58 protein-coding genes and 1 pseudogene (2 of these 59 cut by a window edge) are annotated in these 57,671 nt (G+C 36.9%); 36 read left to right on the top strand and 23 right to left on the bottom strand.

Annotated elements, in window-relative coordinates; genetic code table 11:
* The 3 genes from ilvC to RMB03_RS01160 all read left to right on the top strand — a co-directional run.
* Nucleotides 1-545, top strand: the 3' portion of a protein-coding gene (ilvC, locus tag RMB03_RS01170; protein ID WP_004641176.1) for a ketol-acid reductoisomerase. Its footprint begins 472 nt before the window's first position; only the last 545 of its 1,017 coding nucleotides appear in the window; the start codon falls outside the window, past its left edge; it ends in the stop codon at nt 543-545.
* A gap of 327 nt (nt 546-872) precedes the next feature.
* Nucleotides 873-2,927 (top strand): EAL domain-containing protein, encoded by a 2,055-nt coding sequence (locus RMB03_RS01165; RefSeq protein WP_311073285.1) that lies wholly within the window; start codon nt 873-875, stop codon nt 2,925-2,927.
* A 675-nt stretch (nt 2,928-3,602) separates the two neighbouring features.
* Nucleotides 3,603-4,163, top strand: a complete 561-nt coding sequence (locus RMB03_RS01160) for a TetR/AcrR family transcriptional regulator (RefSeq protein WP_311073283.1) — start codon at nt 3,603-3,605, stop codon at nt 4,161-4,163.
* Nucleotides 4,164-4,439: 276 nt separating this feature from the next.
* Here the strand turns inward: RMB03_RS01160 and RMB03_RS01155 are convergent, their stop codons facing one another.
* Nucleotides 4,440-5,012: a TetR/AcrR family transcriptional regulator gene (locus RMB03_RS01155; RefSeq protein WP_311073281.1), complete on the bottom strand. Its 573-nt coding sequence runs from the start codon at nt 5,010-5,012 to the stop codon at nt 4,440-4,442.
* Between the two features lie 322 nt (nt 5,013-5,334).
* Between RMB03_RS01155 and RMB03_RS01150 the strand changes: the two genes are divergently transcribed.
* The 3 genes and pseudogenes from RMB03_RS01150 (at nt 5,335) to RMB03_RS01145 (ending at nt 7,923) form a co-directional block, all read left to right on the top strand.
* Complete coding sequence (locus RMB03_RS01150; protein ID WP_311073280.1) at nt 5,335-6,198, top strand: hypothetical protein; 864 nt, start codon at nt 5,335-5,337, stop codon at nt 6,196-6,198.
* 232 nt (nt 6,199-6,430) lie between these two features.
* Nucleotides 6,431-6,505: pseudogene (locus tag RMB03_RS21025) on the top strand (hypothetical protein); the annotation flags it as partial.
* A 215-nt stretch (nt 6,506-6,720) separates the two neighbouring features.
* A complete protein-coding gene (locus tag RMB03_RS01145; protein ID WP_311073279.1) occupies nt 6,721-7,923 on the top strand; it encodes a site-specific integrase in 1,203 nt (400 codons plus the stop codon).
* On the opposite strand, the gene RMB03_RS01140 is transcribed toward RMB03_RS01145, so the two are convergent.
* The 4 genes from RMB03_RS01140 to RMB03_RS01125 all read right to left on the bottom strand — a co-directional run bounded on the left by RMB03_RS01140 (nt 7,916) and on the right by RMB03_RS01125 (nt 11,976).
* On the bottom strand, nt 7,916-8,134 hold the full coding sequence (locus tag RMB03_RS01140; RefSeq protein WP_311073277.1) for a hypothetical protein: 219 nt from the start codon (nt 8,132-8,134) through the stop codon (nt 7,916-7,918). The genes RMB03_RS01145 and RMB03_RS01140 overlap by 8 nt on opposite strands.
* Before the next feature lie 30 nt (nt 8,135-8,164).
* Nucleotides 8,165-9,148, bottom strand: coding sequence for a hypothetical protein (locus tag RMB03_RS01135; RefSeq protein WP_311073275.1), 984 nt, complete (start codon nt 9,146-9,148; stop codon nt 8,165-8,167).
* Between the two features lies 1 nt (nt 9,149).
* Entirely contained in the window at nt 9,150-10,298 is a 1,149-nt protein-coding gene (locus RMB03_RS01130; protein WP_311073273.1) for a hypothetical protein, read from the bottom strand.
* A gap of 565 nt (nt 10,299-10,863) precedes the next feature.
* Nucleotides 10,864-11,976 carry a hypothetical protein gene (locus RMB03_RS01125; protein WP_311073271.1) on the bottom strand — a complete coding sequence of 371 codons (1,113 nt, stop codon included), beginning with the start codon at nt 11,974-11,976 and terminating at the stop codon, nt 10,864-10,866.
* A 391-nt stretch (nt 11,977-12,367) separates the two neighbouring features.
* Here RMB03_RS01125 and RMB03_RS01120 point away from each other — a divergent pair, with 391 nt between their 5' ends.
* Entirely contained in the window at nt 12,368-12,814 is a 447-nt protein-coding gene (locus RMB03_RS01120; protein WP_311073269.1) for a hypothetical protein, read from the top strand.
* An 80-nt stretch (nt 12,815-12,894) separates the two neighbouring features.
* On the opposite strand, the gene RMB03_RS01115 is transcribed toward RMB03_RS01120, so the two are convergent.
* Nucleotides 12,895-13,386: a YfbU family protein gene (locus RMB03_RS01115; RefSeq protein WP_311073267.1), complete on the bottom strand. Its 492-nt coding sequence runs from the start codon at nt 13,384-13,386 to the stop codon at nt 12,895-12,897.
* 259 nt (nt 13,387-13,645) lie between these two features.
* Between RMB03_RS01115 and RMB03_RS01110 the strand changes: the two genes are divergently transcribed.
* Complete coding sequence (locus tag RMB03_RS01110; RefSeq protein WP_311073266.1) at nt 13,646-14,743, top strand: PD-(D/E)XK nuclease family protein; 1,098 nt, start codon at nt 13,646-13,648, stop codon at nt 14,741-14,743.
* A 110-nt stretch (nt 14,744-14,853) separates the two neighbouring features.
* Nucleotides 14,854-15,186, top strand: coding sequence for a hypothetical protein (locus RMB03_RS01105; RefSeq protein WP_311073265.1), 333 nt, complete (start codon nt 14,854-14,856; stop codon nt 15,184-15,186).
* 173 nt (nt 15,187-15,359) lie between these two features.
* On the opposite strand, the gene RMB03_RS01100 is transcribed toward RMB03_RS01105, so the two are convergent.
* Together RMB03_RS01100 and RMB03_RS01095 are read right to left on the bottom strand one after the other, a co-directional pair.
* The gene (locus RMB03_RS01100) at nt 15,360-16,577 is read right to left on the bottom strand and encodes an inovirus-type Gp2 protein (protein WP_311073262.1); all 1,218 of its coding nucleotides are present in this window, start codon (nt 16,575-16,577) and stop codon (nt 15,360-15,362) included.
* Nucleotides 16,578-17,409: 832 nt separating this feature from the next.
* Nucleotides 17,410-17,619, bottom strand: a complete 210-nt coding sequence (locus RMB03_RS01095) for a hypothetical protein (protein ID WP_311073260.1) — start codon at nt 17,617-17,619, stop codon at nt 17,410-17,412.
* Nucleotides 17,620-18,159: 540 nt separating this feature from the next.
* Here RMB03_RS01095 and RMB03_RS01090 point away from each other — a divergent pair.
* From RMB03_RS01090 to RMB03_RS01060, 7 genes are all read left to right on the top strand, one after another.
* Nucleotides 18,160-18,420, top strand: coding sequence for a hypothetical protein (locus tag RMB03_RS01090; protein WP_311073600.1), 261 nt, complete (start codon nt 18,160-18,162; stop codon nt 18,418-18,420).
* Between the two features lie 102 nt (nt 18,421-18,522).
* Nucleotides 18,523-18,672 carry a hypothetical protein gene (locus RMB03_RS01085; RefSeq protein ID WP_002056795.1) on the top strand — a complete coding sequence of 50 codons (150 nt, stop codon included), beginning with the start codon at nt 18,523-18,525 and terminating at the stop codon, nt 18,670-18,672.
* A 12-nt stretch (nt 18,673-18,684) separates the two neighbouring features.
* The gene (locus RMB03_RS01080) at nt 18,685-19,749 is read left to right on the top strand and encodes a molecular chaperone DnaJ (RefSeq protein WP_311073256.1); all 1,065 of its coding nucleotides are present in this window, start codon (nt 18,685-18,687) and stop codon (nt 19,747-19,749) included.
* 199 nt (nt 19,750-19,948) lie between these two features.
* Entirely contained in the window at nt 19,949-20,641 is a 693-nt protein-coding gene (locus tag RMB03_RS01075) for a hypothetical protein (protein ID WP_311073254.1), read from the top strand.
* A gap of 58 nt (nt 20,642-20,699) precedes the next feature.
* Nucleotides 20,700-21,029, top strand: coding sequence for a hypothetical protein (locus tag RMB03_RS01070; protein WP_311073252.1), 330 nt, complete (start codon nt 20,700-20,702; stop codon nt 21,027-21,029).
* Nucleotides 21,030-21,110: 81 nt separating this feature from the next.
* On the top strand, nt 21,111-21,404 hold the full coding sequence (locus tag RMB03_RS01065) for a hypothetical protein (protein WP_311073250.1): 294 nt from the start codon (nt 21,111-21,113) through the stop codon (nt 21,402-21,404).
* 56 nt (nt 21,405-21,460) lie between these two features.
* Nucleotides 21,461-22,498 (top strand): DUF932 domain-containing protein, encoded by a 1,038-nt coding sequence (locus RMB03_RS01060; protein WP_311073248.1) that lies wholly within the window; start codon nt 21,461-21,463, stop codon nt 22,496-22,498.
* 131 nt (nt 22,499-22,629) lie between these two features.
* Here RMB03_RS01060 and RMB03_RS01055 read toward each other — a convergent pair whose 3' ends face one another.
* Complete coding sequence (locus RMB03_RS01055) at nt 22,630-23,883, bottom strand: serine hydrolase (RefSeq protein ID WP_311073246.1); 1,254 nt, start codon at nt 23,881-23,883, stop codon at nt 22,630-22,632.
* A 331-nt stretch (nt 23,884-24,214) separates the two neighbouring features.
* Here RMB03_RS01055 and RMB03_RS01050 point away from each other — a divergent pair, with 331 nt between their 5' ends.
* Entirely contained in the window at nt 24,215-24,466 is a 252-nt protein-coding gene (locus RMB03_RS01050) for a hypothetical protein (protein WP_311073244.1), read from the top strand.
* Between the two features lie 268 nt (nt 24,467-24,734).
* A complete protein-coding gene (locus tag RMB03_RS01045; protein WP_311073242.1) occupies nt 24,735-25,226 on the top strand; it encodes a hypothetical protein in 492 nt (163 codons plus the stop codon).
* Here the strand turns inward: RMB03_RS01045 and RMB03_RS01040 are convergent.
* The 4 genes from RMB03_RS01040 to RMB03_RS01025 form a co-directional block, all read right to left on the bottom strand.
* Nucleotides 25,223-25,969: a restriction endonuclease gene (locus RMB03_RS01040; RefSeq protein ID WP_311073240.1), complete on the bottom strand. Its 747-nt coding sequence runs from the start codon at nt 25,967-25,969 to the stop codon at nt 25,223-25,225. The two genes, RMB03_RS01045 and RMB03_RS01040, sit on opposite strands and share 4 nt — an antisense overlap.
* A gap of 91 nt (nt 25,970-26,060) precedes the next feature.
* Entirely contained in the window at nt 26,061-26,528 is a 468-nt protein-coding gene (locus RMB03_RS01035) for a hypothetical protein (protein WP_311073238.1), read from the bottom strand.
* On the bottom strand, nt 26,467-26,679 hold the full coding sequence (locus tag RMB03_RS01030; RefSeq protein ID WP_081403605.1) for an excalibur calcium-binding domain-containing protein: 213 nt from the start codon (nt 26,677-26,679) through the stop codon (nt 26,467-26,469). The genes RMB03_RS01035 and RMB03_RS01030 overlap by 62 nt, the downstream gene beginning before the upstream one ends.
* Nucleotides 26,680-27,143: 464 nt before the next feature.
* Nucleotides 27,144-27,371 (bottom strand): TetR/AcrR family transcriptional regulator, encoded by a 228-nt coding sequence (locus tag RMB03_RS01025; RefSeq protein ID WP_311073599.1) that lies wholly within the window; start codon nt 27,369-27,371, stop codon nt 27,144-27,146.
* 103 nt (nt 27,372-27,474) lie between these two features.
* On the opposite strand from RMB03_RS01025, the gene RMB03_RS01020 reads away from it, so the two are divergent.
* From RMB03_RS01020 to RMB03_RS00990, 7 genes are all read left to right on the top strand, one after another.
* Entirely contained in the window at nt 27,475-30,333 is a 2,859-nt protein-coding gene (locus RMB03_RS01020) for a DUF2345 domain-containing protein (RefSeq protein WP_409070628.1), read from the top strand.
* A 6-nt stretch (nt 30,334-30,339) separates the two neighbouring features.
* The gene (tafE, locus tag RMB03_RS01015; protein ID WP_311073235.1) at nt 30,340-31,929 is read left to right on the top strand and encodes a type VI secretion system effector DNase TafE; all 1,590 of its coding nucleotides are present in this window, start codon (nt 30,340-30,342) and stop codon (nt 31,927-31,929) included.
* 14 nt (nt 31,930-31,943) lie between these two features.
* Entirely contained in the window at nt 31,944-32,801 is an 858-nt protein-coding gene (locus RMB03_RS01010; protein WP_311073233.1) for a type VI secretion system immunity protein, TaeI family, read from the top strand.
* A gap of 70 nt (nt 32,802-32,871) precedes the next feature.
* Nucleotides 32,872-33,999 carry an exodeoxyribonuclease VII large subunit gene (locus RMB03_RS01005; protein ID WP_311073230.1) on the top strand — a complete coding sequence of 376 codons (1,128 nt, stop codon included), beginning with the start codon at nt 32,872-32,874 and terminating at the stop codon, nt 33,997-33,999.
* Nucleotides 33,996-34,973, top strand: a complete 978-nt coding sequence (locus RMB03_RS01000; RefSeq protein WP_311073229.1) for a hypothetical protein — start codon at nt 33,996-33,998, stop codon at nt 34,971-34,973. The genes RMB03_RS01005 and RMB03_RS01000 overlap by 4 nt, the downstream gene beginning before the upstream one ends.
* Nucleotides 34,974-35,110: 137 nt before the next feature.
* Entirely contained in the window at nt 35,111-36,490 is a 1,380-nt protein-coding gene (locus tag RMB03_RS00995) for an AAA family ATPase (RefSeq protein WP_311073227.1), read from the top strand.
* A complete protein-coding gene (locus RMB03_RS00990) occupies nt 36,474-37,244 on the top strand; it encodes a retron system putative HNH endonuclease (protein WP_311073225.1) in 771 nt (256 codons plus the stop codon). The genes RMB03_RS00995 and RMB03_RS00990 overlap by 17 nt, the downstream gene beginning before the upstream one ends.
* A 78-nt stretch (nt 37,245-37,322) precedes the next feature.
* On the opposite strand, the gene RMB03_RS00985 is transcribed toward RMB03_RS00990, so the two are convergent.
* A complete protein-coding gene (locus tag RMB03_RS00985; RefSeq protein ID WP_311073223.1) occupies nt 37,323-38,405 on the bottom strand; it encodes an SH3 domain-containing protein in 1,083 nt (360 codons plus the stop codon).
* A 163-nt stretch (nt 38,406-38,568) separates the two neighbouring features.
* Here RMB03_RS00985 and RMB03_RS00980 point away from each other — a divergent pair, with 163 nt between their 5' ends.
* On the top strand, nt 38,569-38,898 hold the full coding sequence (locus RMB03_RS00980) for a hypothetical protein (protein ID WP_311073221.1): 330 nt from the start codon (nt 38,569-38,571) through the stop codon (nt 38,896-38,898).
* A 247-nt stretch (nt 38,899-39,145) separates the two neighbouring features.
* Here the strand turns inward: RMB03_RS00980 and RMB03_RS00975 are convergent, their stop codons facing one another.
* Nucleotides 39,146-39,625 carry a GNAT family N-acetyltransferase gene (locus tag RMB03_RS00975; protein WP_311073219.1) on the bottom strand — a complete coding sequence of 160 codons (480 nt, stop codon included), beginning with the start codon at nt 39,623-39,625 and terminating at the stop codon, nt 39,146-39,148.
* 529 nt (nt 39,626-40,154) lie between these two features.
* Here RMB03_RS00975 and RMB03_RS00970 point away from each other — a divergent pair.
* From RMB03_RS00970 to acnA, 5 genes are all read left to right on the top strand, one after another.
* A complete protein-coding gene (locus tag RMB03_RS00970) occupies nt 40,155-41,744 on the top strand; it encodes a peptide chain release factor 3 (protein ID WP_311073217.1) in 1,590 nt (529 codons plus the stop codon).
* A gap of 69 nt (nt 41,745-41,813) precedes the next feature.
* Nucleotides 41,814-42,656: a hypothetical protein gene (locus RMB03_RS00965; RefSeq protein WP_311073215.1), complete on the top strand. Its 843-nt coding sequence runs from the start codon at nt 41,814-41,816 to the stop codon at nt 42,654-42,656.
* Between the two features lie 91 nt (nt 42,657-42,747).
* On the top strand, nt 42,748-43,689 hold the full coding sequence (locus RMB03_RS00960; RefSeq protein WP_311073597.1) for an RsiV family protein: 942 nt from the start codon (nt 42,748-42,750) through the stop codon (nt 43,687-43,689).
* Entirely contained in the window at nt 43,689-44,501 is an 813-nt protein-coding gene (locus tag RMB03_RS00955) for a TatD family hydrolase (RefSeq protein WP_311073213.1), read from the top strand. The genes RMB03_RS00960 and RMB03_RS00955 overlap by 1 nt, the downstream gene beginning before the upstream one ends.
* A gap of 124 nt (nt 44,502-44,625) precedes the next feature.
* Nucleotides 44,626-47,379 carry an aconitate hydratase AcnA gene (gene acnA / locus RMB03_RS00950; protein ID WP_311073211.1) on the top strand — a complete coding sequence of 918 codons (2,754 nt, stop codon included), beginning with the start codon at nt 44,626-44,628 and terminating at the stop codon, nt 47,377-47,379.
* Nucleotides 47,380-47,424: 45 nt separating this feature from the next.
* Here the strand turns inward: acnA and RMB03_RS00945 are convergent, their stop codons facing one another.
* Nucleotides 47,425-48,180, bottom strand: coding sequence for a DUF4261 domain-containing protein (locus tag RMB03_RS00945; protein ID WP_045126275.1), 756 nt, complete (start codon nt 48,178-48,180; stop codon nt 47,425-47,427).
* A gap of 112 nt (nt 48,181-48,292) precedes the next feature.
* Here RMB03_RS00945 and RMB03_RS00940 point away from each other — a divergent pair, with 112 nt between their 5' ends.
* Entirely contained in the window at nt 48,293-49,054 is a 762-nt protein-coding gene (locus RMB03_RS00940) for a tRNA threonylcarbamoyladenosine dehydratase (RefSeq protein WP_311073208.1), read from the top strand.
* 51 nt (nt 49,055-49,105) lie between these two features.
* Here the strand turns inward: RMB03_RS00940 and RMB03_RS00935 are convergent, their stop codons facing one another.
* Entirely contained in the window at nt 49,106-49,228 is a 123-nt protein-coding gene (locus tag RMB03_RS00935) for a hypothetical protein (RefSeq protein WP_080547764.1), read from the bottom strand.
* Between the two features lie 96 nt (nt 49,229-49,324).
* Between RMB03_RS00935 and RMB03_RS00930 the strand changes: the two genes are divergently transcribed.
* A complete protein-coding gene (locus RMB03_RS00930; protein WP_311073206.1) occupies nt 49,325-50,224 on the top strand; it encodes a LysR family transcriptional regulator in 900 nt (299 codons plus the stop codon).
* 33 nt (nt 50,225-50,257) lie between these two features.
* On the opposite strand, the gene RMB03_RS00925 is transcribed toward RMB03_RS00930, so the two are convergent.
* The 6 genes from RMB03_RS00925 to RMB03_RS00900 all read right to left on the bottom strand — a co-directional run bounded on the left by RMB03_RS00925 (nt 50,258) and on the right by RMB03_RS00900 (nt 55,434).
* On the bottom strand, nt 50,258-50,653 hold the full coding sequence (locus RMB03_RS00925) for a hypothetical protein (protein ID WP_311073595.1): 396 nt from the start codon (nt 50,651-50,653) through the stop codon (nt 50,258-50,260).
* Between the two features lie 171 nt (nt 50,654-50,824).
* Nucleotides 50,825-51,343, bottom strand: a complete 519-nt coding sequence (locus RMB03_RS00920; RefSeq protein WP_132070822.1) for a hypothetical protein — start codon at nt 51,341-51,343, stop codon at nt 50,825-50,827.
* A 334-nt stretch (nt 51,344-51,677) separates the two neighbouring features.
* Nucleotides 51,678-52,682: a tRNA dihydrouridine(20/20a) synthase DusA gene (gene dusA, locus RMB03_RS00915; protein WP_004641201.1), complete on the bottom strand. Its 1,005-nt coding sequence runs from the start codon at nt 52,680-52,682 to the stop codon at nt 51,678-51,680.
* A gap of 141 nt (nt 52,683-52,823) precedes the next feature.
* Nucleotides 52,824-54,014, bottom strand: a complete 1,191-nt coding sequence (locus RMB03_RS00910) for an MFS transporter (protein ID WP_005036838.1) — start codon at nt 54,012-54,014, stop codon at nt 52,824-52,826.
* A gap of 18 nt (nt 54,015-54,032) precedes the next feature.
* Entirely contained in the window at nt 54,033-54,440 is a 408-nt protein-coding gene (locus RMB03_RS00905) for a RidA family protein (RefSeq protein ID WP_005036835.1), read from the bottom strand.
* 67 nt (nt 54,441-54,507) lie between these two features.
* Nucleotides 54,508-55,434, bottom strand: coding sequence for a DMT family transporter (locus RMB03_RS00900; RefSeq protein ID WP_003654988.1), 927 nt, complete (start codon nt 55,432-55,434; stop codon nt 54,508-54,510).
* Between the two features lie 238 nt (nt 55,435-55,672).
* Here RMB03_RS00900 and RMB03_RS00895 point away from each other — a divergent pair, with 238 nt between their 5' ends.
* The 3 genes in view from RMB03_RS00895 to RMB03_RS00885 are tightly spaced (at most 12 nt apart) and all read left to right on the top strand, a layout consistent with a single transcriptional unit that may run on beyond the window.
* Nucleotides 55,673-56,800, top strand: coding sequence for a Re/Si-specific NAD(P)(+) transhydrogenase subunit alpha (locus RMB03_RS00895; protein ID WP_004641209.1), 1,128 nt, complete (start codon nt 55,673-55,675; stop codon nt 56,798-56,800).
* An 11-nt stretch (nt 56,801-56,811) separates the two neighbouring features.
* The gene (locus RMB03_RS00890; protein ID WP_003654992.1) at nt 56,812-57,126 is read left to right on the top strand and encodes a proton-translocating transhydrogenase family protein; all 315 of its coding nucleotides are present in this window, start codon (nt 56,812-56,814) and stop codon (nt 57,124-57,126) included.
* A 12-nt stretch (nt 57,127-57,138) separates the two neighbouring features.
* Nucleotides 57,139-57,671 carry the 5' portion of an NAD(P)(+) transhydrogenase (Re/Si-specific) subunit beta gene (locus tag RMB03_RS00885; RefSeq protein ID WP_017391250.1) on the top strand. 922 nt of this gene lie beyond the right edge of the window, so only the first 533 of its 1,455 coding nucleotides appear in the window; its start codon is at nt 57,139-57,141; its stop codon lies beyond the right edge, outside the window.

The raw sequence follows: 57,671 nt of genomic DNA, 5'->3' as shown, positions 1-57,671 counted from the left end.
GTAATGCTCGTAACGTTGCTCTTTCTTATGCTTCAGGTGTAGGTGGCGGCCGTACTGGTATTATCGAAACTTCATTCCGTGAAGAAACTGAAACTGACTTATTCGGTGAGCAAGCAGTTCTTTGTGGTGGTGCGGTTGAACTCGTGAAAATGGGCTTCGAAACTTTAGTTGAAGCTGGTTATGCACCAGAAATGGCTTACTTCGAATGTTTACACGAACTTAAATTGATCGTTGACTTGATGTTCGAAGGCGGTATCGCTGACATGAACTACTCAGTATCTAACAATGCTGAGTATGGCGAATATGTAACTGGTACTGAAGTAATTAACGAACAGTCTCGTGAAGCAATGCGTAATGCATTGAAACGTATTCAATCTGGCGAATACGCGAAGATGTTCATTCAAGAGGGTGCATTAAACTACCCATCTATGACTGCTCGTCGTCGTCAAAATGCTGCGCATGGTATTGAAGTAACTGGTAATAAGTTACGTTCAATGATGCCATGGATTCAAGCAAACAAAATCGTAGACAAAGAAAAGAACTAATTTTCTTTTTCTAAAGCTTCAAAAGAACCCTGCGCTAAGCAGGGTTCTTTTTTTATACTATTTTTGTTTGAATATGAAAAGAGCCATTGAGACAACTCAACTGGATTAAAGAAATTCTATATTTTTCATATAATTGGCTGCTTAATTTTTGGTTACTCTATTGATTTATAAAGTAAAAAATACTTGACCAAAAGATAGATAATGTTATTGTTTATAACTGACTGAATAAGTCAAATTTACTAAAATTTCTTTAACATGTTTAATTGTATTTTGGGCAATGAGTTGAACAAAATAAAAAAAAGTATTGAATAATCATGGAAGTCCACTATGGGTCATGTTGATTACGATAGCACATTGATCGTCGGCTCTTTTATTGCAGCTGGCATCATTTGCTTTCTTGTAATTTCCATGGAACAATTAATATTCAAGCAAATCTATAAAAAATTTGAGTTTTTAATTTTATTTATCAATGGATTATTGCTGGCATCAGCAATTAGCATTGTTCATATTATTGGTATACAAGCTTATCATCTGTTTGAAACAGTCAACTCGAATATTCCTTTAATTACCGTTTCATTTGCCATTAGTGCTTTGCTATCGTGCATCGCCATGTGGTTGACTTCACGTTTTACGCTACCTTTATTCCGGCTCATTTTAAGCTCTATTATTATGGGAATCGGAATTTCAGCTTCATATTACATTAGTATGTTGGGCTGGAATATTAATATCTACAAAAAAGATTACACCTCTTTCTTGCTATTATTTTCTGTATTAATTGCGATGAGCGGTTCAGGGCTGGCATTTTTATTAGTCTATAAATTAAAAGATACCGAACGTCATCGTTTAACTTTGAAAATCGCATTTTCGGTTATGATGACCTTAAGTATTATGGGAATGCATTATACAGCGCTCATTGCGACGAATATTACTGATAAATTTATTAGCCAATATCAGGCTGAACATGACCTATTATTATTTACGATTATCTTGGTCACGTGTCTGGTACTGGTCGCAAGTTTTATTGTCGCGATGTTGGAACAGCGCCTCACTCAACAAAATTTAGAGTTGCGTAAGGCAAATAAAGAATTAGCTAATCTTTCTATACAAGATAATTTAACTAAACTACCAAACCGTCTTTACTTAGTTGATTATGCAGAAGTATTACTCTCGGATCATCGCTATAAAGACCAGAAAATTGCTTTTTTATATATTGATTTAGATCGGTTTAAATCGGTTAACGATGCTTTTGGACATCATGTCGGTGATCAATTACTCATTCAAATGGCGAACCGTTTGCATTGGCAACTCAATGAAAAATGTAAGCTACTTAGAATTGGTGGTGATGAGTTTTTGCTTATTGCAGAAAATACAAATGCAGACGAAGCAGTTGTTTTAGCCGAGAAAGTTTTACAACTGATTCAGGAAAGTTATCAAATTTCTGGTAAGGAAATTAATATTTCTGCAAGTTTGGGTGTGGCACTCTTTCCTGAGCATGGACAGAATGTTCAGGACTTACTCATGAACGCTGATGCCGCCATGCTCATGTCTAAGGAGCAAGGTCGGAATACGTATACCATCTTTAGTTATTCAACCCATCAGCAAGAAACAAGAAGTCAGTCGAAACTGATCAATGATCTTTATAAAGCCGTAGAAGAAAAACAGTTCATCTTATATTACCAACCAAAATTTAATACCAATCTTGAAGTTTGTGGGGTTGAGGCATTAATCCGTTGGAATCACCCAGCTTTAGGAATACTTACTCCGCATATGTTCATTGAAGGTGCGGAAAAAACGGGTTTGATCATTCCAATGGGGTATTGGGCGCTTGAGCAGGCTTGCCTGCAAATTCAGGAGTGGGAGCGCAGTAACACACCATTTTATCCAGTCGCTGTGAACTTATCGGCACTACAATTTGAAAATAAAAAGTTATTTAGTACACTCGAAGCATTATTAAAAAAATATCAAATTCAACCTCATCACTTAATTGTTGAGATTACTGAATCAACTGCAATGCGGCATATAGACTTGAGTATCCGAGCTTGTGAGCGCTTACGTGACATGGGAATTCGTGTTGCCATTGATGATTTTGGAACAGGGCATTCGAGCTTCTTATATTTAAAAGATTTACCCGTAGACGAGCTGAAAATTGACCGTGGCTTTATTGTTGATTTAAAACCGGGTTCAAAAGAAGAAGTTATTCTAGAAAGTATTATTCATTTAGCGAAAAAGTTAGGTTTAACCGTAACGGCAGAAGGCGTGGAAACTCAGCAGCAGGTTGAGATTTTAATCCGTTTAGGATGTCAGCAATTCCAAGGTTATTTATTGGGGATGCCAGTTCAGGTTGATCAGCTCATTGAGTCTCAAGGTGCTCATTTTGCTTAGTCTTAATGGGTGGATTAGGCTACTCCAATTTTTTTTAAAAGACTGATGACTGATTTCTCAATAAATTTTTCAATTAAAACTATTTGATTGTATATAATATTTAAACTAATAATTAATTTAATCTAATGAAAAACAATAAGAAATTTAAAATCTTGTCATAAAAGCTACATTGACACCTGTAAACTCTCAGATTATCCTTTGCAAGCTGGCCTACATTGCCAGTCGGTTTTAGCAGACCGTGATGAAAGATCGCATCAGAGTTATTCCGTCTGAGGGATAGTCTTATGCGTAAACTCCTCGTCTCCTCCCGTAGCGGTAGGACGGGAGAGGGACACCCTCGGGTGTGCTGGTTAAATCTTTCACCAGTCTGCTAACCCTCTTTCGTTCTGCCACCATAATTCTTGATTAATGCTTTGGCAGAACTCCCAATATAAAGGAGTTGGCTATGCATTCTATTTTTATACCTCCAGACTAGTCTATAGCGCGGTTTGATGACCTTTGGGTTTTCAAGCATTAGCTCGTCACGACCAAAAAATCATATCAACAATAAAACTTGAGATGCGCTGAGGCAGTCTTTCGAGGGCCTTTGCATGCCTTTTTTTGCTTAAAACAAGAGCCTAGGCAGTTTTATCTCATTGAGACACAACAAGAACTGATTTTTATAACGGTAAAACTATGCAACATTTAGATCTTCCATTTCGTGCTTTACGCGTGCTCCATTCTGCAAGATATCTCTTTAATAATTATGGTTTTCACAAAGTCGGGGTGGACCGAATTATTGAAGCAGCAAAACTCCCCAAAGCTACCTTTTATAATTACTTTCACTCAAAAGAAAGGCTCATTGAAATGAGCTTAACCTTTCAAAAGGATGGTTTAAAACAAGAGGTGCTTTCAATCATTTATGTTCAGAAAGGCTTAACCGTAATTGAAAAACTCCGCAAAATTTACTTCTTACATGCAGATTTAGAAGGCCTTTATCATTTGCTATTTAAAGCTATTTTTGAAATTGAAAAGCTTTACCCAAAGGCCTATCAAGTAGTGGTTGAGTACAGAAACTGGCTCATTAGCGAGATTTATAGACTGCTTTTAACAAAGAACTCAGAGGCCTCAAAAGAAGATGCACACATGTTTTTATTTGTGGTGGACGGTGCTATGGTTCAGCTTTTAGGTGAAAACAGTGTGGATGATAGAGATGCGTTATTGGAGTATTTCTTACGGAATATCGCGATGGATTAATAATATATAAATGTGCATAGTTATAAGTAGTAAAGGTTTAGTTATTCTTAATAAAACTCTTATTTTAACTCCTTAAATTTATATAAATTATAAAATTAAAATAAAGAAAGTGAGAGTAGCTCCTGTGTTTAAAATAGCAGGGGCTTTGCTTTTATAGGGGGGTGTGACAATAATTTAGATAGATTTTATCAGTAGAGCTGTAATTCATGCTCTACTCATTTTTTTAATGATATTTTAATTCTTCTACAAAACACCTAAAACTATTAAATTGATATATTAAGCGGCGGAGCACGCTTGAGTTTCTTCAAAATTAATAAGCTTTGTTATATAAGACCATGTTTGTTCAGAATTAATTTTTGATTTATTTATTGTGCCATCAATAATGATGCCATCAATAATATTAAGGAAAAGATTGGTAAGCGTATGGGCATCTTTGATTTCTAATTCTACACATGTTGAGAAAACCAATTTGTAAATCCATTCTCGATATTTATTAACCTGATCTTTAATAGACGGGTACAATTGTAGAACCTCAATGGTGGCTTTTTTAAATAAACAACCATTGAAATCATCTGCATTAATCCAGTCGATATACCAGTTGAAAATAGTTTTAAGTCTAATTAACGGATTGTTAATATTATTAATTTTTCCTAATATTGAAGATTGGATTTCCAAATTTCTTTCATGAAGGCACTCTTCAATTAAGTTTTCTTTAGAAGAAAAGTACTTATAAAAAGTCATTTTTGCCACATTGGACTCAGCAATAATCTTATCAACACCAACAGATGTATAGCTTTTCTGGTTAAAAAGGGATGTTGCTGTTGTTATAATATTTTCTCTTTTTGTCATCGGGTTCACCGTCGCGAATATTTTTGATTAACTTTGCTATTGTAAGTGTTAAAGCTTAAATAAAACTTATTTTATAATATTTAAAAAACTATATTTATTCAATAGTTTGGTTAATCTTAAAAAATAATATTTTATATATTTGGTTGGCAATAATTTACTTTTTTAAATATTATTAATTAATCCATTGATTTGTTGAGTTAATAGACATAATATCAGGTTGTTAAGGATGGGTATATGGATTTTATTTTAGCAATTGAATGCAAATTGAAATAAGGGAATCCCCCACTTAACTATAAGAAAAAACTTTTTATTGAGAATGATTATGTCAAAAAAATTTGAAGATTTTAATAATCCACGAGAAAAAGCATTGCAGGGGATGAGAAATAGTATTCCTGCAAAACAATGGGAAGAAAATTTAAAGTTTCTCAAACAGTTAAGAAATAAAATTGCAGAATTACCAGTTTGTAAACATCCTGCAATTGAAATATTAAATCATGGTTATCTAGATAAGGATACTTTAACTCATATTCATTTAGAATATCGTCATGCAATTGTACAGATTTTTACTGATGCTTTATTACAAGCGCAGTTCCAAACAAAACAACTGGAACCAAAACTCCATTCTGGAGCTAAAATGTTTCCACGGGTATTATTAAGTTTAAATGTACTTGATGAATTCGGTTTTAGACCAGGATTGGGTAAAGATGATTATTATTTGGGGAATCCTGAATATGCTCATTATCCATTGTATGAAGATTTACTTAATGATTATGGTTTGACAGAGGCTGATCGTCGTAATTATAAACCATCAAAAGCTGCAGATCAGGTCCGTTCATTCTTAGAATCTTCTTATGATAGTTATATCAATGTAGTTGCATTGTTAGCAGTTGCCGAAGAAGAGGTTATTCTTTTTAGTCCTCCATTACGTGAAGCGACTAAATTTGTGAATATCGATGTTGAAGGAGGCGGATATTACCATGTGCATGGTGTATCTACTGATGAAACGTCTGAGGCCGCTGATGATGACCATCAGGATGACCTCTGGTTTGCCTTAGCGCAAGCAATTACAAAAGATGATTATGAAGGCTTAACCAAGCTATGTATTGATTATTGTGCTTTATGGAATGAGTTCTGGGATGTACAAATTGCCGATGTGCAATTTATTGAAGAAAAGAAACTGGCATAAGATATTCAGCTAAGTCCTAAAAAAGCCTATCCGCAATCGGATGGGCTTTTTTGATTGTAAAATCTCTAATGAGCAAAGTTGTATTCTCAAAAAATGTTCAAAAATCTTATGAGTGACTGATGGCATATCAACAATCATTAAACAGTTCTATAAATCTGCTACAATTACGCCAATTTTTATTTTGATCGACTTTAGATCTTTGGCACTGCAATCTCCGCAGTAGGTGTATTTCATGAGTTTTAAAGATGAGTTAGCGGCACAGGTTGCTCAACGCCGCACATTTGCCATCATTTCCCACCCGAATGCTTGAGTCCAATTCATCTCCTTTCATCTTCATTCATTTCCCCTAGAAAAAGAATTACAAATATATATTTTTATTTAATTTTGAATCATAATTATTGAATGTAGTAATTCAACCCATTTCATCATTATTCAAGCTAAGTCATCTAATTTGTGTACATTATTGTGTACAAATTTCAGATTTTGAATTGGATTAATAAATATTTGTACACAGGTCTGCTTATGGCGCTTACGGATACATGGCTTAAGAAGAATTTAGGAAAAGAACGTGAAGATACACTTGTTGAATCTGATCAAGATGGATTGAGTGTTCGAGTTTCACCTAAAGGTAAAATTACATTTCAAATGCGATTCCGTTATAACGGAAAGCAAGCACGTTTAGATTTTGGTAGTTATCCGTTACTGAGCTTAAAAGATGCCCGAGCTGAATTATTGAAAATGAAGTCGGTATTGGAGCAGGGACATGATCCGCGGATTCACAAAAAAGTAGAGAAAGTAAAAATTGCTGAGGCTGTTACATTTAAAGAACTGTACGGAACGTGGCATGAGAAATACTGCTTAAGAGAAAAAAAGCAGGCTGAAGAAATTCATAGAACATTTGAACTTTATGTATTTCCTGTGTTTGGTGCTTTACCTGTGGATTCTATTACTTTACATGCTTGGTTGGAGCTATTGGAAGCTCACTTGGAGAAATCTGAATCTATTACTGAGCGTATTTTGGTAAATACGAAGCAGTGTTTAGAGTGGGGTATCAAAAGAAAACTTATAGAAAACAATCCTATTCGTCATATTTCTGGGAAAAATGATTTAGGTATTAAGAAGCGTCGAGGAACACGAATTTTAACAGATGAAGAAATTACGCTGGCTTGGTGTATTTGTGATGAGTCCAGAATGACTCTGAAAAATGCACTTTTTATAAAATTGTGTCTATTTTTTGGTTGCCGTAATGGTGAATTAAGGACATCAGAGAAGACATTCATTGATTTGAAAAAAATGATTTGGACCGTTCCACCAGAATTACATAAGACTGGTAAAAATACAGGGCTTCCTTTGATACGCCCTATTATTCCAGAAATAGTGCCATTGATTGAACAAGCTATGTCGTTGAATGATTCAAAATTTATGTTTGTTAATGACGGGACGACTGAGATGATGAGTCTTAAGAGTCCGGGAAGTTTGCCGTATAACATAATGCAGTATGCTCGTAGAAAGTATGATATCAATATGCCACATTGGTCTATACATGATTTGCGTCGTACTGCTCGTACCAATTTTAGTGCTTTTACATCTCGTGATGTTGCTGAGCTAATGGTAGGTCATGCTATGCCAGGAGAACAGGGGACATATGATCTTTATGACTATCTTGAACCCCAAGCTAAAGCATATCAATTGTGGTGGGATAAATTGAAAAGTCTGGCTATGTAGCCAGACTCTCTATATTGTTTTTGAAGTACTTTTCTTCCCATTCGTTAAAAGTATCTTCATCCCATAAACTCATAGAGCCAGCCCCCTTTTTTGCAGGTGCGGGCATGGGTTTCACGAATAACTTTTGTTTCGGTTGTTGATAGCGCCAAAGGGTTGCTGCTGAACAACCTTTTAGACGCTCTCGAACTTCTTTTGAGGTTAAATAAGCCATGGTATTTCCAGTTCTTGGGTTGTTCAATAGTTAATCTTTTTTAGCTTTAGAAAATAAAACTTTAAAAGTAGGATGAGTTCCACCCACTCTGATGAACTTATCTGTACCCACCACATACGCTTTTAACCGTTTCATCTGTTCCTTGAAATCAGATGATTTCTTAATAAATCGGTTACTTAATAGAAATCCATTTAGGGGGTTGGATGCCAATACCACCTGATTCTGACTATTAGGTTCTACCAAACGTTTAACCTCTTCCATGAACTTTAGATTGGTAAAATTGCACGGATCGTTAATAAACTGACATTCAGTGAAGACTAAATAACGGCAGATGAGTTGGTAATTGACAGTTATTTCCCGTTTAACCAATACACCACATACTGCATTTTCTGTACTTTGGCAGATGAGTCGTGTGATTTCTCCATCTATAGACTCTGAGAAAGTTGATTGGCTGGAAAATGCAACATTGGAAAACAAGTGCGGGTTTAAAGGATAGATACAAACCACCTCATTCATGTCGCAACCTTTAACAGCTTTTTTTAATTCTTTCATGAGCTGATCATACCGTTGTTCACCTTCATCGAACTGCTCATTCCAATGGTTAAGCTGATGATCATATTGGCGAGTTAGTAGGGAGTCGTTAAAGAGCTGAATGTTATTCAGGATAAAATCCTGATTAAGTTCTTGATTGGGTGGGATATATAGGAGTCCACTCTGATTGAAGAAACAAGAGCTGGCTTCTAGAAATGGACTCATCTTGGCATGCATCATCCGTCCATTCATGAAGGGACTGTCTTTAATGATTGATATGCTTGAAGCAAACTTGTATCCAGCTTGATTTAAATACATACGTTTCTGACCATCTTCATCAGTTTGTAGTGAATAAATAGATTTGAGTTTCAAGATTTGCTGGCAAGTTTGATAAAGACTATTAATGCATGTGGTCGGACCATAAGGCAGTTGTGCCATAGCAGTAATTGCCTGACTTTGTATAAGCTGACTTTGAGTTAACATTTTATTTGCCCTTCTTTACATTCAAGTTCTGATTTAAACCACTTGCTTTAACTTTGCCTTTATTGATTACTGGAGGCTGGCTCATCTGTAATCGTTTATAGGAGTTTTCTCCTAGATATTTCAGTCTAAAAAACTGTTCTAACTGACAGTAATATTGAATACTCAACATGAGATTCTCCCGTTGTTCTTTATCCGTTTCTTTGATCAGGCCAATCCCCTGCTGTGGGGATTGGCCTGAGTCGCCGTTGCAGAAATATGTACAGCCTTGTTGATTCGTCAGCCTGCTCCAGTATTTAGACAGGTACTTGACGTAATCCTCAGCCTGACCATAAGTATTGCTATCCAGAAAGAAGATCACTTTGACAAAGAAGCCCTTTTTAAGGCTATGCCCAAAGCTAAAGAGGTACCCTACAATTTGTTTTAGGGTTTTATTACGTCGCCGGTTCTCAAGGAATTGAGCGATCTGTTGTTTAAGTAACTCAAGCCGGTGAGGTCCATGAAATCCTTGTTTCAGGTCAGTTGGATGATTGTGTTGTAAATCTTGCTGATCTGGCGTATAGGCAAAATCTACAGGTAAGACCCATAACTGACCGTACTTCTGGAATAACTTGCTTACTAGCAACTTACACGACGTAAAGTTCTCTTTTTGTTGCTTCTCTCTGTTCTGGATAATTTCCTTCACGGTAGGGCTGTTAAGCTCTTTACGTAACAATTCAATAAATTCATTAAGTAACTCGATCCGTTGTTTCAAATTACTTGGGTTTCCTCTCAACTTTCTTTCAAACAAGCCGTATAGGCTTGGAGGACTATCCATAGCATTTAATGTTTTAAAGAAACATTTAGTCTCTTCGCATAGATCGAAATGCTTTAAGAAATAAGGGTTGGTATTTATTAGGCCATCAAGTATCTTAATGAATGGTCTAAACCAGTCCTCATATTCAAAATCTTCCCTCCCTTGATCCGTCTGTTTGACCGTTGCTGCTGGCAACAGGGTCTTATTACACTCCAGAACAAAGTGAGGTATATCTAGCATCTGATCTAACCGAAAATCACTGTATAAAAACTTTGATTGATAAACATCAGATGGTGCAAGGGTGACCTGATTTTCACAGATCAATGTCCTCAATTTCTTAGCTTTAAACTCCGTCATGTCTCTACTGCTTTTGGACTAAGCGATTACCTACTTAGCTGTATCATTTCTGTCATACCTGTGTTTGAAATGAGTTAAGGGTCCTATGCCTGAAACTCATCATCATTCTGTTGAGACTAGAGAAGGAGCTGGCAAATCCTTCTCTTTTAAAATCTTTCTTAGTTCCTGTGTAGTGGGATGATGTGAGTAATCCTACAAATGATTTAGCGATATTTCTTTAAGATTCTCCTTATCGGTAGGAAAAATATTTTTGTTTTTTAAGTGACTGAAAAATATGATTATTCACTATTTTATTCTTTTTGTGAGAGATTATGATTATCCAAATAAACTCTTTTAAAAATCAAAATGTTATGATTTTTCATATTAATTTTTAGTTTATTTTTTATAGTTTAAAAAGTCTTGTGAAAAAATTAATCTTTTAAGCTTGGAAGATTGAAATGGTGAGTATTTTAGAGGCTGAAACTTACGAGCTGAGTAAGAATACCTAGCAGTATTCTTTAGTTAGAATCCTGCCAGATATTGTTTCATTTGGGATGGGTGAGTCTGAGGTAGGAAAATATATTACTTATGCTTGAATAAATTCTTTGATAAAGTCTTCATCATTTTCGATCCATTCTCTTATCACATCGTCTGAATATGAATTTCTTTTGATAAAAGTATATTTCCCAAGCTTAAAGTTTTTTTCTAGTGTTTCTTGTTCAGCGATTAACATGTCTAAGTGTTTTAGTCTTTCCTGAGCATGGGAACGGCGTTCCGTATTGGAAGCATAAGAATTTAACCAAGCATTCTTTTTTAGTTCTTTTTCAAGTCTGTCCTTGGCTTGTGAATATAGCTGTTTATAGTCACGACGCCCTGCTAAAGCATAATCTAAATTCTGCTTGGGTTGGTCTTTCATGATTTCACGAAACTGTGTTTTTACTATTGGGTCTTTAACAATTGCATTGACTGCGTTCCATTTTTTATTCTTTTCACAGCTTATTTCTTTAATGACTTTAATAAATAAAGTACGATGCCATTCATTGAGTTGGCTAGATTTATTTTTATTGAATAACTCAATCATATCTTCGCCAAAGTCAGGATCTGCCACGTATCTGGCTTGTTGACCTAGCGGATAGAAATACATCATCTCACGATTAGTTATACCGCAATCATCCTGTGAGAATAAAAGGTATGATGAGTTTTTGAGGAGTCCTTGAAGTAATTTGTTTGCTTTTTCAATTTTTTCTATTTGAGATAAGCAGGCCTGGATGTCGCCATTCCACAAAATCTCACGGGTATCTTTACATAAACAAAATAAATAAGATAAAAGAAGTTCTTCTGGCATTTTGCCAATTTCAAAAGGATTTTTTACTAGTTCATCCCTAAGATATAAATAGTCATCATAGGGAGTAATGACACGAGTTTGTTCTCCCTTATCGTATAAATATTCATATTTGAGTGCTTCATTATTTACATTGCTGACGATATGATTAGGATCTATAGAGATTGGGTCTATATAGTCACACTTTTGATGGCTATAGCGGTCAAGAATATATCTTTCATAAATGCCTAGTTGTTCAAGAATATAAGGAATTTGCTCATTACTGGCGTTATTCTCTTGATAGTCAGATGGAAATCCCATGAAAAAGAGTTCACTTCTAGCATAGTCTATAGCTTTGTCTGTATCACTGTTATTCATTGCCGTTATACTCTGGTATCATAATTTAATAAAAAGTAGATTAAATAATATATATTAGAACATTAGTAAGCATACAACATTATGATAAAAAAGAGTTTTTTAAACCATAGTTTATTTAGGTGCTGGCAGGTCATGTACTGGTCAGGATATCGTAATTTTAGTTGTTTTAATGGGATTTTTGATGTGTAAGCTATTTAGTGGAGTTGGGCTTCTTAAAATTAAGTTTAATTGATAAAAAAAAAGAACTTTAGTTCGTCCATTCCATGAATTTTTTCTTATTTGATCTGCTTAATGAAATAATTAATAGAATTTTTTAACTTTTGCACGTATTTCAACGCATTTTTTATTTTTTTGATAAATTAGTTTTTTCACATTTTAAGAGGACATATTGATGAACGTAATAGAGTTAGTTTTAGACTTGGTTAGTCTTCCTCCCACTCTTCTTTTTATTCTTAAATGGCTAGTTGGTTTAGTGTTGATTGATCGGCTTCTTGAAAAGTTAACAAAGAATAAACTTTCATTAGAAAAAATTGTAAAAGTTGTGTTAGTAGAAGTACGTAATAGTTTACGACTTCCCCCAAACTTACAGCCGTGGAGCTTCAATAATAGAAAAATCAAAAAGTTACTTTCATATACGTTATGCTGCTCTATGGCATATATGTGTATAGTTTTTTTTACACTACTAATAATTTATCTGTTGATGTTTATACTCAGAAAAAATGCTATTACATTTGATAAAATGCTCTTTGTTTCTATAATAATCTTGCTGTATGGTTGGGCTTCGAGATTTGCATATATCGAAATGCGAGTAGCATTCAAAAATGCAAAATCTATCTGAAACGGTTAAAGAAATTATGACAAGTTGGATAGCCTAAACCTTTGAGTAAAGCCCACTTAGGGCTTTACTCAGTGAGTATTTTATCGGCTTAAAATATATAAAATTTGTTCTTTAGTTAATTGATAAGATTTATCTAGCTCATGCCATTTCTGAATCATAGTCTCATATCTACTAGCTTTGGGAGTGTGCGAATTAAGCACACCAGTTTGAATGATAGAGGAGTAGCAGTGGGCCCTGTTTAAAGCATCCACAAACCCCATAAGTTCTGATTCATTATTACCGTCAAAACCAGCAAAACTTACATCCTGAAGTGAGATACCTGATTTATCACTTAAAGCATTGTAGCTAGTTTGCAGTGCTTTATAAACTTGAAGAATATTGAGTACTAACTCAGCATCTTCATCTGGGAGGTTTTCATAAAGAGAATTAAAGCTTTGTTGGTATAGCCATTTATGCCCTTCTCTTAATTGTTCTGCTAGAAGTAGATAATGGTCCTCATTTTTAAGGGTGCCCAAGATTTCATATTGGTTAGATAGAAATAAACGTTCTTTATCTGTTAGATCAAGTTTCATGTATTGCTCTTTTAAAATATTAAAAATAAATAGATTGTTTTAGTTTTAATTATTTCAAGGGCTGAAATATAATATTGCTTAATTTGAGGAGAAGTCGGGAAGGGGCTTGGTGATAAACATTGTTACTTTAGTTGGTTAACGCGGTAACATGCTACGAGACCATACAGCATCTTGTCAAATACTTGATTTTTCATTGAGCCATCTTATGGTAGTTCTGATTGATGTGATCAACTGATGCTTTGGAATTAAGGGATTAAATATGCAATTACCTACCTTTGAGCATTATAAGCAACTGCTCAAAATTGCGAAGAAATATAAAATACCTCCTCGGGAAAAAACATTTTTTGATACAGCAATTCGTAACCATTATGAAAATCCAACTACGGAACTATTAGATTTTTTTCTGAACCCAACTGAATCGCATGATCTTGGTGATTTATTTTGGAAAGGTTTCTGCGATGTTTTGCAACAAGAGGAGAACCTAAGTAAATTAGATCTAGGTAACATTACGAAACTTGAAAGGGAGTATGTTACTCATCAGGGTAATCGTATTGATTTATGGATAGAAACAGATACCTGTTTTTTTTTGCTAGAAGCTAAAATTTATCATCACCAAAATAATCCTTTTCAGGATTACATCCAATTTGCTCAATCTAAAAATCAGTCTAAGAATAAGCAAATTGTAGGGGTTATTCTTAGTATTGCAGGGAAAAGTGAGAAGAAAGGCTGGTTTGGTTTATCGTATCAACAAATTGTAAATAGTATTCGTCCATATTTGGCAGAGCAAATGTTGGCTAATCCAATGAATAAATGGAATCTCTTTGCTCGTGAGTTCTTACTTCATTTAGACAGTTATTATCGGATAAAGAATTTAGATATGAATCGTGTACAATTTATATTGGATCATTATAAGGAAATAGAGGAACTTCAACGGCTTCGGACTAGTACTATTAGTGAGGTTGTGGATAGCTTAAGTCAGCAGCTTAATGAAATGATTGATGGTTATGAATCTGAAAATAAGTACGAGTCGTGGGGTGGTATTCGTTTTTATAATAAGGCTTGGGGAAACAAATCTAATACTACGTTACTGATAAAACAAGAGGATGGACAAACGGTCATTAAAGTGATTACTTACATCCTTAACTTATCGCTTGAGCGGGAAGAAGAAGCTTTTTCTATTTTAGGTACTCAAACTGATTCACGATATCTAGATCAGAAAGTTGAAAATTATCGTAGAGGTACTGAACGTTGGTTATGTATTTATTGGCGCTCACCTGAAAATAATCTGACAGCAATTACAGATTTACTTTTCGAAAAAGTTAAGCTTTTAGATACTATTGAAAGAACTTTAAAATAATTTTAAATCAAATTGTTACTTAGCAAGTTTCATGTAACTTTAAGGTATATGCGTTAACAACTCAGCTATAAACTCATTGTACAGCTAGAGAGTTTGGTGAAAGGGTCTTTATGAATAATAGTCAATTTTTAAAACGTTTTTTTGAGATCGAAGCTGGCAAAGAATTACCCCATTTGGAAGATGATTATCACCATATAAGTTTCAACTTAACAATTACCCCTGATGTGTCTGACAAAGATTACATTGTGGTGTTTTCAGGCGATCATTTGATATTTCCTATTATTCTTGAGTTTCCTAAAAATGAACATGGCTTAAAGTTAGATTGGATTGATATCTTTTATATTTCGAAAAAGTCAGTCCGTAAAGGCAAAAAAAGAATCAAGTTTCTTAAATTGATTGACGAGTATATTAGGGCTAATCATTTACTCGATTTAGCTAAATAATGGATTTTCTAGGATTAAAGAATAAGACTGTAAGTGTGTTTTTACTTAGATACGGCCTGTTTTTTTAGAGAAAAATACCTTGGGTTGTTTATACCCAAGGTTTGATAAGTGGATGTATATATAACCATATCGACTTGGAGTCTATAAGAGTCAAAGAAAGCTCACAGAGCTATCTAACTTATCCATAAATGCGATTGGTCATACTTCCGAGGACATCCCATTTTAACTTCTGGGATTTCTGGAAGTTCACTACAACGGAATCCACGAATGCGTTTCTGTGTCGTAAATTGGAAGTACTGATCATTTTTGCAAAGATAATCAAAACTCTGTTCGAGATTGTTTAACATCTCTACGTCAGAATAATCTAACATCCCTAAAGCACAGTAACGGTAATCCTCTTTCTTCATATTGCAGATAAATACCGAACCCTGATTATTGGTTGCTTGTTTCCATTGTTTAGCAATGTACTGTCCCCAAGTGATATCTGCCTGATGATCTTGTCCATCAAAGAAGTAATAAGCATGGACGTGATAACCCTTCTGGGGGCCGTATTCAATACGATGGATATAACCCAGCGCATGCTTCATCCGATTCTTTCTGGCATTCTCATTAAGTCTCTCAAGCGCTTTTATAATGAATTGGCTATCTTGTTCAGACTTCCATTGGTCAGATGAAATATGGTGGTTTATCAAACTCTCTGGAGTTCGCATAATGCCAAGGTCTACTCTGACAACCAGTATTTTGGAATGTACATGAAGTAGGGCATGTACAAGCTCTATCATTTTCTCTTTGGTCTTTAAACGACTGTTTTTCCGGTTATGCAATCGTTTACGGACTTTAGCGCTGTTCATTCTCTCATTCAGTAGATTCTGAAATCGATTCAATGCATCCACGTAAGCTTGAGCTTGTTCGTTGGTATAAGCACTAGTTGAAGAGAATGTGCCTAGAATGAGTCTCTCCGCATTCGTTAAGTCTTGAATAACGGAATGAATGGTTTCTAATTCTACGCTCACAGTATAGGTGTCAGACACGGGCATAGAGAAGATTGAAGGCAATGCTACGATCAATTGAACTGGAAGATCTTTTGCATATTGCACAGATAGTTTCTTATTGCCCTGAATGCCTTTAGTCGTTCGCAATGAAGCTAAAGGACGCTGTTGACGACAAAGAATCCCTAACTGTAAGCGGTCAATAAAACATTGGGTTTCAGGATGAGAAGACAATCGAAATTCAACTAGATTACCTTCATCGTTGTTTACCTCATAGTAAGAATAATCTTCCTGAATCTGATCAAGTAGCTGAAGTGCTTCTAGGTCGTCTAAGGACCATTGCCCAGCAGTAGATGCTAAGTTCGGTTTAGTCATGCAGTGGTTCATAGATATATACCTCAATGGAAAGCTGGATGATGTATTTGGGTCAATTAGATAAAGCTCACCTTGGGACACTGTTTGAGCAGTGCCCTCAATGAGCATTCAAGAATTAATTGAGAGAGTAGCTAGCAGTCTTCATGCGTGGGATAAGCAGCATCGATTGCTTAGGATGTCTGTATTACCCGCCATGGGATAGATTGGATTGCCTGTTGTTCGAATGTTGGTGAGCAGAGACATAGGGGGAGAACTAAACTCTGGTTATGTGTATTAATCATGGATGAAATATATCTTGGATATATATTTCATCTGGAATACGAGATTGTATGTACTAGTGGATAATTGAATTGTTAGATACATAGGTTAGTTATATTGAATATATAAATAATTTAAAACCTAAACTCCGTTCATGTTTTGCCTACTTCTATACGGCAATTTTAACCTTCTCGGAAATACGAGCATATTTGGATAAATCCGATATACGGACTTAAGCAGATCGTAATGCTCTTTTTCTACCGAACTAGATTCGGTAATTTTTATCTCGTATGATGTGTCAGTATCGTAAAAAATAACTGAATTAGTCTTCTTATGAAGCTAAAGCAAAGAAGAATTAAATCGGTATTTTATATCTAGAAGGTATACCCATCTCATTGTAAACCAAATGCATGTCAGCAGTTGTTTTTAGTAGTTCATAAATCTGAAAACAGACCTTGAAAGTTGTACGGACTTAGTTGCAAGATAATGTTTTTAAAATAAATTATTGGTTAGCAGGTGCGTAATAAAAACGATAAAATTGGTGAGGTAAAGCCCTCTCATTGAACTCTAAATTAAACATTTTTGAATGCGTTTGATGAGGTTATTTCATCAATTGCAATGCGAGATTGTAGGCCACAGTTTTAGAAATTGACTCTGCTACAAAGAACTCTTGGGGTGGGGTGAAGTCTAAAGCCTGCTTTCGATAACGCGTCTGCTTTCCTGTCTGTTTGTCTCTAAAAATAAACTCATCCTGTGTATGAGAATATTCTTGTCCATACAGTGGACCACCAAGACACTTTAACCGAAACACTGAATCATCCTTAAATTTACCTAATGGTTAGTTTAAAGAATTAATCTAATGAAAAACAATAACAATCACTTTACGACTTAGTCGATAGATGATTGACACCTTAAATATTGCAGATTATCCTTTGCCTGCTGGCCTACATTGCCAGTCGGCTTTGACAGGCCGAATAGTAAAGTGCATTGAAAACTTGTTTTTCGATGTATGTACACCCGTCCCTCTTTTTGTTGCGGTAGGACGGAAGGGGGGACGCCTTGTGCGTGCTGGTTCTTTACTATCAGTCTGTCAACCCCTCTTTCGTTCTGCCACCATAATTCTGAATTAATGCTTTGGCAGAACTCCAAATATAAGGAGTTGGCTATGCATATTCTTTTTACACCGCCTGATTAGTTTTAAACGCGTTTGATGAACTTCTGGTTTCTCAAGCTTTAGTTTTTTTCGTCTAAAAATTTAACTTAATAAATATGTCATGTGAGCTACACCGTGGCAGGGCTTCTTGTTGCCTAAAAAAGCCAAACCTCCATGACCATGTCACTGGATATAACGATGAAGAATAAAATTTTAATGGGTGTGGTGGGTATCAGTTTTTTGATCATGAATGGTTGTTCTTCCGATTTTGAAAAGGGTATGAAGCAGGGATGTCACAACATGGGAGGCAGCCGCAGCTATTGCTCTTGTGTCTATGACAAAGTTGAAGAACATTATGGAAAAACTGTTATGCGCCAGATTGAACGTGTGAACTACCTTCCTACTGATTTTGACCGCGTGGTGTATCAGTCCGGTGAGCAATGCGTAGACAAGTTTTAGCAGCAGATATTTAAAGCCTTAAGTAAATCATTGAAGCACTCATTTCCTGTTGCCTATGGGCAACGGGAAGGGCTTATGCAACTCAATTTAGGAGTTTTGATCATGAAACATCCATTTTTTACCTTCTATTTCACGATTGTCATTGGTTACTGGCTGTATTGCATTTGGGAGTATCCGGGACATTACTCAGGCGCTTACTTACTAGGACGTGCTCTGGTCTGGCCCGTTATCTTTATACGTTGGTTCTTTTAGAGGGGCATGACTATGACCATACAGGAACGAATCCAGCATAGTCAGTGGATACCCTTGTTACGAGGTAGCGACAATATTTATTTTTCACCTGTCATTCCTAATAAAAAGCTACAAGGTGCTATGACTTACCTACCTCATGGCGTAAGTCCCAACGATGTATTAATGCTAATTGATGATACGGTATTTGGCAGTGCTAAGGCTGGGATGTGCCTCACGGCAAAGGGGCTTTTCTATAAAGAAAGCTTTGAAGATGAACAAGCTTATCTGTTTGAACACATCCAGCAGGTAGAGGCTGATATTGGAATACTAACCAGTTCTATTTTGATCAATGGTCAGGATGAACTGAACTTTAGTCAACTTGATAAAGGCATAGTTCGTACTTTGGTTGCATTCCTAAATGAATGTTGTCCGGGCAAGCAAGAAACCAAGCAGACCATTATAAAAATTGATGCCGAGTTACGGATCATAATTGATTTGTTTGCCTACTTCATTACGTTTAATGCGGGTCAATGGAACACCCGATCAAAAGAAGCGGTATCCGATCATTTTACTAAATTGAATGATAAGGCAGTGCATCAGTATGTTGAGAAACTACTGAATGAACAGACGCGCTTTGACTATGAAGACCTGTTGCATCGTCTGGCAGACCTGAAAGATGACCTTGCCTATAACTTCCGTAGAGAGATGATTGAGCAACTGGTCTATGCCATGGCACTCGGTCAAGTTGAGCAAGACCAAGCTGATCTTTTTATGACGCATTTGTGTCGTGTAACGAATGTCTCTAGGGTAGTTTTTCCAGACCTCGTCAAAATCATTTATCAATGTATGGCGGGTGAGATGAATCAGAATAAAGTTTCTGATTTGAATAATGAACAACGACAAGCCTGCAAACTTCTTGAGATTCAGCCAGAGGTTTTGAGTGAGCAAACTCTACAAGTCGCTTACCGAAAAAAGATGGCAGACTTCCACCCCGATAAATACCAGAGCTTACCTGAATCAGTACAACAGCTTATTCAACAACAGGCTCAACAACTCAATCAGGCCAGAGCTGTATTAAAAGCCTATCTGGGAGTGTAGCCAATGAAGATTAATACCCAACGGCTCAAACGGCGCTGGAAATGGTATGCAGCTTATATCGTGATTTTTATGCTGTCCTTTGCTTTGTTTTATGCCTATGACCATATGGGAAAATCGTAAATAAAAAAAATTCAAATACACATTACCCCAGTGAAAGCACTCCTAAAGTGCCATATATCCTCAATTTCAAGGTAATAACATGATAAAGAACAACGTTAATTCAACCAAAAAGATCCCGCCGTTATATTGGCTGATAACTGTAGTGATGATGATTGTATTCATTGTTGGTGGGATTTTATTTAATCAGCATCAAAAGCAACAAACTGAACTTCAATTAGCTCAACTGGCTTTAGAACAATCTAAACTACAAAATCAATCCTCTTCTAAACAAGCAGCATCAGAACCAGCTGAATCAGGTTTCACTGGCATTGAAAGCATGGCGGAAAATACTGAAACACAATCTGCTAATTCACAAGTTGAGGATGAAGTGGTTGCAGGTGCAATAGCCGCAGTTGATAAGGCAAAAGCAGCAGATACAAATATAGGTCATCTCAGTTCAGAAGTAGATGCTGAGTATCATGAAGGAAAAACTTTAAGTTCCAATGCTTCCCGTTACGGAATAAAACCAATCAAATCTGCTCCAGCCGATTTAAAAGCAACCATTCCTACGATTGACCAAATGTTAGTTTCGCATCTCATGAATGTATGGGGGCGCTCTGGTCCAGAGCAGGTCGCAAAACGAGTTGAAGGTTGGAGTCAACAAGGTAATACCATGACTTACCGTGCTGCTTGGGACTCTGACCGTTACCAATGTACTTGGTATGTGGTGAGCTGGGATAAGAATAGCAATCAAGTCCTCAAAGAAGGATACCAGCCATGTTTTGGTCACTAATTAAAGCTGGCCTGTAGCATTCGTTTAATTATTACTTTACTTAATCAGAGAAAATCTCATGAATTCAATCAAACTTATCACATGTGGAATTTTAAGCCTTTCAGTCAGCTCTATTGCCTTCGCTAAAACAGAGCAGGTCACTCTAAAATCTAATGTTTACTATGGTGAAGAATCAGTTGTATTTCCAACTACTAAAGGCGAAATCATTTTAAATAGCTATGCCATACCAGCCAAAGTTGTTTCACAGGTTAAACTATATAAGAAAGGGCAATGTTTAGAAATCAAATCTAAATATGGTTTTTTTAAAGATACTGGTGATGGGCAATATATTGAAAGCATCCAACCTTGTGCTAAGAAAGGTTTAGCAACTCCAAAGGTAAATCGTTAATCTAAAAAATGACATAAATCCAATCAAGCCACAAGCATTTGCTTGTGGTTTTTTTATGCCTTTTATTTAAGCAGGAAGACTATGCACCAGTGTCCTTATTGTCATTCATTACATATCACCTTACTGCGCCAGACCGAGCCTAGTTCAGGAGTATTTGCAAAGCTTTCATCATTCTCGCCAATGTCTCTGGCAGCCGCCTGTATACAGTTGTCAAAACGCAGTCCCGTTCACCCTTTAGTGGGTGGTTTTGTGGGCTTGGTTATCGGTGGCATGTTTCTGCTCTACGTTCAGCATCAAGACAATATGGTGACTTTGTTTTACCAGTGTGAGCAATGTCTGGAACATTTTGAAATCCAGCAATCAGGCTTCGCGTAATTCCCATTGTTTACAACTTTCAAATTATTTAAATCATTTAATCAAGGAAATTAATCATGGCACATCAAATAGAAACAATGGCATTCGTTGGCCAAACCCCTTGGCATGGTCTGGGAAATCAACTCCCTCGGAATCAACCAATAGAAGTATGGGCACAGCAGGCAGGTATGGACTGGCAAATAGAATCATCCAATGTCAGTTATATGGCAAAGAATGAACGGGGACAAAATATCCTGATGCCTTATGAAGAACAGCGAGTACTTTATCGTTCAGATACTCATGCGCCGTTATCGGTGGTGAGTCAGCGTTATCAGGAAGTCCAGCCCAAAGAGATTCTAGAGTTTTACCGAGACCTTACTGAGCAATCCGGCTTTGAATTGGAAACGGCGGGTGTATTAAAGGGTGGACGTAAGTTCTGGGCATTGGCAAGAACAGGACAATCGGCAGCACTAAAAGGCAAAGATATTAGTAATGGCTACATTTTGTTGGCAACCGCATGCGATGGTACGTTAGCGACCACGGCGCAATTCACCAGTGTTCGGGTGGTATGTAATAACACTTTAAGTATTGCGATAAGAGGACAAAACAGTGGAGAAGGTGTAGTGAAAGTACCCCATAGCACCAAATTTGATGCAGAAAAGATCAAGCAACAGTTGGGTATTTCTATTAAAACCTGGGATGAGCATATGTATGAGATGAAGCAATTAAGTCAAAGGAAAGTGACCCATCAAGAAGCAGCAACTTATTTCGATGCAGTGTTTAATAACACGACGATGAGTACTATAGATCAGGAAGAAAGTATTATTCAGTATTACCTTAAAGCAGCATCCATGGACAAAAAATCAAACCCCAAATCTGAGCCAAATGGTCGGGCCATGTCGAAGGCTATGGAAATGTTTAATGGACAGGGACGCGGAGCAGAGTTAAGTTCAGCCAAAGACACAGCTTATGGTTTGCTTTGTAGTATTACCGAGTTTGTTGATCATGAACGCCGTTCGATGAGCCGTGATCATCGATTAAATTCAGCATGGTTTGGTGTGGGAGCCAATATTAAACAGCGTGGGTTGGAACAGGCTTTAAGAATGGTGTCGTGAATCAAAGCAGAATACTATTCCAGATAAGGGTAATCAACACTAACCTAATAACGTTAGTGTTGATTCATATTTAAAATATGCTAGATAAGAAAAGTTTTAATGCATTTAATATTAATAAGAAATTAAAACAGCTATTCACTCTTTATTGAGTCAATTGTCTGAAGTAGTCCTGTGAATAATATTGCTAGTTTAGACTCAGGTTGTGGTTCATCTCCATTTGCTGTAAATACTGCACAAACTTTATGACCCTTTGGGGTTTTGCCGATAACGGAAAAATTTATTACTCCGTATTCTGAGCCGCCTTTGAAACCAATTTTTTGCCAATTTAAATTTCTAAATAGAGGATTAAGCGAGCTATTCAGAGCAGGAGCATCTTTAATACTTGTAAGAGTATTACAAATTTCATCGGCTGACATATACCATTCAACATCTTTCCATGTAGCTGATTTTCCAATATTATTAGTATCTGGTAATGGCAATTTTCCTAATTCTAAAAGGACCTGATTTTTAACTGGGATACTGCTCGTACTGTATTTAGCTCTAAGTAGTTCATTATTGGAAGAGATAAGTTGGAAAAACTCTTTAGTAGTTAAAAGAGGAGTATTTCTAGGAGAGTACTTTTCAATATTAGATTTTTTTAATAGATGAATAAGACTATCAGTAGCAGTGTTATCACTAGAATGAACCATTAGTTGAGCAAGTATTTCTAGATTTACAGGAGTGTTTGCAGGAAGTATTTGTAGAACTCCTGAAGGCAATGAGCGACTATTTTCTTGCAGTACAATAATTTCATCACGTTTAATTTTTCCTGTGTTAACAGCCTCTTCATAAGCTTTAAGAACTAACAGTTTGAACGTAGATCCAACAGCCATTGGAGTCTTGTTGTTTTCAGAGAAAATTGGTTTATTATCTACAATAATTAAAAGAGATTTATTTCCGATAGCAGCATCTTGTAAGCTTTTAATAGTCTCTTCAAAATTAATATTATTGAATTTTGGTGCGCCAAACCAGAGTGTATTTATTTGATTATTATGGTCAAGAGCAATCGTAATGGGTACTTTAGCTTTTTCAAAATAAGCAAAACCCTTTCCGTCTGTGATATCAATGGACTCTAGTGTCCCAAATGATAGTTTCAATTCTGTGATTATTTTTTCAAGTTGGGGGGCAGGAACGTGCTCTAAGAAAATAGGACTAAATAATGATAAGTTCAAGGATTTATCCTTGAAGATCAATGAGACTTTATCAGAAGTTAGATCAGTGGTTTGTTTTGTCTCTGCATAAGAACTAGTAGCTAAAATAATAGAAGAAAAGGATATAATCATTACTCCTACGGAAAAAAATAAAGATCTGGTAGAGCCTATTTTCCCTGTTAGAAATTTCATCATTAATGGTCTTCTTTTTTAAATCTTAAGCTATTTTATCTAAATAATTGTGAAAGCGAATAATTTAGAATTTATTGTTGTTCAATAGGTATTTTGTGGACTATAAATATCGGCTGGTTGAGCTCGGTCACCGGATGGATTCAGCATGGTTTGGGGCTGGGGCAAACCTTAAACAACGAGGACTGGAGCAGGCATTAAGAATGGTGTCTTGAACTTACTAAGCTATTTAATGATTTTAGACTTTAAGTCTAAATAAAGGAATCTATGCGTTGAAAATTTATAAAAAGCCTTCATAAAGAATCATTTAGTGTATTGTAAACAGAGAGTGCAAAGGATGGGCGGACAATATTCAAATGGTCTTATGATTGAACAGTTGCAAGATGGATTTTTATTGTTAATTAACAATAAAAACCTTTTTGATTTTTTATGGAAAAAATTTGATAAAGATTTCGGACATGGGCGTTTTATGACAGACGTATCAGGTAATTCTCCTGATTACAGAATTCATCTTCAAGGCTTAGATACTCATGTATTAGAGCAGGATTTAAAATTTATCCCCGCTGATTTTTTAAATCAATACGTTTAGAGACTAATTTAGATCACAACAAAAAACACATCCGAAGATGTGGTTTTTTTATGCCTTTAAAATATAGGAGTGTCGTTATGGGGCAAATTATTGTTAGCTGACAACAACCTTATATAGAGCCATCCGTTGCAGCAAAAAACTATTCACCTCATAAGAGACGTAATAATTATGTCTCTTGCTTGTATAATAGATGCTTATTAAACAATATCGTTCATTTCCTTATTCAAATAAGGAACTTGTTTTTTCTAATTTTTAGGATAAGTTTGTTATGAGATTTCCCCAAGAGTTACTTACAGGGATTTGGCATACAACCAGTATTGAAAGGTTTAATAAAATCTTAGAGACAGGTTATATACTTGCGGAACCTGATATTTCTGATGAAAGTCGTTGGGGAAATAGTTCAGGATCAATGCATTATCCTTACGTTAGAAAATTGGGAGGAATTAGTCTTTTTGATTTTCGATATTTCTCACCATCCAAATATAGTAGACAATTTTCTTTATCTAGTTGGCGTTATTTTGTTCCAGTTATAGAAAAATGGGGAACATCAATATGGATAGAAATAGATTATGAATCTCTTGGTAATAACTTTATACCAGGAAATTGTTTAGTTAAACAATGGGAACACGAGAAGGCTTGGAAGCATACTATTATGCCACATATAGAAGCAGCAAGTATGATTCCAATCTCTACTAACTTGTTCAAAAGAGTCATGATTTCAACTTCTGAATATAAAAAATTAAAGTTATATAATTTTTAAAGTAAATATTCATCTTTGAGGTTAGTTGCAGAAATAGGTTCAAGGGCGACTTTTCCATCATCATAAATAGTGCGAACTAAACCAAATTTAACTTTTTGAGGGATAGCAAAAGCTAGTAACCCATTGAGTTTATATTGAGGCATACCGAAAACAGCAAAATTTTCCTTGTCAGGTAATTGAGTATGGTAGATTTCAGCATGCTTTTTTGAAAAGAATAAGGGGATTTTGACTGGGGAGTTTTCTGGGAATGCATAGTAGGTTCCTGTACCCTCTGTTGAGTCTTTGTCTAATTCTCCAATAAACCAGAAAGGTTCGCCTATGCAGTGAGCTTCGGGTATCAATTTTGTTTTGATATGATTAGCCAATAGTTGAGGGATAGTTGGAACATCAGTTCCATTGAGAACTATGATACCGTGTCGATCGGCTACTAACTTGGCACCTGATTGTAAACCTGAACTGGAAATAATGACTCCAACAATATTTTCTCCAATATTTTTAATTTTTTGATGAAACTCGAGTATACGACCTTGGTCAACAGGTTTTTTCCAATTTTTACATTCAATAGCTACTCTATGTTTCACACCAACACGTGTGAATTCATAATAGATGTCTACTTCATAAGATTCGCCTGATGGTAAACAGAAAGTTGTATTTCTAGAAACTTGAATTTGTTCACCTTTTAAATTTAATAATGTCTGATAAACATAATGGATATAACTCTCAAAAGTTGCACCTGTTGTCATGTTAATTCCTTTGGATTTTTATAAATTTTTAATGTCTTTAAAATCATATAAGTAACCTATTTTTTTTATCAACTAGAATTTTTCCTACAACTTAAAATTCGCTTTTATCATCTGTATTAAGCCAATCTTTCACTACATCTTCGTATTGGTCTATGTATTCAAGTTCAAAGGGTGAAATAATAAAGGTACGACCATTATTGTATTGTTTGAACATAAAACCATATTCAATGTTAAAACCCTTAGGATTTGGTAGAAAAAAAACATAAGGACCTCTTGTAAAATCTCCTTCCCAACCTATTTTTTCAGCTAGTTTCTTTGCTTGAAACCATCTATGGGTAGCGCTTAACAACTCTTCATTTGCTGTGCAACTAGGCTCAGAAAAATTTGTATTCAAAAACTTCTTATAGAACTCATCTAAAGGAAGAAGATAATCCCAGTTATGGTCAACTACAAAAAAATTATAGCCATATAGCAACATAGTAATTTTCCTTAAAGTATTACTTTTTTTTAGCCTTCGGACATTTTTTTCCACTTCCACCAGGAAGACAATCGCAGGCACTTCCATCTCCATCGCGATCTAAACTTTTATGTCCGGGTTTCTTTGCATTGAAGTAGGCCTGAGCCTCTTGATGTGTTTTAAAATCTTTGCAGTACTTAGCAAAAGAAAGAGAAGGTAAGCAAAGTATTAAAGATAAAAGAAAGATTTTCATAAAGAATTATTATTTAAATGGAGTAAGTAGCTATATTTGCATAACAATATCAGCTCGACAATACAGATCATTAAAATTTACTTATCTCATTACTGATATTGCCCCATCTAACTAAAAACATATCAACATGTTCTAAAATAAATGGCTCACTCCAGAGTTTTCTCTAGTTCAATTATTGTCTGAATATAGTCCCATGTTTTTTCAGGTTTAATTGGAGCTTTTTCACAAACAGAATTATTGATGATACTATCTAGTAGTGAGAGAAATAGATGAGTTAGAGCTATTGAGTCATTTACCTCTAATTGTCTAAAAATAGAGACCGTAATATTAAATAGCCAGCTTCGATATTTATCTAATTCAACCAGAATGGATGGATATAGGTCTCCTACATCCATTCGTGCCTTATGAAATGGACACCCTCTAATGTTACTTTGACTAATCCAGTCGATATACCACATGTAGAGTTAATATAACTTTGCTAAAGGGTGTGAATGATCAGATATACAGTCTTCAACACCAATTTCAATATCAAGTTTTAACTCTTTTAGACAGGCAAGTACCAGTTTCTCTTTTGATGAGAAATGGTTATAAAAGGTTGCTTTAGCAACATTCGCCTCAGTAATAATCTGATCAACACCGACAGTAATATAACTCTCTTGCATAAAGAGATTCATTGCGGTGTTTAGAATCATTTCTTTTTTCTTACTGGGTTTCTTCAAATCATTACTATTCCTAGTGCAGGTAACATCAATTTACCTTATCTAAATAGACAACTCTGTCTATGTTTTATAAAATATGATCGATTATGACACAGATTTTATAAAAACAATGCTCAATAACATTTCCTCAATTTTAGAGAGTTTTGGTTTTCTCTCGCAGCATCGTTCGGTGTATCTCCAGTTTTCAGATGCATCCCTGAATAGTCAGGTTTTTTTACAACGTATCGATGGAGAACACCATCTTAATCAGGGCATGACAGTAGAGTTGATCTGTTTATCAACCCATACCCATATTGCACTTAAACAATTCATTGGGGTACAGGTTGCGATTGATCAGGTCACAGATCAGGGCCAACTGTTTCGTACTACAGGGATTATTACTGGAGCATCACAAGGGCAAAGTGATGGCGCTTTAACCTTATATAAACTCACTATATCTGATCCTACTTATCTCTGGCATAAACGCAGAAATAGTCGTGTGTTTATGAATAAGAGTGTACAGGAAATTACTGAAATTTTATTTCAGGAATGGCAGGGGAAAAGTCCTTTATTTGCTTCTAGTCTGACTTTAGATTTAAGCGGATTGAAACAGACATACGATATCCGTCCTTTCATTATGCAGTTGAACGAAAGTGACTATGACTTTCTAACTCGCTTATGGCGGAGTGAAGGCATTAACTGGTTGATTGATGAAGCGGAGCTTACAGTACCGAGCAATACAGATCATATTCAGCCACAAAAACTACGCCTGCTTGATGACAATAGCCAGTATCAGGCACTCAGCAGAAGACCGATCCGCTACCATCGAAGTCATGCAACTGAACAATTTGACAGTATGACCAGTCTAATCGCTGGTCGTAGTTTACAGCCGACTTCTGTTTTTGTGCAGCGATGGCAGTCAGATGTACTACAACAAACAGATGGAGCAGGCAGTGTACAAAGTACACATCAACACAGTGCCAGCTATGATAATCAGAGTTTAAGCCTTGAAGATGCATGGCACTTTAGCCCGGCATGGATGCAGGATTTAAACGGCGAAGATGGGGCAACCTCGGCAAGTAATCAGCAACTGGAAAAGTTCAATCAGAACTTAAGTGCTTACCATGATACTCAGTCCAAACAGTTTACTGCTCAAACCACAGTACGGGATACACAAGTTGGTTACTGGTTTGAACTGAATGAACACCCTGAAATTGATCTTCATGACAATGCAGATAAAGAGTTTCTGATCATTGGTAAGCATTACTACAACCAGAATAACTTACCGAAAGACTTAAACCAGCAAATTCAAGCATTAGTTCAACAAAGCCATTGGCAAGCGAGTCATACAGAAGAGCGTCAAGGCAATCAACTGATTCTACAACGTCGCCATATCAAGACCGTTCCAGAATATCAGCCTTTACAAGATCGCCCTCAAGCCTCTATACAACGTGCCCGTGTAGTGGGGCCTGAAGGTGAAAGTATTCATGTAGACCAGTGGGGCCGTATTAAAGTCCGTTTCCTGTTTACCCGAGTTGATGACCACAGCTATGATGGAGGTGCTGGGAGTAACGACAACGATACTGATTCGGCTTGGGTTGATGTTGTTACTCCATGGGCTGGAAAGGGGTATGGTGCACGCTTCTTACCACGAGTCGGTGAGATTGTGGTCATTGATTTCTTTGACGGTAATATTGATCGTCCGTTTGTAGTAGGTCGCATTCATGAAGCAGAACGGTATCCAACCCAGTTTGACCAGAAAGGTCAACTACCTGATACCAAGAAACTCAGTGGCATCCGCTCAGAAGAAGTCGACGGTAAAGGTTTTAACCAACTCCGTTTCGATGATACGACTGGGCAAATCAGTGCCCAACTACAAAGCAGCCATGCAGCTAGTCAGTTAAACCTGGGCAACTTAAGCCATCCAAAAGAGAGTGCGACAAGCGATGGTCGTGGTGAAGGCTTCGAACTTAGAACTGACCAGTGGGGCGCGGTTAGAGCAGGTAAAGGCTTACTCGTTAGCACCCATAAACAAGACCAAGCTCAGGGTGTACACCTAGACGCAGCCGAGGCCAAGCAACAAATCGAAGGTGGTCTGAACAATGCCAAGGCGCTCAGTGAAGTCGCTAAAAATCAGCAAACTGATCCATTGGAAATGCTTGAAAACCTAAAAACTTTCTTGGAACAGATTGAAGAAAAAGACCAAGAGAAGGCTGCTGCTTTTAAGCAAGCCTTGATGGTCTTAACTGCACCAAATAGTATCGCTCTAGCCAGTAATGAAGATATTCACCTAAGCGCAGATGGTCAGTTAAGCCAAAATGCTGGGGACAGCATTAGCCTAAGCACTCAGAAAAACCTGATTGCCCATGCACAGAACAAAATTAGCCTGTTTGCAGCTCAACAAGGAGCACGGCTCTATGCGGGTAAGGGCAAGGTTGAAATACAGGCACAAAGCGACGGCGCAGATATTATTGCCCGTAAAGCTGTGCAGATCATTTCTACGGAAGACCGAATTGAAATTAGTGCATCTAAAGAAATAGTCATTACCTCGGGCGGTTCTCAAATTAAGATTAATAGTTCAGGCATTTTTCCTGTTACAGGGGGCAAGTTTGAGGTGAAGGCTGGGCAGCATGTGTTTATAGGAGGGGCAAAGGCAGATTATGTTTTGCCTTCTTTACCAACACAAGAAATCAAGACCGATGACTTATTACTAGAATATTTACATAGTGATGGCACACCTGTTAAAGGTGCTGATTATGAGGTTCTATTATCCGATGGTTCCATCCGTAAAGGAAAACTAGATGCTTCGGGTAAGGCTATTGTGAGTGGTGTACCTGCTGGACGAGCCAAAATCCAATATGGGGAAGACCAAAGTAAAGATGAGTTTCCAGCTTTAGAAGTAGATGACTGGTTTACTCAACTTGGAAACAGTGCAAAGACTGGAAAAGAGGAATAAAGAATTATGCCAAATCCTCAAAATCAACAATTCTGGTCTAAGATCGCAGAACGACCTAAGGAAATACAACAGGAGTTCTGGTATGGTGCTGAAAAATTAGCAAAGTATCTCAATGATAACCCAGCTATGTATAAAGGTTATATGACCTATGATACGAGTAAGCCTGATCCTAATTTGTCATGGTGGGAAAAGATATTATTTTACAGTGGGCAGGCTCATTACAATGAGGCGGTGACCCACTATAACACCGGTAAAGTAATCGCTGATCAAGGGAGCTGGTTGTGGGGCATGCTCAAAGGTGACTTTAATAAAGACCCTTCAATGTCTCAGATTATTGTTGGTGGGCTTATTAGTCTTATACCTGTAGCTGATCAGGTGTGTGATATCCGTGATTTGATTGCAAACTTTATCACCTTATCGGATGAGAAAGCCCGAACGAAAGATAACTATATGGCACTAGCTCTCACAAGTGTAGGGATCATTCCTGAAGTTGGTTCGGCAATCAAAACTGTTGTGAAATCGAGTCGTGCGAAAGATGTCAGTAAGGTCAAGTTATTTAAGTTCATGGAATATTTTGAGGAAGCTTTAACAAAACTCAAAATCAAATGTCCATGGGGCAAGGCACCTGAGGCATGGTTAAGGTCTCGACCTTGGAAGGGCATAGCGACACAAGGTTTTAATGCTTTAAAAAATAACATTAACCGAATCCTATCTGTAATTAATAAGTGTTTGAAAAGGTTCAATGGTGCATTGAAAGCCGCCTTAGCAAAATTTCAGGCAACACTAAACCATGTTTTAAATACCATCAAAAAGTATATTGATCAGTTGTGTGATGAAGTAGATAAAGCAATCGGTCATTTATTACCTCAACAGCCGTTAGCAATGGCACATGCTGGTGGAGGTGGTAAGAATGTCCCTACAGGGCGTTATGAGGCCAATGTTAGTTCTGGTAAAAAAACAGAAGCTAGTCATCGCCAAAAGAAAGAAACACCTCCACCGCCAAGGAAAATGAAACCAAAGCATGTGGTTGAGCCGTGTTTGGAACCGAAAAAAGGGTTGAAGAATAGTTGGGGGAAAAAGACAGGTAAGTCTCAGGCTGAACTAGATGCCGAGTTTGATCGTCAGCTTAAGCGACAAGAGGAAGGGCTTAACCGTCTGAGCGTAGATGAGTATCAACAGAACCGACAAATTTATGAAAAGTATAAACGGGCTGGAACTGGTGCTCAGCAACAGAAAATTCGAGAGGATATGTTTAAACAATTACAAACATCTGAAATTGATAAATTAGCAAAAGAGCAGCCTAAATTATCACGAGCTCAAAGGGATGCAATGGCAAATGAGAATGCTAAAAAGACTCTTGAAGGCTTGGATGTATTACATAATCCAGATATGCAGTTGGGTGGGTTCGATGTCAAATATGATCCGAAGAAACCACCAACATTAGATGATTTCGGACATAGTGGTGTAAACCGTTCTATTGGTTCTCAAATGTCGGCAAAGAAGCGTCTTGCCAATATGGATGCGGCAGCAACTCAGGCTAAAGCCAAAGGCATGGGGAAAGATGCGATGGATGTTGAATTGAAGCGTTGTAAGTAACTGAGGGTAGTAAAATGAACCAGGAAGATATTGATTACTTTTATGAAAAATATGGTCAGCCAATTGATAAAGTTGAAGTGACAGAGGACATCATAAAAAAATATCGGGGCAAACTGCCTGAAAGTATTTTAGAACAATGGCGTTTATTTGGTTTCGCAGGCTATTTGAATGGTCTGTACTGGATTACGAACCCAGATGATTACGCTGAAGTGATTTATGATTGGTTAGAGGAGACACCATTACCTGATGATGATGTTTATCATGTATTGGCACGTTCCGCATTTGGTGAGCTGTTAATTTGGGGCGAAAAGAATTTTTATAGATACTATCTTAAGCCAATGGAAGGGATTCTACACGATAGCGGTGAAAAGGATGAAGATGCTGAGTTCTATGGTGATTTATTCTTTTTCTATTCAAATAAAGATTCATTAGATCATATTGATAAAGATGGAAAGAAACTATTTGATAGAGCTGTAAAAAAACTAGGGGTTTTAAAGGCAGATGAAATGTATGCATTTGAACCTGCTTTGGCATTGGGTGGGGTAGAGTCCTTAACATATCTGGCAAAAGTAAATCTTCCTGTTCACATGAAGCTATTAAAACAGATGACTCCATTAAGACTGCGAACTTTTGAGGATCTTTCGGCTGCTCTATACGGAGTTTCTTATAGTGTGGACGATTTAACAAGTGGACAAGATGCTGAGTCACCATATCAAGAATCTGTTCAAGCTGGAGAAGTCTGTCCTAGAACAGGTTACTGGACAACGCCTGCACAACCAGATACACGTCATTATTGTAAGAAAGGTGAAGTTCTTCCTGAAATTAAGGAACAGGACTGGGGGGAAGTGTACTGGTATTGGGATGGTGAATAGTCTAAATAGCCTATTTCCAATAAAGCTTTCAGTAGATATAGACAGTTGTATATAGATTTTAAGATGTATTATGAACCAGAATTTTTTACCCACTTTTACCATCAGTGACTTACATTGTTTTTTAAATGATACATTAAATGCTTGTATTGCTCAGCGGAAACAAGAACGACAATTGTTCGGCGTGCGGGGCATATTAAAAAATGTTGAGCAAGCAGTTGAAAACTCAAAATGGCCATCAGTCTATGATCTGATCATTCAAGATACTACTGGGGCGATTGAAGTTGAGATTCCAAAACATCTACTATCCAGTTTCAAAAATGGTAGTTATGTTGAAATACATGGAGTGCCAACATTTAACTTTTTTAGAGAGCAATGCACTAAAAGATTAAAGGGGTACACTATACAGGCGATTGAAGATGATAGTGCAATACAAGCATTCCAGTCGAAGCTGTCAACATTAGATGTTTTAAAAAAACATAGACCTAAGAGCCATATTTTCCCTAACCAATTTGATCTTTCAGTCGGTGTGATTTACTCCTCAGCAAGTAAAGTTGATATACAAAAAGACTTTTACAATTATCTCAATGAATATCGTGATGAGTTCAATTTTGATGAGAAGCCTGTCAGCTTGAGCAATGTTGATGCTTTATCACAAGTAATAAGCTCCTGTACTGATCACGATGTTGTTGTGGTTATCCGAGGTGGGGGAAGTAGTGAGGCATTTGATATTTTTAATGATGAAAAAGTATTAAAGGCCTTTTCTAATTTGAATGGATATCGAATTGTAGGCTTGGGGCATAATTCCGATGTAACACTTTTAGACTACTTGGCGGATCATTCTGCAATTACTCCATCAGATGCAGGAATACACTTAAAAGGGCAGTTTGATGAGTTATTTTCTAGAAATGACATCTTAGAGCAACAGAAAATTAAAATTTTTAAGCTAGAGAGTGAGCTCAAAACAAAAAGTGATGATGTGATTGCTTTGTCTGCTAATTTAAAGCAACTATCTGATCGAACAGATATACAGATATTAATGAACGAAAATAAGAGTTTGGTTGAACTTAATCATGAACTAAAACAACAAGTAAGCAATGGACGGAAGTATGACGAAACTAACAAAAGAAGCTCTGTTGCGATGTTTATTATTGCCATTGTTGCTGTTATTGCCGGGGCAGTATTAGGAAGACTAATGTGAAGACAGTAGATAAAGCAAAGCTGGTGATAGAGGCTTTGAAACATAAATCGTCGGTACAGGATATTAAAAAGCAGATTTGTAATGATAATGCTGACTGGGATAGAGTCAGCAAAAAAGCTTATGATTTATATCTTCAAGAAGCACGTCAACAGCGCAAAGTAGATGAAAAAACTCGGCATGTAATTGTTACTTCATTAGAGGATATCAATGGAATTATTCAGCTTAATTACCAACTTCTAGAATATGCTTTAAGCCTACCTTCGACAGCGACTCTTAAAGAAGTAAAGAATATTCAAAAGTTAATTTCTGATATGCCAGCAAATGAACATAAAATCATAGATGCCTTTGCAAGTATTGTCATGAATCCTCGAATGCGAGCGCTACAGAAAAAAGGTCGATTTCAGCATTTTCCTCCTTTTAAAAACTTTGCACACATTATTGAATCTGCTGTGATTTCTTACTATCGAGGTAATTTTATAGGCTCTTATTTGACCTTGATTCCTGTTGTTGAGGGGGTGATGTTAAGGTGGCTTGGTTATTTCGGAACGGGTAAAAAGCCTACGTTTCCTGATCTAAAGACATTCTTTAGTAATTCTTATCAGAGACAACCATGTCCGAGTAATGTTTTGTTTTATGACATTTTCTCAAAAGCATGTGACAAGTTACTTACAGAACATTTATTTAAAGACTCGCGAGATGGTGATGCATATTCAAACTTTAATAGGCATTTAGCAGCTCATTTGCTAAGTGATTCAGAATTTGCCACTAGAGAAAATTGTGTCAGACTTTTTTTGACTCTGGACTTAATGTCAGAACTTTACTTGTATGAAACTTATTGTAGTGACCCCAGATTTTATTTGAGTGGTGAAGACATTTCACTTGAAATGAAAGAATATCGCAAACTATTGGTACAGTTACATAGTCTTGAAAAATTTCTTTTACACGATAAGGTTGCTCACAAGCATGATAGTTAATAAAAAATATTATTGTACCATTAGAGTTGTTGTATAAATTAGTAACTATTATTTGAATTAATTAAAATAATTAAAACTCTCTCTTTTCTATGCGACAATAATGTCATGAAGCAAAATTTTTAAATATAGGCTTTAAGATGCTTTTGCAAAAAGTAACTCTTTTAAACTTTCGTTGTTATGAAAGATTAGAAATTAATTTTAAAGAACGAACAACTGTATTGGTCGCTATCAATGGTCAAGGTAAAACTACAATTTTAGATAGTATCCGTATAGCATTATGGCCTTATGTGAGTCAGTTTGATCTTGCAAAAACAGCTTTTGCCGATCCTGCAAATACAATTACTATTGATGATATCCGTATTATCAAAAAAGTTGATGATGATCAATTAGAAATGGCTAGGCAACTACCTTCTTCAGTATCTGCTACATGTCATTTTGATGGTCGAGCATTCTGTTGGGCACGTATTCGTGATAGTGAAGCAAAACTGTCTCGAACGAAAGATGATAATGGCACTAAAAAACTAAAGGATTATGCCAAGAAAATACAAGAAAGAATTAGGAATTTAGACCAAAGCACTCTAGATTTACCTGTTTTTGGTTACTATGGTACTGGACGTTTATGGAAAGAAAAGCGTTTAACTGAGAGTAAAAAGAATACTCGTGATGAGGTTAATGCCAAAATTAGAACCTTTGCCTATCAAGATTGTTTAGACCCAGCTTCAAGTTTTAAGCAATTTGAAGATTGGTTTATTGCTGAATATAAACATGACTTTGCGAAAAAAATAATAGCTTTGGAAAAAGGAGTCACTACTTTTCCAGCAGCTAACGATACAATATTAGCAGTGAAAGGGGCTGTAGATATAATTTTAGAAACGGTAGGCTGGAAAAATTTGGCGTACAGCCAACAGTATGAATCGTTGATTCTAGAGCATGAGCAATACGGGGTTATGAAAATGTCTCAGCTCAGTGATGGGATTAAAAATATGATTGGTATGATTGCTGATATAGCTTATCGTTGTGTGTTACTTAATGGGCATTTAGGAAAGGATGCTGCACGACTTTCAACTGGTCTAGTAATGATTGATGAAATCGATATGCATCTTCACCCCCAATGGCAACAAGTTGTAATTTCTTCATTAGAAAAAGCATTTGAAAATATACAGTTTATTGTTACAACTCATAGCCCTCAGGTTTTAACGACAGTTACGTCAACAAGTATTTGTATACTTGAAGATGGTAAAATGTATGATGCTCCAGAAGGAAGTCAAGGGGCAGAGTCAGCACGGTTATTGAAGCGTATTTTTGGTGTTGAGACTAGACCTGAAGACTTAGAAATAACGAAAAAATTAAGGGCCTATGAACGGATGGTATATGAGGATAAGTGGGGGGAAAAGGAAGCTTTAGAATTAAGAATACAATTGAATGAAGCGTTTGGTGATCAGGAACCATTATTAGATGAACTTGATCTATATATCGAAAATAGGGAATGGGAATTAGAACTTGAAAAAAATCAATAAGTCACTCCCCCCTAATCCGTTAACAGAATTTTATGCTTCTCATGAAAAGGGGAGTTGGGATAATTTTAGAAACCATTCAGATAGCTATGATCGGCTTAAGGAACTAATTTTTTTAGATCAGGGAGGGCTTTGTGGTTACTGTGAAGATAGCATTGGTGATTTAGATAAAACCAAACGACAAATCGAACATTTCCATGATAAGGCAGATAAAGATTATTCTATAAATAACTGGGCACTAGATTGGAATAATGTTTTTGGAGTATGTAAGGGAGGATCAGATCAAAAAGCAAAGTTTCCCACACCACAAAACTTAAGTTGCGATGCACATAAAAATCATTATTTGGACTCTCCTATTACAGAGGGTGTATACCTTAATCCTTTGGAAATACCATATTCATCAATTTTTAGTTTTGATAAAGCTACAGGTTTTTTGGTTCCAAATGAAGAGGTATGCAAGTTTTTAGATGAGTATAAGCCTAATAATTATAGTAATTTTAAAGAATTAGTAGATGAGACTATTAAAGTTTTAAATCTGAATTGTGATCGTCTGGCACTAAAGCGTAGACTGATTTTGTTTGAATATAATCGTATTATTCAAAGAGCAAGAGAGATGAATAATACTAAGATTCGTGAACAATTAACGGAACACTGGTTTCAAAAAAAATGGCCTTCTTTTTTTACAGTACGACGATATTTATTGGGTGAAATAGCTGAACAGTATTTAGCAGGGAATGGGTACTCTAGTCCAGAATGATCTCATCGGAATTATGTGAATATTGTTAAGGGGCTGGGGTGGTTGTGCATGATAAATTTATTGGTATCCTCCAAAATACTATTGTTTAATGGTTGTGGAGAATTTTCTTAATACATATCCAGTAATTGGTTTGTTCTCGCGAATAATTTCAACTTTTAACCATCTTATAGCAAGTTCAGGTTCGTCATGAATTGTAAGGATTTGCCCAATACTGAGAGCTTCAATTATTTCTGCCGAAGAGGATGGGATAGTGTATAAGTAAGTTCCTTGCAAAACTACTCGTTTTCCTTTGAATATATCTGAATCAAAAGTTGATAATTCTGTTTTTATTAATGCTTTAATTTCTTCTTTTGTTTGATTTGGTTTTAAAATACTTTGAATTTTGTCGTGAAAAATACTACTTAGTAAATTGATAACAAGCGAATTTAATGTACTTGCAGAAGATGCAGCAGTCATTACACAGGCAAGAAATAAACTCGAAATATAAATTAGATAATAAACTCGGGCTTTTGCTTCAGTTGATAATTTATAAAAACGATTCTGTCTCTCATCTACAGATAAATCTTCCTCACTTTCATGGAAATAATGGCTTACTTCTTCTTCTATTTGAAGTTCTTGTGAAATATCTAAGGCAAGATCAGTGTGAATATCTAGATCAGTATCATTAGAAATATTATTAAAATTAAGTGGATAGATTTCTTGCATTGTTCTTGCAATTGACATCATATCTGAATTGGTAAGTGCAGAAGAAATAGACCTAAAATAATTATCATTAAAATAGTATTTCCCGTTCATTGACATAAAGGGGAACTGCTCAGCGATTTGATTACTTTTCATAAAAAATGAATTTTCGAATGCCTTACTCACCTTTACTATTGTAGGTTCTTCAAGTGTCTGAAAAAGTTTTGAAGTAGTAGATTTTTCAAATGCTCTAATTAATTTTAAGGTAGGAGATTCTTCTAAATCCTTCATTATTTTTATAGTTGGATTAAGATCATTCATAGTTTTAAAAATTGCTGATCGATTATTATAGAATTTTCTTAATGCAGATCCTCCGGTTGCAGCATCAATGAGCTTTTGTGTTCTTTGATTTTCTTCTATAAAAGCTTGTATTTGAGGGTTATTAAACCAGAAGTTATCTATTTTATTGTCTTTAGGCATAGTGTTACAACTAGATTTATTTAAGAATATTCTTGTATCCTACAACTTCAGACTATCATGTCAATAAGGTTGGTTTGATGCCTTATCAAAAGAATTGTATTAGTTTTAAAGTATTAATTTATTCGTTAACTATTTAGAAAAGAAAATATATTTTGAGTGAGATATGAAAGCTTATAATTTTATCTTTACGTATGCCATGTCCCAGAGTGGGTACCATAGTGACAAGAAATGTGAATCAATAAAAAAATTAGAAAATAAGATTGGCAATAGGCAAATAGAAAAATGGACTAAACTAGCTAAAGTAGAAAATACTTTTATAGGTGAGTTAGTACTTCACACTTGTAGTATTTCTGAAAAAAGGGAAGAAGCTAAGCAGATTGTAAGAACTGTATTCGAAGAGATGATGTTTGAAATAGAAGTATATAGTGATGTTACTTTTACTATAGCCATGTTGGTTGATGGGTTAGGTGAATATTTGGAATTTAATGCGTAGTTTGTGTAACTTAAGATATATCAACAATCGTTAAATCAGTGTTGATATATCTGCTACAACTACACTATTAAAATTTTTGTTTTGCCATTAGGTCCAAACGTCGCTTACAAGCATCAGGTAATCTTTGGTAGTAGCAAATCGTTGAAAGATTCCTGTAATATTAATCAATAGTTTAATGTTTAGTGTTGTTAAAAATAACAGTGATTATAATGCAATCAGTGAGAGCTTATACGAGACTGAATTTTGCTTATTTCGAAAGCTCATATGTTTGAATAGACTTTTTCAACTGATCAATTGGAAGATAGAACTCATCTTTAAAGCCAAGCTTTTTCATAAAAGCTTGGCAATCCTTATTTGGGCATTCTATTTGTAAATATTCATATCCAAATTTTTCTCCGAAATTGCAGAGTTCTTTCAGTAAAGCAGTTCCATAACCTTTATTCTGTTTTTTAAACCCGATACGAGCGACTACAATATATTTCTTATCTTTATGGTCGGCAAATGCATATTTTCCAAATCTGAGATAGATATCATCAGAACTTTTACTAAATGCAATATTTACATTCGTTTGAGGTTTCTTTTGACTTAATTGCATGGATGAAACCCATGGACGCGAATATCCTAATTTTTCTATAGTAAACCTTCGAACTAAACCCGAGATTTCATTTTGTTCTTCAAGTCCAATTAATCCATTTTCTTCTGATGGTTGGAATGATTCTATATTCATTTTTACTCTCAAACTATAATTTCAATAATTAGCTAAGCAGGTCAAAGTATTAAAGACTTTTGCTATCCTTGACCTAAAATGGTGCTATTTAAGTGACCTCCTCATGCACAGGAATTTCAGCTTTTCTATCTAAAAAGTCTGCATACCACTGAAGCATAGAACGTCTGTTTCTCAGCCATTTAGCATGGTTATAAGTTGCTCTTGTTTTATCATTATCAGTATGTGATAACTGTTTTTCAATTCATCTATTATCACTGCCCAATTCATTTAAAAATGTTGATGGAGTAGCTCTGAACCAAAAGAGATGATTGATAGACTATAAAGTGAAAATTTTAGAAGTCATGAACGTTAATGTCTAAGTAGTGACCTCTAATTTTGAAATATGTGGACAAGTCTGGAGTTGTCCACAAAGTCGATGAAACACTTTATAAATCTGCTACAATTGCGCCAATTTAAATTTTCTCTCTCGCCATTTACTGTCACCTTTTGAAGTGTGTACAAATTGGTGTACAAATTGTAGATACTATTCATGTTTAAAGAAGAATTAGCTAAGCAGGTAAAGGTTCGTAGGACTTTTGCCATCATTTCCCACCCCGATGCCGGTAAAACCACCATGACAGAGAAATTACTGTTATGGGGTAAAGCAATTCAGGTTGCAGGGATGGTAAAAAGCCGTAAATCTGACCGCGCAGCTACATCTGACTGGATGGAAATGGAAAAAGAGCGTGGAATTTCTATTACCACGTCTGTTATGCAGTTCCCATATAAAGGTCATACCATTAACTTACTCGATACACCGGGACATGAAGATTTCTCGGAAGATACGTATCGTACCCTCACCGCAGTTGACTCAGCGTTAATGGTGATTGATGGTGCAAAGGGTGTCGAAGAACGTACCATCAAATTGATGGAAGTGTGTCGTATGCGTGACACGCCTATCATTTCATTCGTAAACAAGATGGACCGTGAGATTCGTGAGCCACTTGAGTTACTTGATGAAATTGAAAATGTCCTCAATATCCGCTGTGTACCTATTACATGGCCATTAGGAATGGGCCGTGATTTTGCTGGTGTATACAACATTATTGAAAATAAATTGTATGTCTATAAAGCAGGTTTTGGTTCAACCATTACAGATATTGAAGTACGTGATGGCTATGATCATGCTGATATTCGTGAAAAAGTAGGTGATTTGGCTTGGGCATCTTTTGAAGAGTCGCTTGAGCTCGTACAAATGGCGAATGAGCCATTAGACCGCGAATTATTTTTACAAGGTAAACAAACTCCGGTTCTATTTGGTACGGCATTAGGTAACTTTGGTGTTGACCATGTCCTAGATGCTTTCATGGGCTGGGCACCTGAACCTAAAGCGCACCCTACACAAGAGCGTGTGGTTGACGCGAAAGAAGAAGGTTTTTCTGGTTTTGTATTTAAAATTCAAGCCAACATGGACCCGAAACACCGTGACCGTATTGCCTTCATGCGTATTTGCTCTGGTAAATATGAAAAAGGTTTAAAGATGAACCACGTGCGTCTTGGTAAAGATGTCCGCATTAGTGATGCTTTGACATTCCTTGCTGGTGAGCGTGAACATTTAGAAGAAGCGTGGCCGGGCGATATTATTGGTTTACATAACCATGGCACGATTCAAATTGGTGATACTTTCACAAGTGGTGAAAATCTGCACTTCACAGGTATTCCTCACTTTGCGCCAGAGATGTTCCGTCGTGTGCGTTTAAGAGATCCATTAAAGTCAAAACAATTGCAAAAAGGTTTGAAAGAGTTGTCTGAAGAAGGGGCGACTCAGGTATTTATGCCGCAAATCAGCAATGACTTGATTGTTGGGGCGGTAGGTGTGCTCCAGTTTGACGTGGTTGCTTATCGTTTGAAAGAAGAATATAAGGTTGACTGTGTTTATGAGCCTGTAAGCGTTAATACAGTTCGCTGGATTCACTGTGATGACGAAAAAATTCTGAATGAATTTAAGAAGAAAGCACATGATCAACTTTCTATCGATGGTGGTGGACATTTAACTTATCTTGCTCCAAGCCGAGTGAACTTGCAGATTATGCAAGAGCGTTGGCCTGATATTCAGTTCCGTAATACACGTGAACACTGATCATTTTAATGTGACAAACAGCTTCGAATAGAAGCTGTTTTGTTTTGAAAAATAAAAAAGGATGATGAAATGAACTTGAGTAAAAAGACAATTATTGCGCTGGTGGTTGCAGTCATAACATTAATTTCTGCTATTTCTATTTTTGTCTGGAAAAGCTCTCAGTCTTCATCATCTTCTCAAACGAAACTAGCGGGCGCCCAAACTCAAAATATTGAAAAAGCTGAGGTACTGCCATTTCTCAACTTACAACAAGTAAAAGCCGATTATGCTTTGCCATTTTGTGAGAAGAAAAATTGTATTGATGTTGATATTCAAACAATAAAGACTCAAGACGCATGGTTAAATGAATGGATCGCCAAAAGTCAGACAAAAGTGATTCAAGATCAAATTGATTTGAAAAAAGACTTGAGCTTGCAGCAGGCGATTAATGCCTATGTTAAAAAGTCTGATGAATGGCAAGATAAATATTCAAAGAATCGGGCTTATGAATTGCATCTTCATACCCGTATTGCTTCGCAGCGTAATCAATATGTTTTATTGCAACTGGGGCTTGATACCAAGCAAGAAGAGCTCACGATTAAAGATCGTTATTACTTTTTTGTTGCCGATCGAAAATTGCATAAAAGTTTAAGTTTGTTAGATGTTTTAAAAAAGGATCAACAAACAGCTATGCATCAAATGGTGCAGGTAGCCTATCAAGACTGGTTAAAAAAGCAGACTGTTGAAATAAAAAAAGAAGCACCAAAAACTTTATATTGGGGGCAAGCGGATTGGTTCTTTGATGGTGAAGGTATTGGACTGCATTATCAGGCAAACCAAATTACTAAAGAGGCACCACAGCTCGATATTTATTTATCTACAGAACAAACAAAAAAAATATTACAACCCGAGGTTTATGAACAAATGTTTTAAGATGGTAGCAGAATTTGCAACCTCTATTTATATGCGCTAATTTCTTAGAAAAGGCACTGCGTAATCTCCTTAGAATAAAAGGCAAAATATGATGTTATCTTCTAAAGTTTCACTGCGATTAACTTTGCTTGCTTCTGCTATATTTTTGGTGGCATGCCAACCTAAAGCCGATCCTAAGGATTCTCAAGAACAGCAGAAACCAGCAGTCGAAGAGCAAAAGCCAGTAGAGCTGACTTTGAAGGGTGAAACAATTCCGAGTAAGGTTGCTTTACCTGATTGTGATGGTAAAACTTGTCCCGAATTTACAGTTGAGCGTTTACAGAGTAATTTTCCATTTATTGATAAAATTGTAGATCAGCAAATCTTAAAGGCTCTAGATCAAATTTTAGAGATTGCTGAACCCGATGCTAAAGTGAAGCAACCAGATCAAAAAACAGAAGCTTCAGCAGTTGCGGGTGCAGAGCAAAAAAATAGCTTTGATGCACAGGTTCAACGTTATGCAAACTCATTTATTGGTCTGGACAATGAGTTAAAAGCTTTAAGTAGTAGTCATCAAATTAATCTTTTAGTTAAACCTAAGATTTTGCAGGCTCAAGGTAAAGTGGTCACTGTTGTACTTAATAGCAGTAGCTATTTGGGTGGTGCTCATGGTTCTGCTGCACAGCATTATTATAATTTTGATTTAAAAGAACAAAAGCAGATCAAGCTTGAAGACTTGTTACGTCCACAGCAAAAAGTAGCGTTAGAGAAGTTGGCGCATGAAGCCTTTAAGACTTGGGTTACAGACTCTAAACTGGCTGATAATGTCGGTGATTATGAACAAGCTTGGCCATTTAAATTATCCGATAATTTCTTATTGGGTGAACAAGGTTTAATCCTTCAATATGGTGAATATGAAATTGGACCATATGTGGTGGGATTACCTCGATTAGTCATTCCTTATGATCAATTACAGGAAGTCTTGAAAAAAGAGTATTTGCCGCAGCCTAAAGCGCAACCAGCTTCAACACCTGTTGCAAAAAGTGGAAGCTAATGCGTCTGTTTGATACGCATACGCATTTTGATGTTGCCGATTTTGATGAAGATCGGCAACAGTTAGCGCTTAATGCCAAAAAAGCTGGGGTTGATGCACTGGTTTTAATTGGTTTTGTGCAGTCACGTTTTGATGAGTTGCTACAAACCCATCATCAGTTAAATAGCTGGAAAAATGTACCGACTTCATATCTAGCACCCGGTTTACACCCATTTTATATTGAGCAACATCAGCCAGAACATCTTTCTTATCTTGAGCAAATTTTGCAGAAAGAAGAATGCGTGGCAGTCGGTGAAATTGGTTTAGATACTTTCTTAAAAGAGCATAAGCACCCTGATATCTATGCGAAGCAAAAACAATATTTTGCCGATCAGTTAGAGCTTGCAACCCAATATCAAAAACCAGTACTTCTCCATATTAGAAAAGCACATGGTGATGTACTCGCAATATTAAAAGCTCAGAAATTTAAACTGGGTGGAATTGCCCATGCTTTTAGTGGTGGCATAGAAGAAGCGAAAGGCTTAATTAAACTTGGGTTTAAAATTGGTGTGACAGGGCAAATTACTAATCCGAATGCAAAAAAACTTCATACGGTTGTGCAGGCCATAGGTGCAGAGCACTTGGTGATTGAAACAGATTGTCCCGATATGACCCCACTTTGTTGCCAAACCTCAACTGAAGAGCGTACCCGTAATACCCCAGTTAATTTGCCTTATGTTTTGCAAAGTTTGGCAGAAAACCTAAACATATCAGCGTCAGATTTGGCCGTACAGCTTTGGGAAAACTCGCTCTCGGCGTTGAAATTATCGTAATAAAAATCAAAGATTAGAAATAGTAACTAAAACAAAACACAGCGATTAGAAAAGAAGCTTAAAGTAAGAAAACAACATGTAAAAACGTGAAAAATAACATTGCCAGACATGGGAGGATAACCCAATGGCTAAGTATAGCAATATCAATAGTTTTAATGCTTTACAGACGCTAACAGTAGGTTCCAGCAATTATCAGATTTTTAGCTTAGCCCAAGCCGAGAAAACGCTAGGGGATATTGCCAAACTACCGAAATCTTTAAAAGTATTATTGGAAAACTTATTACGGTTTGAAGACCAACTTAGTGTTAAAACTGAACACATCTATGCCTTAGCAGAATGGTTAAAAACCAAAGGTTCTGAACAGGAAATTCAATATCGACCTGCTCGAGTTTTAATGCAGGATTTTACAGGGGTACCCGCTGTAGTCGATTTGGCAGCAATGCGAGCAGCCATGGCTCAAGCTGGTGGAGACCCAGAGAAGATTAATCCGTTATCTCCAGTCGATTTGGTGATTGACCACTCGGTGATGGTTGACTATTTTGCCGATGATCAGGCTTTTGAAGAAAACGTACATATTGAAATGCAGCGTAATGGCGAACGATATCAATTTCTACGTTGGGGACAGTCTGCATTTAATAATTTTAGTGTAGTGCCGCCAGGTACGGGGATTTGCCATCAGGTCAATTTAGAATATTTGGCCCAAGCAGTGTGGTTGGGAGAAGATGAAGGCAAAACTTTTGCATTTCCTGACACCTTAGTGGGAACAGATTCGCATACGACCATGATTAATGGCTTGGGTGTTTTAGGTTGGGGCGTAGGCGGTATTGAGGCTGAAGCAGCAATGTTGGGCCAACCCATCTCTATGCTTATTCCTGAAGTCATCGGTTTTAAACTTACAGGAAAATTACCAGAAGGTATTACAGCAACAGACTTGGTACTCACTATTACTCAAATGCTTCGCCAAAAAGGTGTGGTGGGTAAATTTGTAGAGTTCTATGGAGATGGTTTGGCAGATTTGCCTCTTGCTGACCGTGCAACCATTGCCAATATGGCACCAGAATATGGTGCAACCTGTGGTTTCTTTCCAATAGATGAAGTGACTATAGGATATCTGAAACTGACAGGACGTCATGAAGACCGTATTGAGCTCGTTGAAGCCTATAGTAAAGCTCAAGGTTTATGGCGAAATGCTGGTGATGAACCTGTTTTTACAGATACTTTAAGTTTAGACATGACTACGGTGCAAGCAAGTTTGGCTGGACCAAAACGCCCGCAAGACCGAGTGCTGTTATCAGAAGTACCTAAAGCGTTTAATGCACTCATGGAATTAACGCTAAAACCAGCAAAAGAAGCAAAAGAACGTCTAGAAAATGAAGGTGGTGGTACTGCTGTAGAGGCAAAAAAAGCAAATATTCAACATGAAAGTCCATCTTGTGTGATTGAAGGGCAGGAATACCCGTTAAATCATGGTGATGTCGTAATTTCAGCCATTACCTCTTGTACCAATACCTCTAACCCAAGCGTGATGTTGGCGGCGGGGTTACTTGCTAAAAAAGCCATTGAAAAAGGCTTGCAACGAAAACCATGGGTGAAAAGCTCTCTTGCACCTGGTTCTAAGGTCGTGACTGATTATTTGTTGGCTGCTGGGCTTACGCCGTATTTAGATGAGTTGGGTTATAACTTGGTGGGGTATGGCTGTACAACCTGTATTGGTAACTCAGGCCCATTACCCGAGCCAGTCGAAGATGCAATTCAATGTCATGATTTGAATGTTGCATCTGTACTTTCTGGTAACCGCAACTTTGAAGGACGAGTACATCCATTAGTTAAAACCAATTGGTTAGCTTCACCGCCTCTCGTGGTTGCTTATGGTTTAGTTGGGAATATTCGTACCGACCTGACAACAGAGCCTCTTGGTGAGGGTAAAGATGGACAGCCTGTCTATTTAAAAGATATCTGGCCAAGTCAGGCAGAAATTGATGTTGTCTTGCAGAAAGTAAATACAGAGATGTTCCACAAAGAATATGCTGCGGTCTTTGATGGTGACGCGAGTTGGCAAGCGATTCAGATTCCAAAGAGCAAGACCTATGAATGGGCCGATGACTCGACTTATATTCGACATCCTCCTTTCTTTGAAGGAATTGGAGAGCCACCAAAGCCAATTAAGAATATTGAACAGGCGCGTATTTTGGCTGTTTTAGGTGACTCAGTCACAACCGACCATATTTCACCAGCGGGGAATATCAAAAAAGATAGTCCTGCGGGTCGGTATTTGCAAGAGCAAGGGGTCGATCCCAAAGACTTTAACTCGTATGGTTCTCGACGTGGTAATCATGAAGTGATGATGCGAGGAACTTTCGCCAACATTCGTATTAAAAACGAAATGCTTGGTGGTGAAGAGGGTGGTAATACTATTTACATTCCAAGTGGTGAAAAGCTTGCCATTTATGATGCAGCGATGCTTTATCAACAAGAAAACACACCTCTTGTGATTATTGCCGGTAAGGAATATGGAACAGGTTCTTCACGGGACTGGGCTGCAAAAGGAACAAATTTATTAGGTGTAAAAGCAGTGATTGCCGAGAGCTTTGAGCGTATCCATCGTTCAAACCTAGTCGGTATGGGAGTGTTGCCATTACAGTTTGTTGATGGGCAAACTCGTCAATCTCTTAATTTAACGGGTCATGAAGTGATATCAATCCGTGGTTTACTGGACGGAATTCAACCTCATCAAATTCTTGAAGTTGATGTAAAACGGCCCAATGGGGTAGCGAGTCATTTTAATGTGTTGTGCCGAATTGATACGTTAAATGAGGTCGAGTACTTTAAGGCTGGTGGTATTTTGCATTATGTACTTCGAAATTTGATTGCAGAATAATTGAAAAAGAAACCCTGTAAATTACAGGGTTTCTTTTTTTGAAACTTAACTGAACTTAAATAATTTCTTCCAGCTAAATGAAGTAGTTAGCATCCAAACATCGAGTGGATTAAAATATAGTGAATCTAAATCAAAGAAATCCCCAGATGCTTTTCGGGAAAGCTTTAATAATTCTGAATTTTCATCTATCGAAAAAGTTTGATTCTCTAACAACTCTGGATTTTCGATAAGGATATATAACAAGAAATGATTCAGAATATAGGATGCTTGATCTACTTTTAGATTTATACATCCATCTGGTTTGCCGAATTGATGCATTCCACAAGAATAAAATAAATTATCATCGGAAATAATAGGAATAAAGCCTTTAAACAGATCTAGGGTATTTTCAGCACTATAACTAAGCCAATCACTTTTAATATGTGTAAGTCCAGAAGTCTCAACTTTAATTGCTAAGCCACCTGCTTTGATGAGGGCTTGCCCTAACAACAGAGCTTGTTGTGCTAACTCGATCGATCCACCCTCACAAACAACATAAATAACCATATTATGTCGATCAATTTTTTCTAATTCACTTTCAGAAAAACGGCCCATACTCAATGATCTAAAAATCTGACTTACATTAGGATCATTTTCATACTCTTCAATTTCAGCATAATACTCATTTGTTAAAGACTTAATAATTGAGCCTGCGTAAATATATCCTGTTTCATTAGTGAGGAGGGCATGTAATAGAGCTTGATGATTTTCCCAAACACCTGGGATACATAAGACAATTTTTTGATTAAGTTCTTGATTCATTATTAATAAATTTTAAGGGACTTTTGCTATTTATAATATCGTAAAAGATATCCTATGCCTAATTGATTCAGGTAAAATAGCTACCGTATTTCGTGCCCCCCCAAGAGTAACAATGACCGATCTCCAACAAGATGAATATGAACGTCGTTTTGCAGGTGTAGCCAAAGTTTATGGTGATTCATCGTTCCAACATTACGAGCAAAGTCATGTAATGGTGATTGGTATTGGTGGTGTGGGCAGTTGGGCTGTAGAAGCTTTGGCTCGTACCGGAATTGGGGAAATCACATTAGTGGATATGGATGTTGTCGCGGCATCAAATGTGAACCGTCAGCTACCAGCGATGACCTCTACATTAGGCTGTGAAAAAGTTGAGATTATGGCGGAGCGTTGTCGCCAGATTAACCCGCGTATTAAAGTAAATATTATTGATGACTTCCTTACACCTGAGAATGTCACAGAGCTTTTAAATCCTGTACCGGATATTGTTCTAGACTGTATTGATGACGTTAAAGCGAAGTTGGCTTTAATGCTGCATTGCCGTTTTAATAAAATTCCTTTGATTGTTTCGGGTGGGGCAGGCGGTAAGCTCGACCCACTTAAAATTCGTGTCGCGGATTTATCAAAAACCGAACAAGACCCGATGTTGGCAAAGTTACGTAGCCAGCTTCGCGCTCGTGGTATTTGTAAAAAGCCAAAAGAGAAATTTGGAATTACCTGTATTTATTCCGCCGATAACCCATTCTCAAGTGCAGATGTGTGTCCATCGGCTGGTTTACGCTGTGGGGGCTATGGTTCAGCGGTGGTTGTGACTTCAAGTTTTGCCATGATTGCAGTAGCCGAAGTTTTGAAAAAGCTCAATTTAAAGAAAGCTTAATTTAAATATTAAAAAGGCATGCTCTTATGTTTGGGTATGCCTTTTTCTTTTTTAGTCATATAACTCTATCGTGTCATGTTTGGGCTGTGTTGGAAGCTGTTGATCGTAAAATTTAAAGCACCATAAAATTAGAATAACGACAGTGAATATGGTGAAACCTTTTAAATACTTCATGAATAATTTAATCAAGTGAATGGTCTTGATAAAATTCTAGCGAAGGTAATCTATCTAATCTAATATAGAAAATAGGCTTAATGATCTAATTTTGAGATGGGAATGCTCACTTTAAAACAATTTCAATATTTTATAAAAATTGTTGAAGAAGGCAGTTTTACGGCTGCTTCAGAAAAGCTCTTTATTGCTCAATCAGCTTTGAGTAGGCAGATAAAATTATTAGAAGAAGAGATTAACTTTCAGCTATTTGATCGTACTGACAAGAAAGTAAAGCTTACAACAGCGGGAGAGGTCTTTTATAAGAAAATAAAAGATAACATGCTCTACTTAAATGAAATTATTGATCTTTCTAAAAGTATTTCGGAAGGGAAAAACCGCCAGATTAAAATTGCTCACTCAAGCAGTATTGTCATGGATCATAAAAAGATTCAGATATTAAAAGAAATTAGCTTAGCTAAGCAGATAAATTTTGAGGTGAATACCTTGTCATCGGAGCAGCAAATCTTAGCTTTAACGAGTGGAGAAATTGATATTGGTTTGATTAGACCACCAGTATTGCATAGCCTTGAAGAAATAACGATTTTGAAATTATATGAACAGCCCTTATTTGTCGCTGTCTATATTGATCACCCTAAATTTAAACAAAAACAAAGTATCCAGATAAGAGATTTAGTAGATGAATATTTTGTTTCAACTCCACATCCAAAGCGGGGAGGTTTGAGCTATCTAGTCTCAAACTTGTGTGTAGGAGCTGGCTTCTTGCCTAAAGCAGCGGTAGTCCAATCTCGTAAGATAACCCAATTACACTTAGTCGCTGCAAATTTGGGTATTAGTATTGTCCCTCAAGAATTTGAACAAATATTACCCAAAAATGTAAAACTGATTCCGCTGGAGAATAAGAATCTTTTCTCTGAAGTGGTTTTAGCTTATAGAGCAGACCAAAGTAATCTGATTCAATCTTATGCTGAACATATCTACGAACTGCTACAAGCGTGAGTAGGAGATATCTTTAACCATATGCTGAAATAATTATTGTAGCCCGGTGTGCTCACTAATAAGAAACGTATATTCGCTATTACCGTCTAACTGACGCTCCTGAGACATAATGTCTATTTTTGGGCGTTTATGTTGATAGAATTCTAAATTGATGCAACCACTATTATTAATTGCATAGCGAATATAGTAATTATCTGGTTCTAGAAAAATTGTTGCTTCTTCAAATGAGTGCAGAGATAGAATTTTTTTCTTATCGTGAAAAATCACAGAAGGACAATCTAGTAATCCATTTAAATATTGCTTTCGCATGACATGGATCCGAGCTTGAGGAGCCGTGCCTTTCAATAAATATTGTGGTTGATAAATCCTTTTTTCCGGTACTTTTTTGAAAACTTCTATAACGTTTGTATCGGGAATGGCATACGCCAAACTAAACGATGTCAGTAAGTAACCGCCTAATAGTATTTTTTTCATAAAGTTACATCATCATTTTTGACAAGTACAATATGAAAATCATGCAAAAAAGAAGCCAAACCTGATTTAAAAATTCTGTCTGATCAACTGCTTGGCATATTTGAAAAGGATTGAAAAACCCAATGCTTAGGTAGGTTGCCCTAAACGATAGTAAGTATAAGTGACGCTATCATCTTTATAGACATCATAACTATTTTGTTTGAAGTCAGAGACCCATTCACTTCCTGTGTAGCCAGCAATATGTCCATAAACGTGATTGCGAGTTCTGTGAATGATATAGATGTCACCTTCTTGTGGTTCATCAAAGGCTGGATTAATTTCTTTATAGCCAATCTTTTTTAAGGTATCTCCCCAGTCTGAAGCTGCAATGGGGTGATTCCGAATATCTGCACCAGCAGATTCGAGAGCAAGGCGGATACTACGTGCACAACGAGCTTTACTGCGTCTTGAGGTAATACTTTCTAATTTAGCTACGAATCTATCAACATCTATTGCTGGAGTATCGGAAGTTTCAGTTTGATGATTATTAGGTTTCATGGTGAAAGGATAAGGGAGACTTGGAGTGCTGTGGGATACAACAATGGCTGCCTGATTTGAATCCTGATACATATAATTATCAGCTACTTGTCCGTCATAAATAATCATCGTGAAATCTCTACCGTACTATCTATATCCATATTAAAAAAATCACCACCTACCTGTGGCGTTCAGAGATACTAATAGGCGTACCTTAAAAGTTTTGTTTGCGTTATGTAATAACGTATCTTTTTTCCAAATATTGCTACTTAGAGATCAAAAGATATTTATTAAAATGAAACACAAAAACAATTTAACTTAAGTTATTGATATTTTTATTTAAAAATAATTAATCAGAGCTTAAATTTGAATATTTTAATTCAGTCATTGCGAATATACTCAAAATCTAAGTCCCTGATTTAAAATGCCACATTTTCTTACAATTTAAGAAGCCATCACACGCTTAAGCCTGATGTTCTTTTAAATATTCCTCAGTACGAATTAAAGCTGCTTGCATGTTGCTAATAGCCTGTTCAACATCGCCTAAAGTTTTTGCATTTCCGCCACTTAGCGCCTGACGCCATTTACGTGCACCTGGTAAATTCTGGAATAAACCCAAAATATGACGTGTAATGATGGAGAGTGGAGCACCTTCAGCCATACGCTGTTCAATATAAGGTAGCATTTGTTCCATAATCTCGAATCGATCTGGAGCTTCCAAATTCCAAAGCTGACCCATTTCCGCGAGTAAGTACGGATTATGATAGGCTTCACGGCCAATCATGACGCCATCAACATGCTGTAAATGTGTTTGAGTTTCAGCAAACGTTTTAATGCCGCCGTTAATTTCAATGGTGAGATGTGGGCGCTCTTGTTTTAAACGATAGACATCTTCATAGCGTAAAGGTGGAACTTCACGGTTTTCTTTTGGTGACAGGCCTTTCAAAATAGCAATACGGGCATGAACTACAAAATGAGTGCAACCTGTTGCTGCAACTGTATCTACAAAATGAAGCATCTCTTCATAAGAGTGCATGTCATCAATCCCGATACGGTGTTTCACCGTTACCGGAATGTTTACTGCTTTTTGCATAGTGTGAATGCATTCAGCAACCAAATCTGGTTCTGCCATTAAGCAAGCACCGATTTTATTGTTCTGTACACGGTCACTTGGGCAGCCTACATTGAGGTTAACTTCATCGTAACCCCAGTCTTCAGCCATTTTTGTGCAAGTCGCAAGCTCTTGCGGGTTTGAACCACCCAACTGTAATACGATAGGATGCTCTTGTGCACTGTAGTCTAAATAGCGTTTAGCATCGCCAAAAAGAATCGCGCCTGTGGTCACCATTTCGGTGTATAGCACAACATTTGGGTTAAACAAGCGCGCAAAGAATCGATAATCCTTCGTTGTCCAATCCATCATGGGTGCGACAGAAATACGAGGTTGTAACGATTGAAGTGATTGCATAACCAATAGCCCAAAAGTCGCTAAATTAATGAAAGGGCAGCATTATACGAGGTTTATGCTTGAATCGACAGAGGCATTTAGCCGAGTAATTTATAACCACCCTTGTGTTGAATATAGGGAGATGATTTATAACAAGTTACCTTATTGGGAAATCATTTTCTTTTTTTGTAAGATAGCATCAAACAAGCTAAACAAAATACAAAGTACAACTAACCCAATACCCGCAAGGCAAGTCATCGTCCATCCGCCACGATTCCACGCAAAAATTCCTAATGCTGAACCTCCTGCGCCTCCAATAAAGTAAGTGGTCATATAGATAGCATTAATACGAGATTTTGCATCTGGTCGTAAACGGAAAATAATGCTTTGGTTACTCGTGTGTACGAGTGCTAGTGCTAACTGAATTAAAGCAAAACCAGCAATATAACTCGCAAGCAAAGTTTGTCCATAATAAAAGCAGAGCCAGCTTAACAGGAATAAACCACAGCCTATCCATGTGAGGAGAGTGGTACGTCCCTGATCAGCATATTTACCAATATAACGGGTTGATAAGGCACCAAAGATACCGACTAAAGGTACTAGTCCAATAAACAGATCAGGTAAATGATGTGCTGAGGTGAGGAGTAATGCGATGGTGGAATATAAAATACTCACAGATGCGAAGGCGAAAGCACCTGTAAGCGCTCTTAATAATAGTCTTTTCTCTTGTTTTAAAAGCTGACCCATGGAACCAAATATCTGTCCATAATTCATTTTCATGCGTAAAACATAAGGTAAACGACTTTTTAAGGTATATGCCAACAGAAGCATTAATATGCCGCTTACCACATAAACCACTTTCCAGTGGAATAAGTTAGAAAATAGGCCAGCCAGACTGGTAGAGAGTAAAATACCAACCAATAGGCCACTCATTAAAAAACCAATGATCTCGCCAGTTTTTTCAGGTTTTACAGTCATTGTAGCAAGTGGAATAAGCACTTGAGCTGCAACCGAAAATAAGCCTGCTAAAATTGTACCGATCCATAGCATGGGTAAGTTAACAGCAAAAGCAGAAGTAAATAGGCCAACTGCACAAAGCACCATCAAAAACGGAATAGCCTTGGCTTTATTGACGATATCACCCATCGGAACAATAAAGAGTAGTCCTAGGGCATAAGACACCTGAGCAAATGTAACAGTCAATGCGGCTTGTGCTTGAGTAACAGCAAAGTCTTGTTGAATGGAGTGAATAAGAGGCTGGCAATAATAATTCACACCTGCACATAAGCCACATGCTGCTGCCATCAACCAAAGTAAAGGTTTATTTTGACTGATATCTTCAGGGGTAGACATGATGTTCTCTCGATTTTATTAGGTGTATGCGGTTGCTTCGACTTCAATGAGCATATGCTCTAATGCAAGGCGTGGTACAGGAATGAGTGTACAGGCTGGAAAAGGATGATTTTTCCATAAATTCTGCATAACTTTAATTAAAATTTCATGTTTTTCGACCGAGTGGTCAACAACTAAAACTCTTAATACGGCAATGTTGCTAAGCTCTGCATTGGCAGCAATTAAAGCATGCTTAATGTTATCAATAGCTTGGGAAACTTGTTCTTCAAAGTTTGGGCTTAATTCACCTTTTGAGTTTTCGCCTCCTTGACCTGCAATATGAATAATCTTTTTAAAATTTTCTACCACAGCAACATGACTATAAGCATTTGGAGTAGGGTCGTATAAAGTTGATGGATTTATTATTTTAAAAGTTTCTTTATTCATGGGACTCAACCGTTCAGTAAAATTTAGATGAGTATCCAACCTCAACTTAAGTTGAGGTCAAGAGAAATTAGTATTTTAATCTTTTCTTTCTGAGGGTAATTATCATGACACCTGCAATATTTAAAATACAGCCTACCCATTGCCACATATTGAGATGTTCATTTAAAAAAGTAACCGCGAGCAAAATAGTTAAAACCGGTCCTATCGAAGCAATCATGGCAGATTGAGAGGCACCAAGTCGCTCAATACTTTGCATGAGCATAACGGTAGGTAAAACAGTGACCAAAAAGCCAAGTCCGACGCCATACCAAATTACACTAGATGGAAGTTGTAATAGAAGTTGAATAGGCTGAGGAGTGCTTAATACATAGTGCGTTAATGTACCGATACAAGCGACTGTTAAAGCTAAACCTGTGAAATTCCAAGAACCAAATTTTTTAATTAATGGCGGGGTCAGTAGTAAATAGCCTGCAAAAGCCACAGCACTCGCAAACACGAGACTTGTGCCTAACCAGAAGTTGCCCTGAATTGGTGCATTGTTGTGCTCTTGAAGCATGACCAATACAGTTCCACCATAACTAAGAAAAATGGCAAATAAACTTTTTGCATCTAATTTTTGTTTGTATAGGAAGCTTGAGACTATGACGGTGAGAGTAGGATATAAAAATAGAATAATTCGTTCGAGTGAAGCACTAATAAACATCAGACCCATAAAATCGAGCCAGCTGGCAAAGTAGTAGCCTAATAGACCGGCAAAAATTAAAATTAGCCAATCCTTCTTTTTTATGCCCTGATTATGATGCCTGTTAAACCAGCAAATTAATAGAAAGAACGGTAAAGCGCTTAACATGCGTAAAGCCATCAGGACTGTGGCGTCTACTAATGGAGAAAGGGCATAAGTCTGTTTAATAAAGATTGCTTTTGTACTGAATAGAAAAGCAGAGCAAAGAGCAAAAAAAGACCCGATTTGAAACGAAGATAAAGAAATTTTCATATACAAGACTGTATAAGAGAGACTGTTGTCTGTAAAAAAAGAAAAAGCTTCCTATGTTACACCTCAAATCAAATATCGTGAATCATCAGTTCAAAATATGGGTATTTATTAAATAAATATTGGGTGGTATTTTAAAAAAGTTCAATTAGAATCCAAATTCTGTACAAAGAATACACATGGGGGAAACATTGCAGGTTGCAATGTTTTTGACAATGAGAAATTAGCTTGAGGAACGCTCATGCAAATCGGAATCCCAACCGAAACTGTCGTCGGTGAAAATCGTGTAGCTGCTACGCCAGAGACAGTAAAGAAGTTGATTAGCGCTGGTCATAGCGTTGTGATTGAACGTGGTGCCGGTGTAAAGGCTGCGTACATTGACAGTGCTTATGAACAGGTCGGTGCAACCATTACGGATGATGCCTATACGGGTAGTCAAATTATTTTGAAAGTTCGTGCGCCACAAGGCGGGGAAATTCAAAAACTTCCAGCAAATACTGCTGTTGTAGCAATGTTTGATCCTTATCGTAATACCGAGCTAGATCAGTTTGCGAATCAGCAAGTTTCTGCTTTTGCATTGGAATTGCTTCCTCGTACGCTTTCTCGTGCGCAGAACATGGACGTATTGTCTTCTCAGGCAAACCTTTCTGGTTATAAATCAGTTTTGCTTGCTGCCGCTGAATATCAACGTATGTTCCCAATGCTTATGACTGCTGCTGGTACTGTAAAACCTGCTCGTGTTGTGATTATGGGCGTGGGCGTTGCAGGTCTTCAGGCAATTGCAACGGCAAAACGTTTAGGTGCAATTGTTGAAGCAACTGATTTACGTCCTACGGCAAAAGATCAAGTTGAATCTTTAGGTGGTAAGTGGTTAGACGTACCAATGTCTGAAGAAGAGCAACAACGTGCAGCTGACGCCGCTAAAAATGGTTATGGATGGATGCCGGGTGAGCAATACATCAAAGACCAAGCCGCGATTGTTGACAAGGCTGTATCTAACGCTGACATCGTGATTACAACTGCATTGTTGCCGGGTCGTGATGCACCGCGTCTGATTAAGGCTGAAACTGTTGCCAAGATGAAACCAGGCTCTGTCATTTTAGATATGGCTGTTGAAACTGGTGGTAACGTTGAAGGCTCTAAAGTTGGCGAGACTGTGTTTACAGAAAATGGCGTGAAAATTTTGGGTGTTCCAAATATTCCGGCAACTGTAGCGACAGAAGCTTCTGCACTATATGCACGTAACGTATTCAATTTCGTAGAAACTTTATTCGACAAAGAGAAAAACTTTGCGATTAATCAAGAAGACGAAATCCAAAAAGCCCTATTGGTCACTCATGGCGGTCAAGTACTGCTTAAGCGTGGTTAAGGAGATTTCTCATGGTTGAAACTATTACAATTTTCGTCCTTGCCATCTTCGTAGGTTATTACGTAGTTTGGGGTGTTACACCAGCTTTACATACACCACTTATGGCAGTAACCAATGCGTTGTCATCTATTATTGTAGTGGGTGCAATGTTGCAAACTGTGGGTCTGCCTATTTTGGGTGTAGATGCTAACGTTGCATTTCAAAGTGTGAATGTGGTGAGCGTACTGGGTGCGATTGCGGTATTTTTGGCAAGCATTAATATTTTCGGCGGCTTTGCAGTAACTGCACGCATGTTGGAAATGTTCAAGCCTAAGCAAAAGAAATAAGAGGGCTTTGACATGGAATTTATTCAAGCAAATGCAAATTGGTTGTACCTTGTAGGCGCAATTCTCTTTATCTTGACGCTTCGTGGTTTGTCTGGCCCTAAAACAGCAATTCAAGGTAACCGTTACGGTATGATCGCGATGGCGATTGCTGTAGTTACGACCTTCTTTGTTGCGAATAACCCAGTTATCTGGATGATTGTTGGTGCAATGGTGTTGGGTGCAATCGTTGGTATTGCGCGTGCTCGTACTGTGCCAATGACTCAAATGCCTGAAACTGTTGCATTGATGCACTCGTTAGTTGGTTTGGCTGCTGTCCTAATTGCAATTGCTGCAATTTTACACAACAACCAACTCACTGAATTGTTTGCTCAAAATGAGGCGGCTTTAACCGCGGCTGGTGTGCAACATGTGCACATGAGCAGTGTTCACTTATTTGAATTGTTCGTAGGTTGTTTTGTTGGTGCGATTACCTTTACTGCATCTGTCTTTGCGTACGGTAAATTGGCTGCAAAAAAATGGGCGAAAACAATTTCTGGTGCATGGGT

Source organism: Acinetobacter sp. V91_7 (assembly GCF_031799075.1).
GTDB classification, from domain to species: domain Bacteria; phylum Pseudomonadota; class Gammaproteobacteria; order Pseudomonadales; family Moraxellaceae; genus Acinetobacter; species Acinetobacter calcoaceticus.
The sequence above is the reverse complement of the archived record's forward strand: the minus strand, read 5'-3'. Positions and strand labels throughout refer to the sequence as shown.

Bases quoted from the DNA above. Each gene is read 5' to 3' on its own strand.
- RMB03_RS01165 (WP_311073285.1), top strand. From the start codon at position 873: ATGGGTCATGTTGATTACGATAGCACATTGATCGTCGGCTCTTTTATT.
- RMB03_RS01160 (WP_311073283.1), top strand. From the start codon at position 3,603: ATGCAACATTTAGATCTTCCATTTCGTGCTTTACGCGTGCTCCATTCT.
- RMB03_RS01155 (WP_311073281.1), bottom strand. From the start codon at position 5,012: ATGACAAAAAGAGAAAATATTATAACAACAGCAACATCCCTTTTTAAC.
- RMB03_RS01150 (WP_311073280.1), top strand. From the start codon at position 5,335: ATGTCAAAAAAATTTGAAGATTTTAATAATCCACGAGAAAAAGCATTG.
- RMB03_RS01145 (WP_311073279.1), top strand. From the start codon at position 6,721: ATGGCGCTTACGGATACATGGCTTAAGAAGAATTTAGGAAAAGAACGT.
- RMB03_RS01140 (WP_311073277.1), bottom strand. From the start codon at position 8,134: ATGGCTTATTTAACCTCAAAAGAAGTTCGAGAGCGTCTAAAAGGTTGT.
- RMB03_RS01135 (WP_311073275.1), bottom strand. From the start codon at position 9,148: ATGTTAACTCAAAGTCAGCTTATACAAAGTCAGGCAATTACTGCTATG.
- RMB03_RS01130 (WP_311073273.1), bottom strand. From the start codon at position 10,298: ATGACGGAGTTTAAAGCTAAGAAATTGAGGACATTGATCTGTGAAAAT.
- RMB03_RS01125 (WP_311073271.1), bottom strand. From the start codon at position 11,976: ATGAATAACAGTGATACAGACAAAGCTATAGACTATGCTAGAAGTGAA.
- RMB03_RS01120 (WP_311073269.1), top strand. From the start codon at position 12,368: ATGAACGTAATAGAGTTAGTTTTAGACTTGGTTAGTCTTCCTCCCACT.
- RMB03_RS01115 (WP_311073267.1), bottom strand. From the start codon at position 13,386: ATGAAACTTGATCTAACAGATAAAGAACGTTTATTTCTATCTAACCAA.
- RMB03_RS01110 (WP_311073266.1), top strand. From the start codon at position 13,646: ATGCAATTACCTACCTTTGAGCATTATAAGCAACTGCTCAAAATTGCG.
- RMB03_RS01105 (WP_311073265.1), top strand. From the start codon at position 14,854: ATGAATAATAGTCAATTTTTAAAACGTTTTTTTGAGATCGAAGCTGGC.
- RMB03_RS01090 (WP_311073600.1), top strand. From the start codon at position 18,160: ATGAAGAATAAAATTTTAATGGGTGTGGTGGGTATCAGTTTTTTGATC.
- RMB03_RS01085 (WP_002056795.1), top strand. From the start codon at position 18,523: ATGAAACATCCATTTTTTACCTTCTATTTCACGATTGTCATTGGTTAC.
- RMB03_RS01080 (WP_311073256.1), top strand. From the start codon at position 18,685: ATGACCATACAGGAACGAATCCAGCATAGTCAGTGGATACCCTTGTTA.
- RMB03_RS01075 (WP_311073254.1), top strand. From the start codon at position 19,949: ATGATAAAGAACAACGTTAATTCAACCAAAAAGATCCCGCCGTTATAT.
- RMB03_RS01070 (WP_311073252.1), top strand. From the start codon at position 20,700: ATGAATTCAATCAAACTTATCACATGTGGAATTTTAAGCCTTTCAGTC.
- RMB03_RS01065 (WP_311073250.1), top strand. From the start codon at position 21,111: ATGCACCAGTGTCCTTATTGTCATTCATTACATATCACCTTACTGCGC.
- RMB03_RS01060 (WP_311073248.1), top strand. From the start codon at position 21,461: ATGGCACATCAAATAGAAACAATGGCATTCGTTGGCCAAACCCCTTGG.
- RMB03_RS01055 (WP_311073246.1), bottom strand. From the start codon at position 23,883: ATGATGAAATTTCTAACAGGGAAAATAGGCTCTACCAGATCTTTATTT.
- RMB03_RS01050 (WP_311073244.1), top strand. From the start codon at position 24,215: ATGGGCGGACAATATTCAAATGGTCTTATGATTGAACAGTTGCAAGAT.
- RMB03_RS01045 (WP_311073242.1), top strand. From the start codon at position 24,735: ATGAGATTTCCCCAAGAGTTACTTACAGGGATTTGGCATACAACCAGT.
- RMB03_RS01040 (WP_311073240.1), bottom strand. From the start codon at position 25,969: ATGACAACAGGTGCAACTTTTGAGAGTTATATCCATTATGTTTATCAG.
- RMB03_RS01030 (WP_081403605.1), bottom strand. From the start codon at position 26,679: ATGAAAATCTTTCTTTTATCTTTAATACTTTGCTTACCTTCTCTTTCT.
- RMB03_RS01025 (WP_311073599.1), bottom strand. From the start codon at position 27,371: ATGATTCTAAACACCGCAATGAATCTCTTTATGCAAGAGAGTTATATT.
- RMB03_RS01020 (WP_409070628.1), top strand. From the start codon at position 27,475: ATGATCGATTATGACACAGATTTTATAAAAACAATGCTCAATAACATT.
- tafE (WP_311073235.1), top strand. From the start codon at position 30,340: ATGCCAAATCCTCAAAATCAACAATTCTGGTCTAAGATCGCAGAACGA.
- RMB03_RS01010 (WP_311073233.1), top strand. From the start codon at position 31,944: ATGAACCAGGAAGATATTGATTACTTTTATGAAAAATATGGTCAGCCA.
- RMB03_RS01005 (WP_311073230.1), top strand. From the start codon at position 32,872: ATGAACCAGAATTTTTTACCCACTTTTACCATCAGTGACTTACATTGT.
- RMB03_RS00995 (WP_311073227.1), top strand. From the start codon at position 35,111: ATGCTTTTGCAAAAAGTAACTCTTTTAAACTTTCGTTGTTATGAAAGA.
- RMB03_RS00985 (WP_311073223.1), bottom strand. From the start codon at position 38,405: ATGCCTAAAGACAATAAAATAGATAACTTCTGGTTTAATAACCCTCAA.
- RMB03_RS00980 (WP_311073221.1), top strand. From the start codon at position 38,569: ATGAAAGCTTATAATTTTATCTTTACGTATGCCATGTCCCAGAGTGGG.
- RMB03_RS00975 (WP_311073219.1), bottom strand. From the start codon at position 39,625: ATGAATATAGAATCATTCCAACCATCAGAAGAAAATGGATTAATTGGA.
- RMB03_RS00970 (WP_311073217.1), top strand. From the start codon at position 40,155: ATGTTTAAAGAAGAATTAGCTAAGCAGGTAAAGGTTCGTAGGACTTTT.
- RMB03_RS00965 (WP_311073215.1), top strand. From the start codon at position 41,814: ATGAACTTGAGTAAAAAGACAATTATTGCGCTGGTGGTTGCAGTCATA.
- RMB03_RS00960 (WP_311073597.1), top strand. From the start codon at position 42,748: ATGTTATCTTCTAAAGTTTCACTGCGATTAACTTTGCTTGCTTCTGCT.
- RMB03_RS00955 (WP_311073213.1), top strand. From the start codon at position 43,689: ATGCGTCTGTTTGATACGCATACGCATTTTGATGTTGCCGATTTTGAT.
- acnA (WP_311073211.1), top strand. From the start codon at position 44,626: ATGGCTAAGTATAGCAATATCAATAGTTTTAATGCTTTACAGACGCTA.
- RMB03_RS00945 (WP_045126275.1), bottom strand. From the start codon at position 48,180: ATGAATCAAGAACTTAATCAAAAAATTGTCTTATGTATCCCAGGTGTT.
- RMB03_RS00940 (WP_311073208.1), top strand. From the start codon at position 48,293: ATGACCGATCTCCAACAAGATGAATATGAACGTCGTTTTGCAGGTGTA.
- RMB03_RS00935 (WP_080547764.1), bottom strand. From the start codon at position 49,228: ATGAAGTATTTAAAAGGTTTCACCATATTCACTGTCGTTATTCTAATT.
- RMB03_RS00930 (WP_311073206.1), top strand. From the start codon at position 49,325: ATGGGAATGCTCACTTTAAAACAATTTCAATATTTTATAAAAATTGTT.
- RMB03_RS00920 (WP_132070822.1), bottom strand. From the start codon at position 51,343: ATGATTATTTATGACGGACAAGTAGCTGATAATTATATGTATCAGGAT.
- dusA (WP_004641201.1), bottom strand. From the start codon at position 52,682: ATGCAATCACTTCAATCGTTACAACCTCGTATTTCTGTCGCACCCATG.
- RMB03_RS00910 (WP_005036838.1), bottom strand. From the start codon at position 54,014: ATGTCTACCCCTGAAGATATCAGTCAAAATAAACCTTTACTTTGGTTG.
- RMB03_RS00905 (WP_005036835.1), bottom strand. From the start codon at position 54,440: ATGAATAAAGAAACTTTTAAAATAATAAATCCATCAACTTTATACGAC.
- RMB03_RS00900 (WP_003654988.1), bottom strand. From the start codon at position 55,434: ATGAAAATTTCTTTATCTTCGTTTCAAATCGGGTCTTTTTTTGCTCTT.
- RMB03_RS00895 (WP_004641209.1), top strand. From the start codon at position 55,673: ATGCAAATCGGAATCCCAACCGAAACTGTCGTCGGTGAAAATCGTGTA.
- RMB03_RS00890 (WP_003654992.1), top strand. From the start codon at position 56,812: ATGGTTGAAACTATTACAATTTTCGTCCTTGCCATCTTCGTAGGTTAT.